Annotated in this window: 55 protein-coding genes (1 of these 55 running past the window's edge); 28 read left to right on the top strand and 27 right to left on the bottom strand. The window is 43.4% G+C overall.

The genetic code is table 11. From position 1 onward, the window contains the following. The 4 genes in view from ACFQZX_RS15920 to ACFQZX_RS15905 are tightly spaced (at most 55 nt apart) and all read left to right on the top strand, a layout consistent with a single transcriptional unit that may run on beyond the window. Positions 1-823: the final stretch of a SusC/RagA family TonB-linked outer membrane protein gene (locus ACFQZX_RS15920; RefSeq protein WP_377117197.1), read on the top strand. Its footprint begins 2,402 nt before the window's first position; the window shows 823 of its 3,225 coding nt (coding positions 2,403-3,225); its start codon lies beyond the left edge, outside the window; the stop codon is at positions 821-823. A 22-nt stretch (positions 824-845) separates the two neighbouring features. Continuing rightward, positions 846-2,780: a RagB/SusD family nutrient uptake outer membrane protein gene (locus ACFQZX_RS15915; RefSeq protein WP_377117195.1), complete on the top strand. Its 1,935-nt coding sequence runs from the start codon at positions 846-848 to the stop codon at positions 2,778-2,780. A 19-nt stretch (positions 2,781-2,799) separates the two neighbouring features. Beyond that, positions 2,800-3,501, top strand: coding sequence for a DUF3823 domain-containing protein (locus ACFQZX_RS15910; protein ID WP_377117193.1), 702 nt, complete (start codon positions 2,800-2,802; stop codon positions 3,499-3,501). Between the two features lie 55 nt (positions 3,502-3,556). Beyond that, the gene (locus ACFQZX_RS15905) at positions 3,557-5,395 is read left to right on the top strand and encodes a glycoside hydrolase family 2 protein (RefSeq protein WP_377117191.1); all 1,839 of its coding nucleotides are present in this window, start codon (positions 3,557-3,559) and stop codon (positions 5,393-5,395) included. A gap of 70 nt (positions 5,396-5,465) precedes the next feature. Here ACFQZX_RS15905 and ACFQZX_RS15900 read toward each other — a convergent pair whose 3' ends face one another. Further along, the gene (locus tag ACFQZX_RS15900) at positions 5,466-6,740 is read right to left on the bottom strand and encodes a DUF3472 domain-containing protein (protein ID WP_377117189.1); all 1,275 of its coding nucleotides are present in this window, start codon (positions 6,738-6,740) and stop codon (positions 5,466-5,468) included. Between the two features lie 151 nt (positions 6,741-6,891). Here ACFQZX_RS15900 and ACFQZX_RS15895 point away from each other — a divergent pair, with 151 nt between their 5' ends. Beyond that, complete coding sequence (locus tag ACFQZX_RS15895; RefSeq protein ID WP_377117187.1) at positions 6,892-7,407, top strand: outer membrane beta-barrel protein; 516 nt, start codon at positions 6,892-6,894, stop codon at positions 7,405-7,407. A 76-nt stretch (positions 7,408-7,483) separates the two neighbouring features. On the opposite strand, the gene ACFQZX_RS15890 is transcribed toward ACFQZX_RS15895, so the two are convergent. The 4 genes from ACFQZX_RS15890 to ACFQZX_RS15875 all read right to left on the bottom strand — a co-directional run bounded on the left by ACFQZX_RS15890 (position 7,484) and on the right by ACFQZX_RS15875 (position 11,729). After that, entirely contained in the window at positions 7,484-8,119 is a 636-nt protein-coding gene (locus ACFQZX_RS15890; protein ID WP_377117185.1) for a gluconate 2-dehydrogenase subunit 3 family protein, read from the bottom strand. A 5-nt stretch (positions 8,120-8,124) separates the two neighbouring features. Next, the gene (locus ACFQZX_RS15885; RefSeq protein ID WP_377117183.1) at positions 8,125-9,861 is read right to left on the bottom strand and encodes a GMC oxidoreductase; all 1,737 of its coding nucleotides are present in this window, start codon (positions 9,859-9,861) and stop codon (positions 8,125-8,127) included. 38 nt (positions 9,862-9,899) lie between these two features. Beyond that, entirely contained in the window at positions 9,900-10,562 is a 663-nt protein-coding gene (locus ACFQZX_RS15880) for a 3-keto-disaccharide hydrolase (RefSeq protein ID WP_377117181.1), read from the bottom strand. A 177-nt stretch (positions 10,563-10,739) separates the two neighbouring features. Next, complete coding sequence (locus ACFQZX_RS15875; protein ID WP_377117179.1) at positions 10,740-11,729, bottom strand: hypothetical protein; 990 nt, start codon at positions 11,727-11,729, stop codon at positions 10,740-10,742. A 168-nt stretch (positions 11,730-11,897) separates the two neighbouring features. Between ACFQZX_RS15875 and ACFQZX_RS15870 the strand changes: the two genes are divergently transcribed. The 11 genes from ACFQZX_RS15870 (at position 11,898) to ACFQZX_RS15820 (ending at position 20,087) form a co-directional block, all read left to right on the top strand. Then, entirely contained in the window at positions 11,898-13,139 is a 1,242-nt protein-coding gene (locus tag ACFQZX_RS15870; protein ID WP_377117177.1) for a DEAD/DEAH box helicase, read from the top strand. Between the two features lie 81 nt (positions 13,140-13,220). Further along, positions 13,221-14,105 carry a TIM barrel protein gene (locus ACFQZX_RS15865; protein ID WP_377117175.1) on the top strand — a complete coding sequence of 295 codons (885 nt, stop codon included), beginning with the start codon at positions 13,221-13,223 and terminating at the stop codon, positions 14,103-14,105. A 250-nt stretch (positions 14,106-14,355) separates the two neighbouring features. Next, positions 14,356-14,919 carry an outer membrane beta-barrel protein gene (locus ACFQZX_RS15860; protein WP_377117173.1) on the top strand — a complete coding sequence of 188 codons (564 nt, stop codon included), beginning with the start codon at positions 14,356-14,358 and terminating at the stop codon, positions 14,917-14,919. Between the two features lie 164 nt (positions 14,920-15,083). Beyond that, complete coding sequence (locus ACFQZX_RS15855) at positions 15,084-16,496, top strand: sigma-54-dependent transcriptional regulator (RefSeq protein ID WP_377117171.1); 1,413 nt, start codon at positions 15,084-15,086, stop codon at positions 16,494-16,496. Position 16,497: 1 nt separating this feature from the next. Further along, on the top strand, positions 16,498-16,704 hold the full coding sequence (locus ACFQZX_RS15850) for a hypothetical protein (protein ID WP_377117169.1): 207 nt from the start codon (positions 16,498-16,500) through the stop codon (positions 16,702-16,704). A 73-nt stretch (positions 16,705-16,777) separates the two neighbouring features. Beyond that, on the top strand, positions 16,778-17,824 hold the full coding sequence (locus tag ACFQZX_RS15845) for an AI-2E family transporter (protein ID WP_377117167.1): 1,047 nt from the start codon (positions 16,778-16,780) through the stop codon (positions 17,822-17,824). An 80-nt stretch (positions 17,825-17,904) separates the two neighbouring features. Further along, positions 17,905-18,171, top strand: coding sequence for a YtxH domain-containing protein (locus ACFQZX_RS15840; protein WP_377117165.1), 267 nt, complete (start codon positions 17,905-17,907; stop codon positions 18,169-18,171). 46 nt (positions 18,172-18,217) lie between these two features. Next, on the top strand, positions 18,218-18,562 hold the full coding sequence (locus ACFQZX_RS15835) for a phage holin family protein (protein WP_377117163.1): 345 nt from the start codon (positions 18,218-18,220) through the stop codon (positions 18,560-18,562). Then, positions 18,562-19,020: a hypothetical protein gene (locus ACFQZX_RS15830; protein ID WP_377117161.1), complete on the top strand. Its 459-nt coding sequence runs from the start codon at positions 18,562-18,564 to the stop codon at positions 19,018-19,020. Before ACFQZX_RS15835 ends, ACFQZX_RS15830 begins: the two co-directional genes overlap by 1 nt. An 80-nt stretch (positions 19,021-19,100) precedes the next feature. Continuing rightward, positions 19,101-19,748, top strand: a complete 648-nt coding sequence (trmB, locus tag ACFQZX_RS15825; RefSeq protein ID WP_377117159.1) for a tRNA (guanosine(46)-N7)-methyltransferase TrmB — start codon at positions 19,101-19,103, stop codon at positions 19,746-19,748. A 3-nt stretch (positions 19,749-19,751) separates the two neighbouring features. After that, positions 19,752-20,087 (top strand): MGMT family protein, encoded by a 336-nt coding sequence (locus tag ACFQZX_RS15820; protein WP_377117157.1) that lies wholly within the window; start codon positions 19,752-19,754, stop codon positions 20,085-20,087. 1 nt (position 20,088) lies between these two features. Here the strand turns inward: ACFQZX_RS15820 and ACFQZX_RS15815 are convergent, their stop codons facing one another. The 3 genes from ACFQZX_RS15815 to ACFQZX_RS15805 all read right to left on the bottom strand — a co-directional run bounded on the left by ACFQZX_RS15815 (position 20,089) and on the right by ACFQZX_RS15805 (position 22,166). Then, positions 20,089-20,454, bottom strand: a complete 366-nt coding sequence (locus tag ACFQZX_RS15815; protein ID WP_377117155.1) for a VOC family protein — start codon at positions 20,452-20,454, stop codon at positions 20,089-20,091. Between the two features lie 9 nt (positions 20,455-20,463). Further along, positions 20,464-21,723 carry a hypothetical protein gene (locus ACFQZX_RS15810; protein ID WP_377117153.1) on the bottom strand — a complete coding sequence of 420 codons (1,260 nt, stop codon included), beginning with the start codon at positions 21,721-21,723 and terminating at the stop codon, positions 20,464-20,466. 62 nt (positions 21,724-21,785) lie between these two features. Further along, on the bottom strand, positions 21,786-22,166 hold the full coding sequence (locus ACFQZX_RS15805) for a VOC family protein (RefSeq protein ID WP_377117151.1): 381 nt from the start codon (positions 22,164-22,166) through the stop codon (positions 21,786-21,788). Between the two features lie 138 nt (positions 22,167-22,304). Here ACFQZX_RS15805 and ACFQZX_RS15800 point away from each other — a divergent pair, with 138 nt between their 5' ends. The 5 genes from ACFQZX_RS15800 (at position 22,305) to ACFQZX_RS15780 (ending at position 29,202) form a co-directional block, all read left to right on the top strand. Beyond that, positions 22,305-22,649 (top strand): carboxymuconolactone decarboxylase family protein, encoded by a 345-nt coding sequence (locus ACFQZX_RS15800; protein WP_377117149.1) that lies wholly within the window; start codon positions 22,305-22,307, stop codon positions 22,647-22,649. Positions 22,650-22,672: 23 nt separating this feature from the next. Continuing rightward, positions 22,673-23,257 carry a hypothetical protein gene (locus ACFQZX_RS15795; RefSeq protein ID WP_377117147.1) on the top strand — a complete coding sequence of 195 codons (585 nt, stop codon included), beginning with the start codon at positions 22,673-22,675 and terminating at the stop codon, positions 23,255-23,257. Continuing rightward, positions 23,250-23,801, top strand: coding sequence for a DNA-3-methyladenine glycosylase I (locus ACFQZX_RS15790; RefSeq protein ID WP_377117145.1), 552 nt, complete (start codon positions 23,250-23,252; stop codon positions 23,799-23,801). The genes ACFQZX_RS15795 and ACFQZX_RS15790 overlap by 8 nt, the downstream gene beginning before the upstream one ends. Positions 23,802-23,952: 151 nt before the next feature. Then, entirely contained in the window at positions 23,953-26,763 is a 2,811-nt protein-coding gene (polA, locus tag ACFQZX_RS15785; protein WP_377117143.1) for a DNA polymerase I, read from the top strand. A 174-nt stretch (positions 26,764-26,937) separates the two neighbouring features. After that, positions 26,938-29,202 (top strand): Tex family protein, encoded by a 2,265-nt coding sequence (locus ACFQZX_RS15780; protein ID WP_377117141.1) that lies wholly within the window; start codon positions 26,938-26,940, stop codon positions 29,200-29,202. Between the two features lie 37 nt (positions 29,203-29,239). On the opposite strand, the gene ACFQZX_RS15775 is transcribed toward ACFQZX_RS15780, so the two are convergent. From ACFQZX_RS15775 to ACFQZX_RS15745, 7 genes are all read right to left on the bottom strand, one after another. Then, positions 29,240-30,025, bottom strand: a complete 786-nt coding sequence (locus tag ACFQZX_RS15775) for a TerC family protein (protein WP_377117139.1) — start codon at positions 30,023-30,025, stop codon at positions 29,240-29,242. Positions 30,026-30,108: 83 nt separating this feature from the next. Beyond that, on the bottom strand, positions 30,109-31,437 hold the full coding sequence (locus ACFQZX_RS15770) for a hypothetical protein (RefSeq protein WP_377117137.1): 1,329 nt from the start codon (positions 31,435-31,437) through the stop codon (positions 30,109-30,111). Beyond that, entirely contained in the window at positions 31,421-31,993 is a 573-nt protein-coding gene (locus ACFQZX_RS15765; RefSeq protein WP_377117135.1) for a hypothetical protein, read from the bottom strand. The genes ACFQZX_RS15770 and ACFQZX_RS15765 overlap by 17 nt, the downstream gene beginning before the upstream one ends. Further along, positions 31,990-32,550, bottom strand: coding sequence for an RNA polymerase sigma factor (locus ACFQZX_RS15760; RefSeq protein ID WP_377117133.1), 561 nt, complete (start codon positions 32,548-32,550; stop codon positions 31,990-31,992). Before ACFQZX_RS15760 ends, ACFQZX_RS15765 begins: the two co-directional genes overlap by 4 nt. A gap of 310 nt (positions 32,551-32,860) precedes the next feature. Next, positions 32,861-33,331 (bottom strand): AAA family ATPase, encoded by a 471-nt coding sequence (locus tag ACFQZX_RS15755; RefSeq protein ID WP_377118603.1) that lies wholly within the window; start codon positions 33,329-33,331, stop codon positions 32,861-32,863. Positions 33,332-33,396: 65 nt separating this feature from the next. Beyond that, positions 33,397-34,002: a nicotinamide riboside transporter PnuC gene (gene pnuC / locus ACFQZX_RS15750; RefSeq protein WP_377117131.1), complete on the bottom strand. Its 606-nt coding sequence runs from the start codon at positions 34,000-34,002 to the stop codon at positions 33,397-33,399. Positions 34,003-34,075: 73 nt separating this feature from the next. Beyond that, positions 34,076-36,130 (bottom strand): M13 family metallopeptidase, encoded by a 2,055-nt coding sequence (locus ACFQZX_RS15745; RefSeq protein WP_377117129.1) that lies wholly within the window; start codon positions 36,128-36,130, stop codon positions 34,076-34,078. Positions 36,131-36,704: 574 nt separating this feature from the next. Here ACFQZX_RS15745 and ACFQZX_RS15740 point away from each other — a divergent pair. Both ACFQZX_RS15740 and ACFQZX_RS15735 read left to right on the top strand, forming a co-directional pair. Next, positions 36,705-37,844: an acyl-CoA dehydrogenase gene (locus ACFQZX_RS15740; RefSeq protein ID WP_377117127.1), complete on the top strand. Its 1,140-nt coding sequence runs from the start codon at positions 36,705-36,707 to the stop codon at positions 37,842-37,844. A 57-nt stretch (positions 37,845-37,901) separates the two neighbouring features. Further along, positions 37,902-39,137 (top strand): TlpA disulfide reductase family protein, encoded by a 1,236-nt coding sequence (locus tag ACFQZX_RS15735; protein ID WP_377117125.1) that lies wholly within the window; start codon positions 37,902-37,904, stop codon positions 39,135-39,137. A 286-nt stretch (positions 39,138-39,423) separates the two neighbouring features. On the opposite strand, the gene ACFQZX_RS15730 is transcribed toward ACFQZX_RS15735, so the two are convergent. From ACFQZX_RS15730 to ACFQZX_RS15710, 5 genes are all read right to left on the bottom strand, one after another. Further along, entirely contained in the window at positions 39,424-40,275 is an 852-nt protein-coding gene (locus tag ACFQZX_RS15730; RefSeq protein ID WP_377117123.1) for a menaquinone biosynthesis family protein, read from the bottom strand. A gap of 78 nt (positions 40,276-40,353) precedes the next feature. After that, a complete protein-coding gene (locus ACFQZX_RS15725) occupies positions 40,354-41,121 on the bottom strand; it encodes an exodeoxyribonuclease III (protein ID WP_377117121.1) in 768 nt (255 codons plus the stop codon). 2 nt (positions 41,122-41,123) lie between these two features. Further along, the gene (locus ACFQZX_RS15720; RefSeq protein ID WP_377117119.1) at positions 41,124-41,597 is read right to left on the bottom strand and encodes a GNAT family N-acetyltransferase; all 474 of its coding nucleotides are present in this window, start codon (positions 41,595-41,597) and stop codon (positions 41,124-41,126) included. Continuing rightward, complete coding sequence (locus ACFQZX_RS15715) at positions 41,579-42,289, bottom strand: peptidylprolyl isomerase (RefSeq protein WP_377117117.1); 711 nt, start codon at positions 42,287-42,289, stop codon at positions 41,579-41,581. Before ACFQZX_RS15715 ends, ACFQZX_RS15720 begins: the two co-directional genes overlap by 19 nt. Positions 42,290-42,299: 10 nt before the next feature. Continuing rightward, a complete protein-coding gene (locus tag ACFQZX_RS15710) occupies positions 42,300-42,653 on the bottom strand; it encodes a hypothetical protein (protein WP_377117115.1) in 354 nt (117 codons plus the stop codon). 154 nt (positions 42,654-42,807) lie between these two features. Here ACFQZX_RS15710 and ACFQZX_RS15705 point away from each other — a divergent pair, with 154 nt between their 5' ends. After that, a complete protein-coding gene (locus tag ACFQZX_RS15705; RefSeq protein ID WP_377117112.1) occupies positions 42,808-43,116 on the top strand; it encodes a hypothetical protein in 309 nt (102 codons plus the stop codon). Positions 43,117-43,180: 64 nt separating this feature from the next. Beyond that, positions 43,181-45,487 (top strand): TonB-dependent receptor, encoded by a 2,307-nt coding sequence (locus tag ACFQZX_RS15700; RefSeq protein ID WP_377117110.1) that lies wholly within the window; start codon positions 43,181-43,183, stop codon positions 45,485-45,487. A 92-nt stretch (positions 45,488-45,579) separates the two neighbouring features. On the opposite strand, the gene ACFQZX_RS15695 is transcribed toward ACFQZX_RS15700, so the two are convergent. The 5 genes from ACFQZX_RS15695 to thrA form a co-directional block, all read right to left on the bottom strand. Continuing rightward, a complete protein-coding gene (locus tag ACFQZX_RS15695; protein ID WP_377117108.1) occupies positions 45,580-46,185 on the bottom strand; it encodes an HAD family hydrolase in 606 nt (201 codons plus the stop codon). Next, positions 46,182-46,571, bottom strand: a complete 390-nt coding sequence (locus tag ACFQZX_RS15690) for a hypothetical protein (protein WP_377117106.1) — start codon at positions 46,569-46,571, stop codon at positions 46,182-46,184. The genes ACFQZX_RS15695 and ACFQZX_RS15690 overlap by 4 nt, the downstream gene beginning before the upstream one ends. 4 nt (positions 46,572-46,575) lie before the next feature. Further along, positions 46,576-47,886: a threonine synthase gene (gene thrC / locus ACFQZX_RS15685; protein ID WP_377117104.1), complete on the bottom strand. Its 1,311-nt coding sequence runs from the start codon at positions 47,884-47,886 to the stop codon at positions 46,576-46,578. A 130-nt stretch (positions 47,887-48,016) separates the two neighbouring features. Further along, positions 48,017-49,003, bottom strand: a complete 987-nt coding sequence (locus tag ACFQZX_RS15680) for a homoserine kinase (protein WP_377118601.1) — start codon at positions 49,001-49,003, stop codon at positions 48,017-48,019. A gap of 85 nt (positions 49,004-49,088) precedes the next feature. Continuing rightward, positions 49,089-51,539: a bifunctional aspartate kinase/homoserine dehydrogenase I gene (gene thrA / locus ACFQZX_RS15675; RefSeq protein ID WP_377117102.1), complete on the bottom strand. Its 2,451-nt coding sequence runs from the start codon at positions 51,537-51,539 to the stop codon at positions 49,089-49,091. Between the two features lie 246 nt (positions 51,540-51,785). On the opposite strand from thrA, the gene rsgA reads away from it, so the two are divergent. Beyond that, positions 51,786-52,703, top strand: a complete 918-nt coding sequence (rsgA, locus tag ACFQZX_RS15670; RefSeq protein ID WP_377117100.1) for a ribosome small subunit-dependent GTPase A — start codon at positions 51,786-51,788, stop codon at positions 52,701-52,703. A 100-nt stretch (positions 52,704-52,803) separates the two neighbouring features. Continuing rightward, entirely contained in the window at positions 52,804-53,256 is a 453-nt protein-coding gene (gene dtd, locus ACFQZX_RS15665) for a D-aminoacyl-tRNA deacylase (protein WP_377117098.1), read from the top strand. Between the two features lie 90 nt (positions 53,257-53,346). Here dtd and ACFQZX_RS15660 read toward each other — a convergent pair whose 3' ends face one another. Continuing rightward, a complete protein-coding gene (locus ACFQZX_RS15660; protein WP_377117096.1) occupies positions 53,347-54,879 on the bottom strand; it encodes a Do family serine endopeptidase in 1,533 nt (510 codons plus the stop codon). Positions 54,880-55,061: 182 nt separating this feature from the next. Between ACFQZX_RS15660 and dapF the strand changes: the two genes are divergently transcribed. Next, positions 55,062-55,853: a diaminopimelate epimerase gene (dapF, locus tag ACFQZX_RS15655; protein ID WP_377117093.1), complete on the top strand. Its 792-nt coding sequence runs from the start codon at positions 55,062-55,064 to the stop codon at positions 55,851-55,853. A gap of 4 nt (positions 55,854-55,857) precedes the next feature. Here dapF and ACFQZX_RS15650 read toward each other — a convergent pair whose 3' ends face one another. Then, a complete protein-coding gene (locus ACFQZX_RS15650) occupies positions 55,858-57,234 on the bottom strand; it encodes a methyltransferase RsmF C-terminal domain-like protein (RefSeq protein ID WP_377117091.1) in 1,377 nt (458 codons plus the stop codon). Between the last annotated feature and the right edge of the window lie 437 nt (positions 57,235-57,671).

The following is a 57,671-nucleotide window of genomic DNA, read 5'->3' as shown; positions in this document are numbered from 1 at the left end:
CATAGGCGGTAACTTCTCATACAGCCGGCAAAAGAACTTGCAATCCTATAATCCTATCTTCTTCAATTCGTGGGATCAGTACCGTAACTCAAGCGAAAACCGGTATGCTCATATAGATTGGGGATACGAGGTAATTGGCCAGTTTTCGTCGCAGGAGCAAATAAATAATTATAAAATTAATAATGATGGTAAGGGTAACCGTACGCTCTTGCCGGGCGACCTGATGTACAAAGATCAGAATGGTGATGGCAAGATAGACCAGTATGACGAGCGGCCAATCGGCTTTGGTTATGGCACCCAGCCAAACATTAACTTTGGTTTTACTATCGGAGCGTCGTATAAAGGTTTTGACTTCCACGCCGATTTTTCAGGCGGATCGGGTTACACCTGGTTCCAGAATTATGAAACCCGCTGGGCATTTCAAAATAATGGCAACCTTAATACCATATTTGAGGATCGCTGGCACCTCTCAGACCCGTATGACGTCAACAGCTCCTGGATACCCGGAAAATACCCGGCAAACAGGGTTAACCCCGGCTTTGGGCATGCCGATTATGAGCTGAACGGTCAACGTAACTCAACCTTCTGGCTGCACAACGTAACTTATTTGAGGGCAAGGACCATTGAAATAGGGTATTCGTTATCGGCCAAGATCCTGGCTAAAGCAAAGATCAGAAAGGCCAGATTTTATGTGAATGGTTACAACCTGCTTTCTTTTGATAACCTTAAACAATACGGTGTCGATCCGGAAACTACCGACGACAACGGGTTGCAGGTGCCGCAAAGTAAGGTTGTAAACGTAGGTGTTAATTTATCGTTTTAATTAACCCTTAAGCTGAAAACTAATGAAAAAGATATTTTTAATAACCATAGTTGCCGCTCTGTTTGTTACGGAGTCGTGCAGAAAAGATAGTGACTTTTTAGATGTGCCTCCAAAGCAGGTTTTGCCTACCGAACTGGCATTTTCAGACCCGGCGCTGGTGCTGTCTATATTAGGCGACCTGTACAACAGGCAGCGCGATTTTTCGAGCCTGGATGGCTATCCAATTCCAAACACATCTGATACCGAACCCGGCTGGCGCACCTTTGCCGATTTCAGCGAGGCTTTCCCTTCAGAAAACGGAAGTTATTTTATTGTACAAAGAACAGGCTGGGGATATGGCGAGTGGGCTATTTGGGATTACGGCTACATTCGCGACCTGAATTTGTTTATTCAGCGCGCCACAGCCGCTACAAAGCTTACTGATGAAGATAAAAAACGCTTTATAGCCGAAGCAAGGTTTTTAAGGGCGAATTATTACTTTGAGCTGGTTAAAAGGATGGGTGGCGTGCCGCTTATTACCGAGCCGCTTGAGTACGATTACTCTGGTAACGTAACGCCACTGCAAAAACCCCGGGCTAAAGAGTCGGAAATATATGACTTTATTATCAGTGAAGCCGAAGCAATAAAAGGCGACTTGCCAAAGAATGCTAACGTTAAATCAAGGGCCAGTATGGCTGCCGCGTTGGCGATGGAAGCAAGGGCTGCTTTGTATGCCGGGTCAATAGCTAAATACGGCGTAACCACACCCCAGGTATCTTTGCCGGGGAACGAAGTGGGTATACCATCGGGCATGGCCGATAGTTACTATACCAAGGCACTTGCCGCTGCACAAGAGATAATTGACCAAACTGCCGGTAACTATCAGCTTTACCGGGTGTTGCCAAATCTGAGCGATAATTTCGCTGCTGTCTTTTTAGATAAAACCTCTGTTAATCAGGAGTCGATATTTATTGAAGACTTTAAAGCGAATGCCGGTAAAACACATGGTTTCACTACTAATAATCAACCTTTTTCAATATCAGATGAAGGCCTTGATGCAGGGCGTTTAAATCCCTCGCTCAACCTGGTGGAAGCCTTTGAAAAATTAGATAATACTTACGCGCCGTTGGCTACAAAAGATGCATCAGGCAACCCGGTTTATTATACAGACCAGCTGGATATATTTGCAGGCCGTGATGCAAGGCTTGCGGGTACTGTATTGTTGCCTAACGGGCAGTTTAAAGGCAAGCGTACCGAGATTTTTGCCGGATATGAGTTAGCTAACGGCAATATCATAACCAGTAATGATGCTACACAACTACAGGATGTGCCAGGGCTTGGTGAAAATATTCAGGTTGTAGGTAAAGACGGGCCGGTTAACGGCGCCGAATTCCGTTCGCAAACCGGGTTTTATATCCGTAAATACCTCGATCCGACAGAAGGTTCAGGCCGCCGGGGCAGGGGTAGCGATGTAGCATTTATCCGTTACCGCTATGGCGAAGTATTGCTTAACGCCGCCGAGGCCGCTTTTGAGTTAGGGCAAACCGCAATTGCTGCCGATTACATGAACCAGGTACGCGCACGCGCAGGTTTAACAACTCCGCTTAGCACCGGCGACATAACCTTTGACAGAATAGTGCATGAGCGCCGGGTTGAGCTTGCCTTTGAAGGGCATACCTTATTTGATATGAAACGCTGGCGCATTGCCCACATTGTTTGGGACGGCGACCCAACAAGTGTTGCGGACATAACTACTGATATTGGCAAGGCTAAAAAACACAACACCCAACCTTATGGATTGTGGCCATACAAATATTTTAACCCGAATAGCCCTAACAATAACAAATGGATATTTAAAGAGGTACTACCGGCGCCTGTTACCGGCAGGAACCGCTTCCAGTTTGGTAATTACTACTCGCAGATCGGTAATGATATATTATCGGCCAACCCTCAAATTGTAAAGCAACCCAATCAATAGCAAAATTTAAAACATGATCATGAAAATCAAATTTCATTATACAGTGATAATAGCACTACTGCTTGCGTCTGTTGGTTGCAAGAAGGATAATTATGATGCTCCGTCACAAAAGTTCAGCGGAAGGATTGTATACAACGGCGAACCCATAAACGTTGAGTACAACCAGGTGCCTTTTGAGCTCTATCAGCCGGGTTTTGGTAAAACCGGCGCTATAACCGGTACCTTTGATCAGGATGGAAATTTTTCTTCCCTTCTTTTTAACGGCAACTATAAATTTACCATCCCGCCAAACCAGGGGCCTTTCAGATGGAAGGAGCTTAGCGCTGGTAAGCGTGATACAATCGCGGTAGAAATAAGCGGGAGCAAGACGATGGATATAGACGTGGAACCTTACTACATGCTACGTAACGCGCAGTTTAATGCCGCGGGCGGAAGCTTAACAGCCACGTTTAATATTGAAAAGGTGATTACTGATGCAAATGCTAAAAATATAGATAGGGTAAGCTTATACATTAATAAAACACAATTTGTATCAGCGTCAGATAATGTTGCCACAAAGAGTATTGACGGCGCATCTATCACAAGCCTTAACAATATTTCCATGAGCGTAAGTATACCAGGCATCACTCCCGCTCAAAATTATGTATTTGCCCGTGTGGGAATTAAGATTAATGGGGTAGAGGATATGATTTTTTCACCGCTTGCAAAAATCACATTCTAAAGAAAAGGAGGCGTATATTGCGCCTCCATATTTTTAAATCAATATATATCACTAAATGAAAAGACTTAGCTTAAGCCTTTCCCTGCTATTTTTTGCACTTGCCGGCAATGCCCAACAAGGTAACTGGCATTTAATTAAAGACCGTATAGTTACCCCCTGGGCGGAAAAGGTAGACCCCAAAGCCCCGCTTCCTGAATATCCGCGCCCGCAAATGGTTAGGGGTAGCTGGCAAAATTTAAACGGACTTTGGGACTATGCCATCGTACAGAAAGCGAACGCCCAGCCGGCAAAATATGATGGAAAAATCTTGGTGCCCTTTGCCGTAGAATCTGCTTTATCCGGTGTGGGTAAAACGGTTGGTAAAGACAGCATGCTATGGTATAAAACATCTTTTAAAGTAAGCAAGGCGCTCAAAGGCAAAGATGTATTATTGCACTTTGGCGCTGTTGACTGGCGAACCGAAGTTTTTGTAAATGGTAAAAGTGTTGGCAAGCACGAAGGCGGCTTTGATCCTTTTTCATTTAATATTACCGGCGCCTTAAAAGGCAGCGGCAATCAGCAAATTATTGTGAGCGTTTGGGACCCTACAGATGATGGCCCGCAGCCACGCGGCAAGCAGGTGAAAAAACCTGAGGGTATTTGGTACACCCCTGTTACCGGTATATGGCAAACGGTTTGGTTAGAAGGTGTAGCCAAAACGCACATCGAATCGACCAGACAAACACCTGATATTGATAATAAAACGCTTACAGTATCTGCAGCTATTGCAGGCGCTCAACCTGCAGACAAGATACGTGTTACTGCCTATGATGGTAAAACCCGTGTTGATGAGAAAATTGTTGATGCCGGTGGAACCGCAGTGCTTAACATTAACAGCCCTAAATTATGGTCGCCGGAGCACCCTTTCCTATACGATTTGCAGATTGCCGTGCTACGCAACAATAAGCCGGTGGATGAGGTTAAAAGCTACTTTGCTATGCGTAAAATATCCCTTGGGCCTGATGCTAACGGCATACAGCGCATGTTGCTGAACAATAAATTCGTTTTTCAATATGGCCCGCTTGACCAGGGCTGGTGGCCGGATGGGTTATATACTCCGCCAACTTATGAGGCCATGGCCTATGATATTGATCAGCTTAAAGCAATGGGCTTTAACATGATCCGTAAACATATTAAAGTTGAGCCTGCCCGTTATTATACTTATTGCGATCAAAAGGGGATGCTGCTATGGCAGGATATGCCAAGCGGCGACCTGGGTAACGGCTGGGAAAACCGCCCGGGTGTTATTGACCGCGGTACTGATAAAGCACGTACCCCAAAATCTGAGGGATATTACCGTAAAGAATGGAATATCATTATGGATGCCCTTTACAACTACCCTTGTATAGTGGTTTGGACTCCCTTCAACGAAGCCTGGGGACAGTTTAAAACTGTTGAGATAACCGAGTGGACGATGAAAAAAGACCCGTCAAGACTGGTGAACAGCGCCAGCGGTGGTAACTTTTATACTACCGGGCACATTGTCGACCTGCATAACTATCCGCACCCCGCCATGCCCGATCCTGAATTGTTTGGTAAAACAAGGGCTGTTGTGCTAGGCGAGTTTGGTGGCTTGGGATGGCCTGTAGAAGGCCATAACTGGCAAGCGAACAAAAACTGGGGATACCAGACTTTTAAAAACGGGGAAGACCTGCTTAAAAGATACATTACGTTTACCGACAGGTTACAGGAGTTGATCAAGCTCGGCCTTTCAGCAGCAGTCTACACGCAGACAACCGATGTGGAAGGAGAGGTAAACGGTTTCCTGACATACGACCGCAAAGTGATCAAAATGCCTGTAGAGAGCCTTAACCGCGAAAACACGAAGCTTTATAACCCTTCATTAGTAAATTAACGTTATCACATATCATTTAGTAAGCCAGCGGTGTATACTGCTGGCTTAATTTTTTATAAGTGAGGTGTTGTTAACGGCCGTTTAAAATTGAAGATGGTATCACCGGCTTGTTCCCGCTCGGTTGTTTTTCGAACTTTCGTTTCAACGGGACGAAATCATTAAAGAAGCCGCAGTTCATCAAATAAAATCCATCCGCTTTAAGTCCGCCAGCATAATCTTTACGGTAATTTGCATTAGCGGTCGCGTCGCCGGTATAAATGATCTGATCAAGGCTTTTCCATTGCCCTTTGCTATTGGCAACCCATTGGTTTTTGTAGATAGCCATACGGGTTTTATCGCCGTTTTCGGGCTCGAAATTTTCAAGGAACGAATATAAATGGGAAAGATATTTAACTGTTTTGGGCCTGCTGAATGATGCGACCAGCTGCCATTTGCCTGTTGAGCCGTCTTTAAACCATGCTGTAAATGTTGTAGATGCAGTAGCGGAATCTGGCTTTGCATTGAGCAAAAACCCATATGTTCTTCCTGCCTGCCACATGTAATTCATATAACTTTGCCCGCCCGAGCCTTCATCTCCAAAAGCCTGGGCATGCACTGTTGAACCTTTTTTCAGTAACTTAATTTTCAGGCTGTCGGGTATGTTTTTCGGGTCGTCGGTTTCAAAGGGGCTCCACACAGAGAAGAGCACACGCCGTTCTTTCGCACTGTTTACCTGCATGCCAAAATAACCCTCGCCAAAGCCATCGGCCATAAAATACGAACCTACTATATCATTGCCTTTGGGTACGTTAATCTCGCTGTAAAACCATCGTACGTCATTTTTCATTTCGTCCGGTACTATATAGTTTAGATGTACCGAGGGGCCACGCCTGCCAAAGTGATAGGAGCTGCCTGGTCTTACATAGGTCAGGGTGCTATCAACAATATTACCTTTAATGATCAGATCTGAAATATCAGCATATACTGCCCCGGTTTTTGATAAGCCTTTAAGCGCTACTTTAACATGTTCGGCCTGGCTTACGGTTATCCTGCCAACGGCAATGGTGTCAAACCCAGTGTTATTGGCATTTATCCTGAACGTTTTGTTATTTACAACCACTGATATGGTGCTTTTACCACTGGTCACTTTTAACCGCAGGTAAAGGTCAAGGCTTTGCGGTTGGTTTACCTTAAAGTAAATGGCAGGTACAGATTGCGGAGATCTCCAGTTGGTTAAGCCATCATCGGTGATAACCGCCGGTGCATTGGACCAGGCATTTCCGCCCAGTGGGATAACAATGTCTGAGGCGATAAGCCTGAAAGTATTTAAAACGGCTAACAGAAACAGGGCTGCTGATTTTTTCATTACAAGTAAATATCCAACGCTAAACTATAAATTATTATTGAGTGATTTCACGGTATCAAACAGGTTAAAATACCTCGGTTAGGCTATTGTATATAAGCTCAATCGTTTTTTATCTTAGCCGTAAATACGATTTAATCTAAACCTTATCAAAATGAAAAAATTTTTAACTATTGCAGTTATTATACTGCTTGGCGGAGCAGTACAATCAAATGCCCAAAGCTTTAAAATGGGCCTTGGTATTGAGGGCGCCCTGCCTGTAGGTACTTTTAAAGAGGCTTACAATTTTGGCGGCGGCTTAACCCTTCGTGCCGGCTTTGGTATTAAACCTACCGGTATGGTTACGCTTACGGCAGGCGCTATCGGTTTTATTCCCAAAGATCTCGAAAGCGATTATGAAGACATTCAGGCCCAACTCAATATTCCGATCAAAGCAGGCTACAAGTATATGGTAACACCGCATTTTTATGTGATTGGTGAAGCCGGTGTAACTATTATCAAAACTTTTTATGAAGATGGCGAAGAAGAGGGGATAGGATCTGGCAGTACCTCAAAATTTACTTATGCGCCGGGCATAGGCGTTAAATTTGGCGCCATTGATTTAAGCGCGCGTTATGAAGGCTATGACCATGGCGGTTTTATGGGCCTGCGTTTGGGCTTTGGCCTTTAAAAGTACCCGGTTAACCGGCTTATTAATTACTTAGTGATTTATTTAACAAAGTTAAAGGCCCGCAAGGGGCCTTTACTTATATTTTAACATTTTCCATGCCGTACTGTTTTAGTACATCGGCAGGTACACCCATCCACTTATTTGGGGCATTTCCGGCGTAGCCAATGTCCTTGGTACCCATCTCGCTGCTCCAGAAACCGGATGCGGTAAGATCTCGCATGAGGTTGAAAAATTTCACACCTTGCGCCATCTCGGCTTTGGCAGTATAAGGGTAAGCGATCTGATCAAGCAGATCTGTTTGCTGTTTGGCAGTACATTTTATAAATGGGTTGCCATAATGATTCAGGCAGTAAAGATCTATCCATTTTAGGCCTCCACGCATAGGCAATTTATGTGATGGTATGTCTTTTACAATAAACTCGATAAACTCAGGCACTTTAGCATCTGATGCACTGCCAGAGTGTTCATCTTTCGGGATGATCAGATCGGCAAGTACGGTGATGGTAGCCATTTCGTGATCATCAAAGTACTTTTCGGCCTTTATTTTGTTCTCACGTTCAACTTCTTCAGGCATTCGTCCCGGAACGTCCTCCGTTTTTACCTCTGCGGTTTCGGGCGTTTTGTTATCACCTGTTTTACAGCCAACACCAACTAAAAAACCGGTGGTAAGGGTTCCTAAACCTATTGCTTTAAGGGAATCGCGTCTGTTCATGTGGCTTATACGTTTAGTTTTTTACGTTGTGATAAAATGTATTCTGCAGTACGCATGCTTAGCGCAAGTATTGTCCAGGTAGCGTTTTTATCGCCCTGCTGTACAAACGGCGCGGCATCAACAACAAAAAGGTTTTTGCAATCATGCGCCTGGCAGTATTTATTTAATGCAGATTTTTTAGGGTCATCGCCCATACGCACGGTACCCACTTCGTGGATGATCTTACCTGGCGCCTCTAAACCGTAATTGGTTTCTGGGCCCTGCATTTTGCCATAAATGGCGCCCATGTTATGCAGTATCTCTTCAAAGGTTTCCTGCATGTGCTTAGCCTGGTTAATTTCGTCGTTGGTCCATTTGTAATGGAAACGAAGTACCGGGATACCATATTTATCAACTACGCCATCAGGGTCAATCTCGCAATAGTTATCCGCACGGGCAATTGCGGTACCACGGCCGGCCATACCCACCTGCGTACCATAAAAACGGCGATAATCATCTTTTAAACCGGCACCATAGCCGCCGCCTGCCTTTTTGCTGCCATCGCGGCCGGGCACAGCGCCGTTCATGTCTTGTATGCCCCAGCCAAAACCGTATGACGGCATGTGCATACCGCCGCCATATTCAATATGATATCCTCGTGGGAAGTTCAGTTTCTTGTTATCCAGCCACCAAGGGGAATAGATGTGAACACTGCCTACACCATCTTCATTATAGCGCTTGCGGTCCATCAGTTGTGGTAAAAAACCACCCGCGCCAGAACCTGTACTATCATGGATATATTTACCAACCACGCCGCTGCTGTTAGCCAGCCCACCCGGATGCGCTGCAGATTTTGAGTTAAGCAGCAAACGTGCGCTTTCGCCGGCGCTTGCACCTATGATCACAATCTTAGCATTGGCCTGGTATTCCTGCAGGTCTTTGGTATTCACGTAAGATACACCGGTAGCCAATCCTTCTTTATCAGTAAGTACCTCACGTACCATGGCATTGGTAATTACTTTAAGGTTGCCTGTTTTAACGGCAGGTATCACCAGGCATGATGAGGCGGAAAAGTCGCCATAAACCTTACAGCTACGGCCGCACTGTCCGCAGAAGAAGCATGCGCCGCGATCTTTGTTATCCGGCAATGCTTCGGTTAACACCGAGCCACGGCCGGTGATTACCTTTACACCTGCTTTAGTAGCGCCCTGTTTAATGAAAAGTTCGTTGAGGCGGGGTTTGGGCGGCGGAAGGAAAATTCCATCCGGTTCGCTTTCGATATTTTCTACCGTTCCGTAAACGCCTATCATGCGGTCAACCTTATCATAAAAAGGTTTAAGATCATTATAGGTAATTGGCCATGGATCGGTAAGCCCGTCTTTTGGTTTAAAATCCTCGGGGCCCATGCGTAATGATATACGGCCCCAGTGATTGGTACGGCCGCCCAGCATACGTGCGCGGAACCATTCAAACTCGGTACCATCTTTTGTGGTATACGGCTCGCCATCTAACTGCCAGCCGCCGTAAGCCGCATCAAAATCGCCAAACGGCCTTGTAGTACCTGCGCCGCGGCGGGCCGACTCCCATGCCCACTTTAATTGGTGCGAATCTGTTTTAGGGTCAAAATAAGCACCGGCCTCAAGCATCAGTACTTTTAAACCGGCATGTGCCAGTACGTAACCGGCCATACCACCACCTGCACCAGAACCAACAACAATAGCGTCGTACACGGTGCCGGATTTTTTGATCTGTAGATCTTCCATTAAATTTTATATCGAACTGAAATAATTAATCGGGGTAATTAAAGTTGTTTGAGTTGTATGTTCTTGTAAGCTACAACTGCGCCATGAGATTGCAGGGCGATATGTCCTTTTGGATACTTTGCAAAATCTTTCCAGGTTTTGAACTTACTGTTGTTCAGTAATTCCTGCCACTCGGGGCTGCCCATCTGTACATTAATAACCTCCTGCCCGTTAAGCCAGAAAGTAAGGTGGCCGTTGTCTTTACGTAATTTTACCTTGTTCCATTGCCCGGCAGGTTTTGCCGCAGTGGCAGGAGCTGCTTTCATATCATACAATGAGCCGGCAAGGTGATTGGCCTTTTTGTTGTCCTCGGCTTTTTCATTGTCCAGAACCTGCATTTCTATGCCCGAAAGGTAGGTAGCACCCAAAGCAGGGTCTTCATGCACACCGAAAATGATACCGCTGTTACCGCCTTCGGCAATTTTCCAGTTTAAGGTAAGCTCATAGTTTTCATATTCGCCATCAGTAACCAGATCGGCCTGGCCGGGGGCTTTAGGGTCCAGCTGTAAGGCGCCGTCAACAACGCTCCATGGGCCTGCATCCTTTTTCAAGTAGGCATGCCATCCTGTTGTGGTTTTGCCGTCAAACAGTTTTGTGGTTTGAGCAAAAGAGGAGTACTGTAACGCTGCTACAGCCAGTGTACTTAAGATCAATTTTTTCATCTCATGTAGATTTAGCAGCATACATGGTGTTGCCGCGATTTATAGTGTCGTAAATGTAGTATTTATTTTGCTTGGTGCTATAAGAACGCGGTTTATCAATCAAAAATTTTACAGATGCGCATTTAAAATCTTCTTTCAACGCCTTCAGTCACATACCTTGCATCCGCTATAAACGCATTACTTACTGAATAAAAAATTCAATCCGGAGGCAATACCAAACTGCATATAAAAGTAACTATCCTCAAAGTAGATGTTATAATCGTCCTGCCCGCGGTAACCGGCGCCAAGTACAAAGGCCGCATTGTGCATAAACGGAAACTGATAATAGTATTTCAGGTTAACGTTGAAGCGTTTTTTTAAGTTGAGTGCATCGTAGCCATTGTACTTGTCGGCTATGTACGTAAAGTCCAGCTGTACCCGCTGCCAGTTCCTGAAATCAGATTTTTGCTGATCGATGTCGTCCTGGTAGCGTTTCGCCAGGTTAAGCGTATATCCGCCGTTAACGCGCACAAACCCATAGTGACCGGGTAACCCAAGGGCTGCACCCGCCCCGCCGAACAAGCCTTTATGAATCTCTACGCCAAGCATACCATACCGGTTAGTGATCAGATTAGGTTTATCGGTGCGCCTGCCTATCGTATAGTTTAGCGAATAAAAATCCGTACTGAATTTACCACTGTCGCGGTTAAAGCTTTTATCGGGGTTTAAAGTAGGGCCGCGTATGCCATTGGAGTGATGAGTGTATGATAGCTGCAGAAACTGAGGCTCAGAGGCGTTGTCATTCAGCCTGAAGTATAAGTTTCCGCTCGGCATATAACTGGGCGAGCGCACCGGCTCGCCATGTTCTTTTAGCAATCGGAGTTTCACCCTTGCAGAAACATCAAAAAAGAAGCGGGAGCGGGGCGAGTTCAATAAAATAAAATGCGCGTTAACATCACCTACAAGCAATGTTTTTAATGGTTGAAAAAGCTCCTGCCCAAAAAAAGCAGGGCGAAGGTTTTGGATGTAGATATTATTGAAATCCCTGTTTATTATTCTTGTTTTGATTTTGCCGCTGTCGGCTAACACCGTATCGGGCAGGGCGACAAACGCCCGGCTTTTAAAAGGGATCGCTATACATAAAGCAATTACAAGCAGCTTAATCAGAAAACGGAGAGGTTTAAGCATGTCCGGGGAAAAAAAAGTACACTATAAATAAACGGATATCAAAAATGTTTGGTTTGGGAAACATTGTTGATAACGCGCTCAAAAATATAGCTTAGCTTAAACATTAATGCGTTACGCACCGTAAAACCACAAAAATTACTACCTTGCAGACATACGTTTAACAATAGAGTGACATTTCAGGATTTTAATTTCGACGAACAACTGTTAGAAGGCATTTTAAGTATGGGGTATAATACGCCTACCCCAATACAGGCGCAGGCCATCCCGGTGATAATGAATGGCGATGATCTGATAGCCTGCGCCCAAACCGGCACCGGCAAAACTGCATCATACCTGTTACCGGTTATGGATTATATATGCAAAACGCATAAGCACCATACCACAACCCTGGTGCTTGCGCCAACGCGTGAGCTTGCCCAGCAGATAGACCAGCAGGTGGAAGGGCTTGCTTATTTTGCGGGCGTAAGCTCGCAGGCCGTATTTGGCGGGGGCGATGGCATGGCGTATGAGCAGCAGCGCCGCGGTATACAAAATAATGTAAACCTGCTTATTGCCACACCCGGGCGCCTGATTGCGCACCTTACATCGGGCGTACTTAAGCTAAATAATATTACCCACCTTGTATTGGATGAAGCCGACCGCATGCTTGATATGGGCTTTCATGACGATATCATGCGTATTGTAAGCTATCTCCCCAAAAAGCGGCAAACACTGCTATTCTCTGCAACTATGCCACAACGCATACGCAAGCTGGCCAATGCCATTTTGCATAAGCCGCAGCAGATAAATATTGCCATATCTCAACCGGCTGCCGGTATTGATCAGCAGATCTATCGCCTGCATGACCAGCAGAAAACACCGTTGTTGAAGCTTATCTTAAAAGAAGGTGGTTACCTAAGCTCCATTATATTCGCATCGCGTAAGGAGATCGTAAAATCGCTTTACAAGGAGTTAAAGGCCGCTCATGTTGATACTGCAGCATTCCACTCAGATCTGCAGCAAAACGAGCGCGAAGAAATACTGCTTCGGTTTAAGAACAAGCAATTACCTGTAATTATAGGTACAGATGCCCTTTCGCGGGGCATTGATGTGGAAGGTATTGATCTTGTGGTAAATTATGATGTGCCGCCAGATCCGGAAGATTACGTTCACCGCATTGGGCGTACAGCCCGCGCTGCTACTACTGGCACTGCCATTACTTTTGTTAACAACCGCGATTTGCGCAGGCTGAAAACTATTGAGGAACTGATTGAGCGGCCAATTACACAAAAGGAACTGCCGGAAAGCATCAAAAGTATTGAACCGGCCAAAGCCGACAGGCCTGATGCTGAAAGCAAGAAACCAAGAGGAAACCGGCGTAATAACCGGCGCTTTGGCAATAAGAAACCGCCAAAGCCGGCTGCAAATTAAACCTTGTAATATTTATTATGTCTATTTGTTTTGTATGCTCAATGTGTTAAATTTACACAAACCAATTAAACAAACCAGATAATGACATCAAGACGTTCGTTCCTTAAAAGCGGTGCAGTACTTTCTGCCGGCATGCTAATGGCTCCTGAGTTATTTGCAGCCAAAAAGAAAAATTATATAGGCGTGCAGTTGTATACCGTACGTGATGCAATGGCCAAAGACCCGGTTGGCACTTTGCAAAAAGTGGCTAAAGTTGGCTTTAACTCGGTGGAGGGGGCAACTTATACAGGTACCCAAACATTTTACGGAATGTCTCCGGCTGAGTTTAAAAAAGTACTGAGCGATAATGGCCTCATCATGCCAAGCGGGCACTTTATGCTGGGCGAAGGTATGCCTAACACAAAAGGTACCATTATTAACGACTGGCAGAAAGCCGTTGATGATGCGGCCGCCGTAGGATTAAAATACATGGTTTGCGCTTATTTGCTCGACAATGAACGCGGTACGCTTGATCATTATAAAGGAACCGCTGAAAAATTGAACAAGGCAGGCGAAATAACAAAAAAGGCAGGTATACAACTATGTTACCATAATCACGATTTCGAATTTGCATCCCAGGATGGTAAATATCCTTACGATGTTTTGCTTACCGCTACTGATGCCGACCTGGTTAAAATGGAAATGGATATCTACTGGATGTACCGCGCCAAGCAAGACCCAATAGCGATGTTCAAAAAACACCCGGGCCGTTTCCCGCTATGGCATGTAAAAGATATGGATAACACGCCAAAACAAATGTTTACCGAAGTGGGAAATGGCGTAATACCTTTCAAAGATATTTTTGCTCACTCAAAAACCGCAGGTCTTAAGTATTTCTTTAACGAGCAGGATATTTGCCCTGGCGATCCATTTGTAAGTATTACTAAGAGCTATAATTATATCAAGGCGAATAACTTTCATGTATAAGTTATAGATACATTAAACAGGCCATGCTAACCGCATGGCTTTTTTATTTATGGTTATTTGTAGTTGAAGTTACATTGCAATGAGGTATTTATTGCAATTCTTTGACTTTTAGTACAGTATAGTCAAAATTAATTTATTGTTAATCAATCGATTGAATAATCGTGACATTAAGATGAAAAATGATATGTTCTTTGATGCTTTACTTTGCGGCGTGCTAATTAAAAAAAGCACCATCTAAATTTAAAAGATCATGAAAAGAACATTAAAAATCGCAACATTAATTTTGGCTTTAGCAGGCTTTACCTATACTGCAAAAGCGCAAACAGCAACTACTACAACTAAAAGCGGTGTACGTTATAGCATTGGTGTAGAAACAGGTATCCCTGTAGGTAATTTCAATGACGTATCTAAATGGAACCTTGGTGGTTCGGTACAGGCAGATATCCCTGTTGCTAACCAGGTTTTTGTAACTGTAAACGCTGGTTACAACAATTTTTTTGGCGAAACCGTTGGCAACATCGAATATAACAATGTACAACTGTTGCCAGTAAAAGCTGGTGTAAAATATTTTCCTGTTCAGAACTTTTACATCCAGGGCGAAGCGGGTGCTGCATTCCTGTTGAACAAGGCAGATACTTTCAATGATAAATCAGCTGCATTTTTATGGGCTCCTCAAATAGGTGTTCAATTCCCTGTAAGCGCAAGCGGTAACTTCATTGATGCAGGTATCCGTTACGAGTCTACATCTAACTATATAAGTAATATAGATAGCAAAGTTCAGTTTGTAGGCCTGCGTTTAGCTTACGGGTTCTAAAATAACATCTACCTGTTAAAAACAAAAAAAGAGGCTTATGGCCTCTTTTTTTGTTTTTATACATCCGTTGGTTGTAAGCAGTTAAAATTATTCTGATTATTTAGCAATATTTGTACTTTAAGCATTGATAACATACATTTACCGGTAAACCGTAATTTGCTGATATGAAAAAAATACTCATCATTGATGATGAAGTGAACGTAGGGCTGTTATTGTCTAAGTTTCTTACCCGAAATGGCTTTGAGGTAAGTACTGCTGCAAACGGCAGTGCAGGGATGGAGTGTCTGAAAAAAGAAGAGTATAACCTTGTTCTGTGCGATTTTAGGCTGGAGGATACCGATGGCCGGGAAATGCTTAAAAATATCAAAAGCCTGTATCCCACAACCGGGGTTATCATTATTACAGGATACTCGGATATTAAAATGGCAGTAGAGCTTATAAAGATGGGTGCTTATGATTATATTACTAAGCCGCTTTATCCGGATGAGATTTTAAACACCATTAACAAAGCGATAGAAACGCAATATGCTTTACAGGAAAGCAGCACGAACGATTACGGCAATGCCAAACCTGCCGGCGCCAAAGAAATTAAAAAGCAGGTACTTACCGGCGAGTTTGTTGTGGGCACAAGCAAAGCCTCTAAAGAGCTTTACAGGCAGATAGAGTTAGTTGCGCCAACCAATTACAGCGTTATAATTTTGGGCGAAAGCGGCACGGGTAAAGAGTCGGTAGCCAAAAGCATACACATGAACAGTCCGCGCGCCAATCAACCCTTTGTAGCTATGGATTGCGGTTCGCTAACTAAAGAATTGGCCGCAAGCGAGTTTTTTGGCCACGAAAAAGGATCATTTACAGGTGCGCTGTATACCAAGATAGGCCACTTTGAAATGGCTAATGGCGGCACCTTGTTTTTGGATGAGGTGGGTAACCTGTCTTATGAAATACAGGCGGCGCTTTTACGTACCGTTCAGGAACGTAAGGTAAAACGTATCGGCAGTACAAAAGAGATAGACCTGGATGTACGAATTATTATTGCTACCAATGAGAACCTTCAGGATGGTATAACCAAGGGCCGTTTTCGTGAAGATCTGTACCATAGGTTTAATGAGTTTAGCATATATATGCCGCCCCTGCGTGATCGGGGCAATGATATTATAATGCTTGCCGAGCACTTCCTGAAGGTAGCTAACCAAGAACTGGACAGGAACGTTAGCAGCTTTGCGCCCGAAGTTATAGAATGCTTTACCAATTACCGCTGGCCGGGGAATATTCGCGAGCTGAAGAATGTTGTCCGCCGGGCGACTTTACTTAGCGAAGGCAACGAGGTTACTATGAAGTCGTTACCATTGGAAATCTCAAACTTCAGGGTTTCATCTTTTGAACCATCGGCCCAGCCGGTAGGTACAGATGCCAAAGAGCCAAAACACGACCTGAAAAACGCGGCACTTGGCGCCGAACACGAAACCATACTGCGTGTTTTACGCGAAGTTAATTTCAATAAAACCAAGGCGGCTGAAATACTGAATATCGACAGAAAGACCCTTTATAATAAAATGAAGGCCATTAACCTGAAATAAAATGGCAGCTGATAACATTTTTTCGATAACGGAAGATGACTTGTTTAAATTTAAACATGATATAAAAAACCAGCTATCCAACATACAACTTGCTTTAGAAGGCCTGAAATTTGAGTGTGAAGATACGAATGAAGACTTGCAGCTTTATATAAGCAGCCTGAGCGAATCGGCACGTAAAATTGATATTTTGATTGATAATTTTAAGTAGATAACTTATTAAGCGCTAAAACTTTTTGGCGCTTTTTTGTTTATACAGCATAAAGCCTTTACCCGGATAACGCATGTCCATTTTTAATTATAAGCAGCGTAACAATATCATACTTGTAAGTATTATTGTGTTAGGCTGCTTTTTACTTTATGCACTCAGCGAGCTTTTTAGTTCGATACTCGGAGCAATTGTATTGTTCACCATTTTCCGGCCCTTTTTTTTATGGATGGTGGAGCGGCGTAAATTTAACCGTGCGCTGGCGGCTGTAATTGTAATAGTGATATCACTTGTGGTTATCGTAATTCCGTTCCTTTCATTAAGTATTATGGTGATAGGTAAAATTGCCAGCATTAACCGCGATACGATCCCGATAGACAAGTGGACGCAAAAAATTGATGAGTTTACAGCAGCTAACATTGGGCAACCCCATTTTGCAGAAAGCACGCTTCAAAAGCTGGGCGCTTATGTAGCCGATCTTTTTCCGTCCATTTTAAGTGGCGCCGCTAATATTGTACTTACGCTGCTGGTAATGTACTTTTTGCTTTATTTTATGTTTGTACAGATGCGCGAGTTTGAGCTTGGTTTGCTTAAGTACGCTCCGTTTAGAGAGCAGCACGCGCTTAAATTTGCCACAGAGCTGCGCAACTCTACCTACTCAAATGTTTTAGGGCAGGGAATAATTGCATTAACACAGGGCGCACTGCTTGCCAATGGCTTCTGGATATTTCATATCCCTGACCCGATATTCTGGGGGGTGATAGGTGCTTTTATATCATTCTTACCGGTAGTGGGCGCCCCTACGCTTTGTATACCTGCAAGTATTGTTTTATATGCCAACGGCGACAGGATACAAGGGGTAATCCTCTTGCTTTATGGCATCCTGTTTATCGGGAACGTAGATAATGTATTGCGTATGCTTATTAACAGGCGTATTGGTAATACCCACCCCATAATTACCGTTATAGGAGTGTTTATAGGCTTACCGCTGTTTGGTATACTTGGTTTGGTTTTCGGGCCGGTGTTGCTTTCATATTTCTTATTATTGCTGGAAATTTATGAGACCAACCGCATGGCTGCAGATCGGCTTGAGCGCATCAGGACAGGGCCGGAGTTGCCTTAAATCGGCTCCTTTTTAGCTAATGTATTCAACTTATTTAATAATTAATAAAACAAATATTCAACTTAAAAATTAATACAATTATGAATGATAACACAAAAGTGGTAGTTGCGCTGCTGGCAGGAATAGCGGCTGGTGCAGCATTAGGAATATTATTTGCCCCTGATAAAGGTTCCGATACACGCGACAAATTATCAGAATCATTAAACAACCTTGGCGACAGCATCAAAGAAACAGCAGCAGCTGAAATTGATAAACTGGTAGGCTTAAAAGACAAGGTTGTTGAAAATATTAAAAATAAAGTGAAGGGTGCCGAAGAAGAATATCAGGACGACCTGGAACACGCGTAATTAACTGCCCTGCGGCTATCAGCTAACCCGGTGCTAAAAAATTAACATGGAACCAGAAAAACAACAAGAAACAGTACGACCGATAATAGATCAGCTTAAAGAGTATGCTGAAACGCGCTTTAAACTCATTAAATATGAAGTGATTGAGCGAGGCACATCCATTGTTGCTGATATTATAACTGATATCATTATAGTGATATGTGGAGTGCTGGCCTTTTTGTTCGCCAGTTTTACACTGGCGTTATGGCTGGGCGATGTGTTAAACTCATACTGGAAAGGCTTTGGATGTGTAACGGCATTTTATCTGCTTATCGCAATTGTGATAGCCGTTGCCAAGCGTGGTTTTGAAAGACCAATTATAAATATGATGATACGTAAGCTATTTAAATAATGATGGAAACACCAATCAGAAATATACACGAGCTGCAGGTGGAGATAGGCAGGCTTAAAAATCTGGAGCACGAACAGGCAGTTGCATTAAAGACCCGGTTTAGCGGGCCTTCGGCTATATTTTCTACAGTGCTTTCGTTGTTTCCAGGGTCGGCTACTGTTGATGGCATAAAAGGCGCCGGTTTTTTTAAACAGGATTTTTTAGGGATGCTTTCACGCTTTTTACTGCCTTTAACGCTTAATAAAACCTTGTTCCGTAAATCAAATTTCCTGGTGAAAACAGTGGTTGGTATCTTGTCGCAAAAGGCATCAGGTTATATCAGCGAAGACTCTGTATCCAGCGTTTGGGGCAAAGCCAAAGGGTTATATAACAGCATTTTTAAAAAGAAAGATAAAAAAGAAGCAGAGATAGAGATAGTGGTGAAAGAGTCGCCTGTTTATGCTCAGTCAAAAGTTTGACGGGTTCTGTTGAGAAACACAACCTTAAAGGGATATACCGAAATAGTATATCCCTTTTGTTTTGTATTTTTGCCCGGTTTATGGGAAAAGATAAATTAAGGCGCTTTGCCGAGATACAAACGTTTGATAACGTTTTACAATTAGATGCAGGTAAACCTTTAAAAGGTAACTGGGCGGCTGGCTTTTTTAAAAACAGCAATCCGGTGGTGTTAGAGCTGGCGTGCGGTAAGGGTGAATACACCGTCAACCTGGCGCGCATGTTTCCAGGCAAAAATTTTATAGGGATCGATTATAAAGGTAACCGCATCTGGAGAGGCGCAAAAACCGCTTTGGAAGATGGGGTAAGCAATGTAGGGTTTTTACGGATCCAGATAGAAAATCTTTTGGATTATTTCGCAGAGGGGGAAGTTGATGAAATATGGATTACTTTCCCGGACCCCCAGCCACAGTTGAGCCGTGAAAAAAAGCGCCTTACATCCCCACGGTTTTTAGAGAAATATAAAGTTGTACTTAAACCGGGCGGTTTTGTAAATTTAAAAACAGATAACGACGGGTTGCATGCTTACACAGCCGAAAAGGTAGAAGAACTGGGATTAAACCTGCATGTTAAAACCGAAGACCTGTATCATTCTGAGTATGCAGATGAGGTATTATCTATAAAAACCTACTACGAAAAAAAATACCTGGAGCATAACAAGAACATCAACTATATTAAATTCTCATTTTGAACCATGGCAGCGGACTACAACTTTTTTGATAACGTTTACGACGTAGTCCGCCAGATACCTAAAGGGAGGGTAACTTCTTATGGAGCTATAGCCGCTTACCTGGGGGCCAGGCGCTCATCAAGGGTTGTGGGCTACGCCATGATGGCTTGCGGAACAGTAAACCCTCCAGTGCCTGCGCACAGGGTTGTGAACCGCAACGGCCTGCTGACCGGTAAGTTTCATTTCGGTGGAGATACTATGCAACAACTACTGCAGAACGAAGGGGTAGAAGTGGTAGATAACCAGGTGAAAAATTTTAAAGCGCTTTTCTGGGATCCGTCTGTAGAGCTTGCCCTTTAACTTATCTGTTAATCTGCAGTAACTCCATGCGGTTGCCAAACGGATCTATAAATGCAAACCGGCGACGGCCCGGAATAACGGGCTCTTCAACTATTTCAACACCTGCCTTTTCAAGATGACGGCGTGCCGCATCAACATCTGTTACTTCAAGGGCGGTGTGGCGGATAGATCGGGGCAAAGCGTCTTCAACCCCAATGTGCAGCTGTACATCGCCAATATCAAACCAGTATCCTGCTGAGGAAAACAAATGATCGGGCCTGTCGATAAGCTTTAAACCTAATACGTCGGTATAAAATAGCTTTGCCTCTTCAAGCCGTTCAGGCGCAACGCAAACATGGAAATGATCCAGGCGTTTAAACGTGATCATAGTACATCGTTATTGAAATAAGTAAACTAAACCAGCTTGTATTCCAGGGATTTCGGCGCTCCAAAGCGTGTAATTAGTGATAGCTGTTGGAAGTATGTAGCCTCCATAGATCTGGAAATTTTTACCCATCTGAACACCTGCTTTTATCGGAATGGTGATATAGAAGCTTTCAAAATCTAAATTGTTTTCAGTCCTGGAAGATCCGTCTGCGTAATTACTTTGATAGTGCTGATTGTTAAATGAACTGAAATTCATATTTACACCCACATCAACATATATTTTAAACCTATCTGTTGAATAAAAATTATAAAGCATTTGCGGGGTAAGTGATACAAGAGTTTGCTTAAACTTAAGGCTTCTTATAACGATATTTTGATTAAAACTGTTCAATACCCGGCCTTCACTAAGGTTGAATGAACTTAGCGTTAAAGCCGCCTCTAATCTAAGCACCGTCTTTTCTGTTCGTTTATTAAATAAATAATCAATTCCGGCAGATAACATTGGCGATAATGAGGTTGCTGTTTTTCCGTTAGAGAACGGAGCATTATCGCCGCTAAATTTAAGACGGGCATTAGTGACCCCTGCGCCAACAAAATACCTTACGCTGGTATTGTCAACAACCGTCTGTGTATCCCAAGCATCACCATTTAACCTGATTATAATTGGACTTAGATACCTGATATTATAATTAGCATTTGCAATTAATTGTTTAAGTTTTGCATCATTTGGCTGATAGATAGCGGCCAAATTTAGCAACTGGGGGATATATTTGTTTGAGTTAACAATCATTCGGTTTTCTTCGTTCAAAAACAAATATTGCTTTAATGGAGTAATTGTTGCTTTTTGTTTTTCACCAATATAAAAAATTACCTTTTCAAACGTTTCCAGCTCATATAAGGTTAATTTACTCCCATTTACGCGCACCCTCAAAAAAACAGTATCGATAATTGCCGAAGTATCAACGCTTGCTGGCAAGCGAGATAAAGTTATAGGGCTGGTACTAACACTAACGACAGCTCTATCATAATACTCAATACCCGTGATTCCAAATCCGTTTGCTGTGTTAACAGTATATGTTTTGGCAGCTTGGTCAAGTGTAGGCTTAAAAGATATCTGTTTAGGATTTTTGTTCCATTCCCGGTAGTCAATATACCCTTTTATGGTGTCGTTTTTTGCATCTAAAATATAACCCTGTTTAAAATTGCTTTGAGCGGTAGCTAAGTGGCAGGTAAATAAAGTGATAAGCAGTGTGCAGTAAAAATATTTCATGTATAAAGTTTAGTGCCGCGAAGATAGTTTTTTCCGGACACTAAACCATTGCTATGCAAATATTACGACCCGTGCTCTGCAAAGGTTATAACGTAATTGTTATTATCAAGTATAGAAAACTCTGTCGCCCCGTAAAAGGTAGTTTCTAAACCTTTCAACACAGTCACCTGATCTTTTATCTTGTCAAAATAATCGTGGATATTTTTAAGACTGATATATAATAACAAAGAGCCGCCGTCAGTACGGCTGATTGCAGGTAAGTCGTCACCCAGGCTTTCCATTGTCTGGAACATAATGGTTACAGCGTTGTTGGTCATCATTGCCCATACCAGGTTGCTGCCATCCTCGGGTACTGTTGTTACGGTTTCAAAACCTAAGATTTTATAAAACCCGATAGTTGCATCCATGTCGCTGACAAAGATATTTGGTGATAAACTTTCCATAGTGATTGCTAATGATGTGGTAAATTTATGATTTATCCGCCTGCATCAAAACAAAACATTTATACCTTTAATCCCATAATTTAGTGTTACTGGTTGTGTGATTCAACAATAATTCACTAACTCAATCATGATAAGCCTATGGGACAATTAATAAACGATTTTGAAGCCTATCGTACTAAAATGAACGATAGGATTATGGAAACTGCCAACACCAATATTAAACGCTTTTTTGCGCTGGATACTACCACATATGCTGAAGGCGCCCTTGATGTGAAAACCAAAGAAATGCTTGGCCTTGTAGCATCAATGGTACTGCGCTGCGACGACTGTATTAAATACCATCTCGGCAAATGCCATGAGGCCGGGGTAAACCATGATGAAATGAACGAGGTATTCATGATCGCCAACCTGGTTGGCGGCTCGATAGTTATCCCTCATTATCGCCGGGCGGTGGAGTATTGGGATGAGCTGAATGGATTGTGAAAGTTTGTATAACATCTTATAGTATGCGTAAGCCTAATGCCAATATGTATGTGCCGATTGATCTGGCTGCTGTTTGCTCAGTAGCCTTTATATTATTGTTGCTTTACTTGAGCATGGCAAGATTTGAGTTACAAGACCCTGTAACAATAAACCTTCCTGAAACATCTGGGTATGAGTGTACTTTAAGTCCTATTGGTGATGCCATCATAACTATAGGGCAAGGAAAGATTTTCTTGACAATTCCTCCTGCTATTCGTAGGAACGTGCTTTTAAAACTTGGGAGCAAACATCATATTACTTTTACGCCCGGACAAATCAATCAGTTTCAAGGCATTCGATTTATCGGTATGTCCCTCGCAGATTTCGGCAGTGAAAACTTAACCAATAATAATAAGGGAATAAATATTTCAAACAACGAGTTGGCCGATTGGATACATTTTGCAGACAGAGAGTATCATAGAAATTTTGAAAGAAGAATGCAATTTGCAATTAAAGCTGATAAAACTACGCTTTATCCTGAGATCAAAAGAATTATGACGGCGTTGCGTAATCAAAAAATAAACAGAATATCCTTTATTATCGCTACAAAATTTACAGATAATGACTAACAACTTAACCCGCTGCTCCTGGTGCGGTACCGACCCGCTTTATATGGAATATCATGATAAAGAATGGGGTAAAACCACGCATGATGATAAAGTGCTTTTTGAGTTTTTAACGCTTGAGGCAGCACAGGCTGGCCTGAGCTGGATCACGATCCTTCGCCGGCGGGAAAATTACCGCAAGGCTTTTGCTGATTTTGATGTACAAAAAGTGGCCGCCTTTGATTATAGGGATAAGGAGCGCTTGCTGAACGATGTAGGCATTATCCGCAACAGGTTGAAAATTGATGCTGCCATACGCAATGCACAGCTGTTTATAGAGGTACAGAAGGAATTTGGTTCGTTTAACAACTATCTGTACAGCTTTATGCCTGATGGTAAGCCCATCACAACCTATAACGGCCCGCAGGTAAGCACCCCGGAGTCCGATGCGATAAGCAAGGATATGAAAAAGCGCGGATTTAAATTTTTCGGAACAACCATTTGTTATGCGCACATGCAGGCTACCGGCATGGTGAATGACCATATACCTGAGTGTTCGTTTAGATAAATAATATCGAATAATAAACATCAATTTTAGAATGATGAAGTGTCTCATCATTCAACATTCGGAGTTCAGCGTTCGATATTAACATCACGAAATTGTACTTTTGAGTGGCCGCTGTAATTACTAATTGCATCGGTGCAATCTTTTATTATTTATGAAAAAGCTATTCCTTTTAGATGGTATGGCCCTGATATACCGGGCTCATTTTGCTTTAAGTAAAAGTCCGCGTTTTACATCGGGCGGTTTAAATACCTCTGCGGTTATGGGTTTTACTAATACGCTGCTTGATGTATTAAGAAAGGAAAAGCCAACCCATATGGCGGTGGTGTTTGATACCGATGCACCCACCGAGCGCCATACCGATTATGAGCATTACAAAGCCCATCGCGAGGCCATGCCCGAGGATCTGTCAAAAGCCCTGCCTTATATATTTAAAGTAGTGCTTGGCTTTAACATCCCGTTGATTACTTCAGACGGATATGAGGCAGATGACATTATAGGCACCCTGGCAAAAAAAGCAGAGGCCAAAGGATACCAGGTGTATTGTATGACACCAGATAAGGATTTTGCACAGCTCGTGTCAGAAAACATCAAAATTTACAAACCTGCCCGTATGGGTAACGATATGGAGATACTGGGCGTTGAGGAGGTTTGTAAAAAGTGGGAGGTTGAGCGTGTAGAACAGGTGATAGATATACTTGGCCTTTGGGGCGATGCGGTAGATAATATTCCGGGCATTCCCGGCATTGGCGAAAAAACTGCTAAGGCACTCATCAAACAATACGGCTCTGTAGAAAATATCATTGCCAACAGCCATGAGTTAAAGGGCAAGCTTAAAGAGAACGTTGAAAAGTATGCCGAGCAGGGTTTGCTATCCAAAAAACTGGCCACCATTATGCTTAACGCACCGGTAGAGCTGGACGAAGCCGGGTTGGAGATGTGCGCGCCAAGCAAGGACCTGTTAGAGCCGCTTTTTGCTGAACTGGAGTTCAGGACCTTAGGGCGGCGTGTATTTGGCGACGACTTCAGCATTACCGAAACCCGCGCCGTATCTGTACAAACCGACTTGTTTGGTAACCCTGTTGCCGATGGCCGCACAACGCTGGAAGTTGAGGTACAGGACCTTTATGAGCCGCCTACCCCGGTTGAAGTTAAAAACATCAACACCGTTGAGCATGATTATATCCTTGCCGATAGTTTTGAAAAACGCGCCGAACTGATCAATGTACTTAAAGCGCAAAAGAACATTTGCTTTGATACCGAAACTACCGGTACAGATGCTAACTTTTGCGAACTGGTAGGCTTGTCATTCGCGGTAAAACACCACCAGGGCTGGTATGTGCCGGTGCCCGCTAATGAAGCTGAGGCTAAAAGCATTGTAGCTGAGTTTAAGCCGGTTTTTGAGGATGAAAGTATCACCAAGACAGGGCAGAACCTCAAATTTGATATCCTGATGCTGAAATGGTATGATATTGAAATGAAAGGTGACCTTTTTGATACCATGATGGCGCATTATGTTATCGACCCGGATACCCGCCACAACATGGATATCCTCTCAGAAAACTATCTGAACTATAAACCGGTTTCCATCACCGAGCTGATTGGCCCCAAAGGAAAAAACCAGGGCAACATGCGCGATGTAGAGATTGAGAAAATAAAAGATTACGCTGCCGAAGATGCTGATGTTACTTTACAATTGCGCACAGTATTCGAGCCAAAGATAAAAGAGGTGGAAGCCGAAAAATTGCTGCATGAAATAGAAAACCCGCTGATTTATGTTTTGGCGGATATTGAGCACGAAGGCGTGAAGATTGATGATAATACACTGCGTGAGTTTTCAAAGGAACTGGAAACCGATATAGCCAAACTGGAGAAAACGGTGTATGAAAAAGCAGGCGTGCGCTTCAATATCGCATCACCAAAGCAACTGGGCGAGGTGCTGTTTGAAAAACTAATGCTTGACCCAAAAGCGAAAAAAACCAAGACTGGCCAGTATCAAACGGGCGAGGATGTGCTGCTGTCTTTAGCTGCTAAAAGCGATATTGTAAGGGACATCCTCGATTTCCGTCAGCTGCAAAAGTTGAAATCTACTTACGTTGATGCGCTGCCAACAATGGTGAATGCCAAAACAGGCAGGGTACACACTTCGTACAATCAGGCAGTTGCAGCAACCGGGCGCTTAAGCTCTAACAACCCTAATCTGCAAAACATCCCCATCCGTACCGAGCGGGGCAGGGAAGTGCGTAAAGCATTTATTCCGAGGGATGAAAATCATATCATCGTATCTGCCGACTACTCACAAATTGAATTACGCATCATTGCCGAAATAAGCAAGGATCCTAATATGTGCCAGGCATTTACAGATAATGTAGATATCCATACCGCAACCGCAGCAAAAGTTTACGGTGTTGAGCTGGACGCCGTGGACAGCACCCAGCGCCGTAACGCCAAAGCGGTAAACTTTGGTATTATTTATGGGCAGTCGGCTTTTGGTTTATCACAAAACCTGGGCATCCCCCGCAAGGAAGCAGCCGAGATCATTGAACAATACTTTGCCCAATACCCGGGTATTAAACAGTATATGAGCGATACCATGAACTTTGCACGCGAGAATGGCTACGTGTATACCTTAATGGGCCGCCGCCGCTACCTGCGCGATATCAATTCGGCCAACGCAACCGTACGCGGTTTTGCTGAGCGAAATGCCATTAACGCGCCTATACAAGGCTCCGCCGCGGATATGATCAAGATAGCCATGATCAACATCCACCGGGAGTTTAAAGCAAAAAAAATGGCCTCAAAAATGACCATGCAGGTGCATGACGAGTTGGTGTTTGACGTAGTAAAGGAAGAACTGGAAATAGTAAAGCCCATTATTGTAGAGAATATGAAGAACGCCATTAAAACCGAAGTGCCTATAATGGTTGAGATAGGTACTGGCGCTAACTGGCTGGAGGCGCATTAATTATTCACTATTGTTATTAAAATAACTTGCTAAGGCAGAGCCGTCATTATTGATATGGGACTCTGCCTTCATTTTTCAATTGCTTTTTTTACTTATTACCCTCAACTTCGCAGTCCGGTATTTCAAATGCAATTAAGTAAAAGGAGCATTAATCATCGGTGCAACAACAAAACAATGGAATCATACAATATTAAAATAGCACAGGAACTTGCCGTTGGCAGCAAACAGGTGGCGGCAACAATTGCCTTGCTTGATGAAGGCGCAACCGTTCCGTTCATATCACGTTACCGTAAAGAGCTTACCGGCAGTTTAGATGAGGTGCAGGTGGCCGCCATCCGCGATCGGGTACAGCAACTGCGCGACCTGGATAAACGCCGCGAGGCCATATTGAAATCACTTAGCGATTTAGGCAAACTTACTGACGAGTTGCAGCAGCAAATCAACCTGGCTGAAACCATGGTAGCTTTAGAGGATATTTATTTGCCATACCGCCCTAAACGCAAAACCCGCGCAACCGCGGCCCGCGAAAAAGGTTTACAGCCATTGGCCGATGCCATACTCGCCCAAAAAACTTTTGATGTTGAGGACGAAGCCGCTAAATATATCGACCAAGAAAAAGGCGTAAAAGACAGTGCCGAAGCTTTGGCCGGTGCACGTGATATTATCGCGGAATACATCAGCGAAAACGCCGAAACACGTGCCTTGATGCGTAATTTGTTTACAGAGAAAGGTGTTTTTGAATCGAAAGTTATTCCCGGTAAAGAAGAAGAGGGGATTAAGTACAAAGATTATTTCGATTGGACGGAACCTGTTAAAACCGCACCCTCTCACCGCGTGCTGGCCATGCGCCGCGGCGAAAAGGAGGAGATCCTTTGGTTGGATATCAAGCCTGCCGAAGAAGATGCGATCGACCTGTTAGAACGTGAATTAGTAAGCGCCAATAACCAGGCTGCAACACAGGTTAAGTTAGCAATTGCAGATGGCTATAAGCGGCTGCTAAAACCATCTATGGAAACGGAGATACGCCTGCTTACCAAAAAGAACGCGGATGAAGAGGCGATCCGGGTATTTGCAGAGAACGCCCGCCAGCTTTTACTGAGCGCTCCGCTTGGCCAAAAGCGCATGATGGCTATCGACCCGGGTTTCCGTACAGGATGTAAGGTGGTCTGTTTAGATGAACAGGGCAAGCTGCTGGAGTATACAGCAATATTCCCGCATACCGGCGCAGGACAGGCCCGCGAAGCGGAAAAAACAGTTGAGCACTTATTTCAAAAATATAATATTGAGGCCATAGCCATTGGCAACGGCACTGCCGGTCGCGAAACAGAGGTGTTTGTTCGTAAACTTAATCTGCCTGGGGCTACCATTGTAATGGTGAATGAAAGTGGCGCTTCTATCTACTCGGCTTCAGATGTAGCCCGCGAGGAGTTTCCGGATCAGGATGTTACCGTACGCGGGGCAGTATCTATCGGCCGCCGCTTGATGGACCCGCTTGCGGAGCTGGTTAAGATCGACCCAAAATCAATAGGCGTTGGCCAGTACCAGCATGATGTGGATCAGAACAAATTGCAAGCCTCGCTGGATGACACGGTTATCAGTTGCGTAAACGCGGTTGGGGTTGAGTTGAACACGGCATCGAAACAAATATTGGCTTACATATCAGGCCTTGGTCCGCAGTTGGCCCAGAACATTGTTGATTACCGCAACCAGAACGGTGCGTTTAAAAGACGCGACCAGTTAAAAAAAGTGGCCCGCCTGGGAGACAAGGCGTTTGAGCAGGCCGCAGGCTTTTTACGTATCCGCGGGTCAGAAAATCCGCTTGATGAAAGCGCTGTACACCCCGAACGCTATGCTTTAGTGGAGCAAATGGCGGCCGATCTGAAATGCAGTGTACGCGACCTGATGCGCGACCAGAAGCTGCGTAGCTCTATCCCCTTACAGAAGTATATTTCTGATACCGTTGGATTGCCAACGCTTAACGATATCATAGCCGAGCTGGCAAAGCCCGGCCGCGACCCGCGTGAACAGTTTGAAGCATTTAGCTTTACCGAGGGCGTTAATGAGATTACCGACCTTAAAGTGGGCATGAAACTGCCGGGTATTGTAACCAACATTACCAACTTTGGCGCATTTGTAGACATCGGCGTTCATCAGGATGGCCTGGTACACTTAAGCCAGATAACCAACCGCTTTATTAAAGATGCTAACGAGGTGCTTAAGGTACATCAGAAGGTTGAGGTGACTGTTACCGAGGTTGATGTGAACCGCAAACGTATCTCGCTCAGCATGAAGGATAATGAGAAGCGCGAACCGGCCGCCAATCGCCCGCGTAATGATCGGCCGGGAAATAAACCATCTAATCAGCGGCAACCCTCAAGGCAGGAGCCTGAAACAGATATGGCGCTTAAATTAGCCGCATTGAAGAGTAAGTTTAAATAAAATGGAAAAGGGCCACTGTACGTGGCCCTTTTCTATTTTATTTCTTTACAACCGGCTCTTTAAGGTTGGTGCCCTCCGTTTTTTGCCGTTTTGCCCGCATTTTCAGGTTCAGCATTTCAACCAGTACAGAGAATGCCATGGCAAAATATATGTAGCCTTTAGGGATATGCTGTTCCAACGCTTCGGCTAATAAAGATACGCCGATAAGCAGCAGGAAGGAGAGGGCCAGCATTTTTACCGTCGGGTGTTTGTTCACAAAGCTGGCTACACCGGCAGATGCCCACACCATAATGCCTACGGCTATAACTACGGCCGCTATCATGATCTCTACATGCTGTGCCATACCCACAGCGGTAATTACCGAGTCGAGCGAAAAAACGATATCCAGCAGCATGATCTGGAAGATGGTAGCCCAGAAGGAGTGTGGCTTAACATTTTCATCGCCTTCTTCATCCCCCTCAATTTTATGGTGTATCTCTGCGGTACTTTTATATATCAGAAATAATCCTCCAATGAGAAGTATCAGGTCCCGGCCGGATATGGCCAGTTTTTCAACCCATTCAGGGTCTGTCGCGCCTACGATACCAGCAAGGTTGAACAGTGGGGTTGTAAGCTTCATTACCCAGCTAATGGCAAGCAATAATAATATCCGGGTAATCATGGCCATAGCCAGCCCAAGCTTTCTACCCTTATTTTGTTGATCTTTAGGTAATTTGTCTGATAAAATGGATATAAATATCACATTATCAATCCCTAAAACAATCTCTAAAAAAGTAAGCGTTATTAGGGATATCCACGCTTCCGGGTCGGTAAATATTTCCATTGAAGATGTAAAGTTTAGGGCTAAAATAGCAAAACCCCTGCCGTTGTAGCAAGGGTTTTACAATTAGCTTTATTTGAAGCCGGTTATTTGATCTTTATCTCTGCAAAACGGGCGTTCACTACTACATTAGGGCCACTGTTATTGCGGCCAACATAGCCCTTGTAATTCTTGGTTTGAGAAAAACCGCGTTCATCATCAGACGGCGACCTGGTAATTACTTTAACCTTATCATCGTTGTAATTGAAGCTGCCAAGCCTTGTAGTTACATCGAAGTTGAAATTAAGCGACTCATTGAAGTCCAGATCAACGCGGGTATTAGAAGCATTGATATTCACACTTTTTACCGATTTATCGATATTACCTATGCTTAAACCATCGCCAAACTTTATGCTGATATCTGCAGAGCTCTTTAGTTTATCAATGCTTACATCAGAAAAACTGAAGGATGCAACGCCGTTATCAATAGTGCCTGCCTTAAATTTACTGAACTCCACCTTTAGCCTCGCTCCATTAAAAAAAGCAATGGTTGATGGGTTATCCTGCGAGAATTTAATACTTACATCGTTTTGCGCATTGGTTAACTGCTGCGCAGTTAAAGCCCCAAATTGTACCCTTAGAGTTGCCTTGCCGCTGAGGCTGGGCAAAGTAACCGGCCCAAATTTGTTATCTATATCAAGCGCGTTGCCGGCCGGCATATAAACGTTATAGTCTATTGACATTTGCTGGCGGGTATCGCCGCCTTTGTGCTTATTGCTCCAGGTGCTGGTTCTGAAAGATACCACTGATCCGTTTTTACTATCAATTATGTTTGTACCATCAAACATTTCATCCACTATTGAGGCATTGTCTGAAGAAAACTTCATGGTAACATCTACCCTGAATTCGTTTTTGTTCCAGGTGTTAACTGTTATTTTGCCAAAGCGGTTGCTAATCTGTAAAACGTCATTGCCATCCACACTATAGCTCTTGCTATAAGTTTTTGTACGTTCAGTCAGTTCTCCATTGGCTAATTTTTCTTTGTACTCATCGGCAGACATGTTGCTGATACTGCAGTCCGAATTAAATGTCCCCTCAGGAATAACATCTGAAAAGCTGCCCGAAAAGTTTTTATTAAGGTCTTTTCCAAAATCCTTAAACTCGGCATTAAACTTTTTACTGAAATCTCTCATGTTGAGCGCTACCTGCTTGCTTTGCTCCACAGAAAGCTTAGCCATTTGCTTGCTCAGGCCGTCCATTTTTACTTTCAGGTCGGCCATGCTTTGCTTAAATTTTTCTTTATCAAAGGTTTGATCGTACTTATACCCTTTGGGAGGTAAGGGAGGTGTTGGCGGCACCACCTGTGCAGCGGCAGCCGCACAAAAGGCCATCAGCACCATTGCTGTAAATAAGGCCTTGTTAAATATCTTTTTCATTCTGTTGGTTTTTACTTTGATTGAATTGCTGTATCACGCTCAATTGCTGATTAAGCACTTCGGTTTGTAATTGCAGGTTGCGGATCATGGCCCTTAAAACACGTTCCTGGTTAGGGCTGGTTGCTAACTCTGTATTTAGCTTTTTGTAAATAGACTGCATCCTGATGATATCGCTGTTAAACTCCTGGTACAGCTGCGGGTCAAACTTGGCTATTTCCTTTAGTTCAGTCTTCTGTTCTTCTATTACCGATACCAGGTGCATTTGCTGTTTGGCATAGGCCGGATTAATATCGGCCAGGTCAACGCCGTTGTTAGATTTCTGGTTTTTAAGATAAAGCACAAACCCTAAACCCATAACAATGATTACCGATGCGGCAACTTTTATTACAAAACCCAGCGAGAACGTTTTGGCCTCACGTTTCTTTGGCTGCTGTTCCTGCTGTTTATCCCAGGCATCAAGTTCCATTGAAATGTTGTTCCAGATATCTTCGCGTGGTTCTAAATCGTCAAACTCCTCGCGGTTCCGGCTGATGAAATCTTCTAATCGCTTGCTCATTTCCTTATTCCTTTCTTTTTCAAAATTTCACTTAGTTTCCTTTTTGCTCTTAAAAACTGTGTCCTTGATGTGTTTTCGCTTATGTTCAATATTTGTCCTATTTCTTCGTGATCGTATCCCTCTATTAAATATAGCGATATTACCACACGGTAGCCTTCAGGTAGTTCCTTCATGGCTTCTTTGATCTGGGCTACCTGGTATTGTACATCCTCATCATCCCATGGCTCTTCATCGGGTACATTATCCAGTTGGCCGTCTTCAATTTCCACCAGTTCTAATCTTCTTTTGCGCAAAAGGTTGATAGAACGGTTAACTACAATCTGTTTAAGCCATAAACCAAAAGTGGTTTCCTGCCTGAAGTCTTTGAGCTTGGCAAAAGCGTCTACAAACGATTCCTGCAGCACATCTTCAGCTTCGCCGATATTGCCTACAATCCTGAAGGCCACATTCAGCATGGCTTTAGCATATAGCCGGTAAAGCTCGTAGCAGGCTTTTTTACTGCCCTGCTTACACTCCAGTACCAGATTGTAATGTTTGTCTACGTATACAGCTTCCAATTTTATGACAGGTTTCAGGTTAAATGACGCAGGCTATTTAACAACGTTGCACAAGAGGTGGGAAAAAAGTTGTCTGAATCAAAATTTACAGAGTCGTCTGAACTCGAATTTAAAGAATTAAAGAAGTAACAGAATCTTAACCGATAAAATTGCGGAATCGTCTGAACTTGAATTTAAATAATTGACAGATATTTAATTGATAAAGTTTGTGGAGAACAATCGGTTGGAATTAAAAGTTCAGGCAATTCTTTAATTCTTTAAATTCGAGTTCAAACATTTGATGAAATTCTTTAATTCTGTAAATTCTGATTCAGACAACCTTCAAATACTCCTCAATCGCCTCCACGGCCCGCTCATAGCGCTCTGGCCCGGTGCCGGAGATCACTTTGTAATTGGCGTTAAGTGCTTGCAGTTCTTTGTGCCAAACTTCCAAAAAATGTTCGCGCAGGTTGGGGAAGTCGCGCAAGGGGTCGTCCTGCCAGGGCAGGTCTATATCCAGTAACAGGTAAAGGTCATACTTATGTTTTGGCAACTCATCGATAACTTCCTGCGGGGAACGACCGAATATCTGGTCGCTCCATATTTTAACGGTAATAAAGGTAGTATCGCAAATAAGCAGCTTGTTGGCTTGTGGCAACAGTTCCTTTTCAAGGTCCAGCTGCCCGTAAAACATATTGATTTCATCCTGCCAGGTAGGCGGGGCTATAAGCTTTTCGCAATACCCACGGGCATACTCGGGCACCCAAACGGTATGGTAATGCCTGGCTAAAAATGCCGACATGGTTGATTTGCCTGTCGACTCGGGGCCTACTACAGCTATTTTTATAATATCAGGTGCCAAGATCTTTAATTTTTAATTGATGATAATTTATATTCCTTTTTCCAATCCAGGTAACCCATTGCGGCTATTACAACATAAACAGCATACATTGCTGCCGTTAAGTGTAAGCCCTTAACCAGGTAAACGCCAACATACACTACATCTACAAATACCCATATCAGCCAGTTTTGCAAAACCTTACGCGCCAGGAATACCTGTGCAACCAGGCTGCAGGCTGCTAAAAAGCTATCGAGGTAGGGAAAAGATGCAGGGGTGTATTTTAATACCGTACCCAGCAGGAATGTGCATGCGGTTATAGCAGCGGCTGATAACCAGATCTCTTTCAAAGTTATTTGCTTAACCGGTACCTTTACCTGCATAGATGCCCGGCTCCAATACCACCAGCCGTAAATATTCATGCATAAAAAGTAAACCTGTAAACCCATATCGGCAAACAGCCGGGCTTCAAAAAATATAAATAGGTAAAGGGATACGCTGATGATGGCGAATGGCCAGTTCCAGATGTTGTTTTTTGCGGCAAGATAAACGCATAACAAGCCGGTGACAACGGCAATTACTTCCAGCCAGTTTTGGTGCTGCCACCAGTTTTGCAATCCGTCTATTATCTGCACGCGGGTAAATATAATAAGCTTATTATAAAAAGTAATAGCACCCGTTAAGGTGCTATTACTTAATAATTATTTGTTACCATATTTTCACCCGCTTATCCGGATCTATCCACATTTTATCGCCTTTTTTTATGCCGAATGCCTGGTAAAATTCGGGCACATCGCTGAATGGGCCGTTCACGCGCAGAAAATCCGGAGAGTGTTCATTGGTGAGTATCTGGCTGGATAGCGATTCTTTCCTGCTTTGCCCCAACCAGCCCAGGGCGTAACCTAAAAAGTAACGCTGTAAAGGGGTAAGCCCGTTAATGGTTTTTCCTTCTTTATACTGATCTGTCTTCTTAAAAGCATCAAGCCCGATAACGATCCCGCCAAGGTCGGCAATATTTTCGCCAAGGGTGGCTTTTCCGTTAATGTGCAGGCCATAAACGGTATAATTGTTAAATTGCTTAACCAGCACATCCGCACGTTGGGCAAATTTTGCTGAGTCCTGCGGCTGCCACCATGGTTTAAGGTTACCCTTTGCATCAAACTGGCGCCCCTGATCGTCAAAGCCGTGCGTAATTTCATGGCCTATGGTTGATGCCGCTGCGTAGCCGTATACAACAGCATCGTCAATATCTTCGTCTTTAGCCCATGGTATCATAAACATGGCTGCCGGCAGTACAATCTCGTTATTGGATGGGTTGTAATAAGCGTTATAGGTTTGCGGCGTCATGCTCCATTCGGTACGGTCAACAGGTTTACCCAGTTTGTCGGCATTGCGTTTATGCCAGTAGCGGTTACCGTTCATTACATTGCTGGCGTACGACGAGCGGTCTATCTCCAGGCTCGAGAAATCCTTCCATTTGTCGGGGAAACCAACCTTAGGATATACTTTCGCCAGCTTTTCATAAGCGCGGTCCTTGGTTGGCTGGCTCATCCAATCCAGTTTCTCTATGTGTTCTTTAAACGATGTGCGCACGGCTTCAACCAGGTCTGCGTAGCGTTGCTTCGTTTTTTCGGGGAAGTATTCTTTTACAAATATCTGCCCTAAAACCTCGCCCATCAGGCCGCTCTCGGTATCAAGCACACGTTTCCAGCGCGGCAATTGTGCCTTGCGGCCGCTGATAACCGTTCCATAAAACCTAAAGTTTTCTTCGTCAAAAGGTTTGCTCAGATTATCGCTGTATGATTCAACTAAGTTCTTGCGCAGGTAATTTTTCCAGTCATCAATACTATAAGCCGTCAGTGCCTTGCTTACAGCACGATAATATTCCGGCTGCCCTACTATAACTGTGTCTACACCTTTGTAGTCCATTGCCTCAAAAGTCGCCTTCCAATCAATGCCCGGCGAAAGTTTGCTTAAATTTTCAACCGGCATTTTATTGTAGTTGCGATAAGGGTCGCGCAGGTCTTCCAGTTTACGCGAGCTGTCTGCCAAAGATTTTTCGAGCGCATAAGTTTTTTTGGTAGCGGCAAGTGCGGCCTCGGGCGATAGCCCGATCAGTTTAAATACTGTTGGCAGGTGCTTTTGCTGATAATCGTTACGTATAGCCGTACTGTGCTCATCAGTATTAAAATAATAATCGCGGTTAGGCATGCCAATGCCCGATTGATAAAGCTGCAGCAATATCTTTTCGCTGTTCCTGTCGTCCTGTCCGGCATAAGCGCCGATAGGTGTATTTACTCCTATGGTTTCCAGGTGAGCAAACTCGGCAATCAATCCATTTATATCCTTAACAGCGTCAATTTTTTCCAGTTCGGGCTTTAATGGCTCAATACCCTGCTTTTCTATTTTAAGGGTATCCATGCCGGTGTAGTAAAAATCACCGATCTTTTGTGTGTTGCTGCCTTTTGAAGCATTAGCCTTTAAGGCGTCTTCATTTATTTTTTTCAGTTTATCACGCAGGTCGTCGTTCACTACATTGCCAATACCCCAGTAAGAGTAAGCCGCTGGTATTGGATTTTCCTTTAGCCATTTGCCGTTCGCATATTTAAAGAAATCGTCGCCGGGCTTTACACTTTTGTCAATATGCCCTATCAGTACGTCATGCTCAGCATAAGTTTTATCCCTATTTTTACATGCGCCTAAAAGCTGGCTGAGTACTACTAACGATACCAGGACACGCGATGTGTTCAAAATTGAAGTCATTTTATTTATTTGTATTAAATACGGTACATGAAGTGTATGGAAAAACAGAATAATATTTATTCTTATACATCTTTATATTATAATTTTTTTATAAAAATGTATTTAAGTAACGGCTTATACAAATTCTTATAAAAATAAACCCAAAAATATTGTTGTTTTTAGCCGGTTTTTAAAAAGGTGGTTAAACTTATAAATATGGTTTAAGGTATTCATTATCAAGCCTTATATCAATTAGTTTTGATTTTGGGTTAATAGTCTGGTAATAAAATGGGGTATATGCCATCCTTTTTATTAAAGCCACTATCACTATTAAAATAAATTATGGCTTACGTTTTGTTAAACCTTAATCGGTCCTGCATACATCTTTGAAAAAATTTCATCTACCTGTGAAAAATATTCTTTGAGTGTCAGGCTTAATTAGAATTCTCAGGCGCCCAAGTTGAGATGATCATGTTCTTTTATTTTGGGTTTAATCAATAGTTTAAATTAATTAGGGGAAAAGGGAGCTTCACAAGAGCTCTCTTTTTTTGTTATAATATTTTTACTATGCACGCATAGTACTTATATTTACTTTATGCAATTTGAATTATCTGAAGAACAAATAATGATACGCCAGGCGGCGCGTGATTTTGCCCAAAATGAGCTTAAGCCCGGCGTTATTGAAAGAGATGAACATCAAAAGTTTCCGGCGGAACAAATAAAGAAACTTGGCGAATTAGGCTTTATGGGCATGATGGTGTCACCGCAATATGGTGGCAGCGGCATGGATGCCATTTCTTATTCGCTGGTAATGGAAGAGTTATCCAAAATAGATGCCTCTGCATCGGTTGTGGTATCTGTAAATAACTCTTTGGTTTGTTATGGATTGGAAAAATATGGCAGCGAAGAACAGAAACAAAAATACCTGGTACCATTAGCAACAGGCGAAGTGATAGGCGCTTTTTGCCTGAGTGAACCTGAAGCCGGATCTGACGCTACTTCTCAGCGGACTACCGCTGTAGACATGGGCGACCACTATTTACTTAATGGCACCAAAAACTGGATAACCAATGGCAGCACGGCATCTACCTACATAGTAATGGCACAAACAGATCCAGATAAAAAACATCGGGGTATCAACGCGTTGATCGTTGAAAAAGGGATGGAAGGTTTTACCATCGGGCCTAAAGAAAACAAGCTGGGCATACGCGGATCAGACACCCACTCATTGATGTTTACCGATGTTAAAGTGCCCAAAGAGAACCGCATTGGCGAGGAAGGGTTTGGTTTTAAGTTTGCCATGGCCACGCTTGAAGGTGGCCGGATAGGGATAGCCTCGCAAGCCCTGGGCATTGCCGCCGGTGCTTATGAACTTTCGGTGCAATATGCAAAGGAACGCCATGCGTTTGGCAAACCATTGGCCGACTTGCAGGCTATTCAGTTTAAACTTGCAGATATGGCTACCGAGATAGAAGCGGCACGTTTACTTTGCCATCGTGCAGCATGGCTTAAAGATAACGGCTTGCCTTATGCGCAAGCTGCTTCAATGGCAAAATTGTTTGCTTCTGAAACGGCTATGCGTACTACCATAGAGGCTGTGCAGATACATGGCGGCTATGGTTATGTAAAGGAATATCATGTAGAGCGCCTAATGCGTGACGCCAAGATCACCCAGATATATGAAGGAACGTCAGAAATTCAACGGATTGTAATTTCGCGCGAAGTATTGAAATAGTTTCACAGCTTTTGTTACTTTTGAAAAAGTATATAAAATTAGTCGACTATTTTTAAAATGATAAGAAAGACAATATTGAGCGCGGTACTGGTTGCTGCGCTATCTCACATAACATTAGCGCAAACCAAATTGCAAACGGGTGTTTGGCGGGGCGTTTTAAAAACGGCATCTGCTCAGGAGATCCCTTTTAACTTTGATGTGGTTAATGCTACCGGCAAGCAGGAGCTTTATGTAATTAACAGTACTGAACGTTTTAAGGTAACGGATATAAACGCTAAAGGCGACTCGGTATTTATAAAAATGCCTTTGTTTGACTCTGAGTTTCACCTAAAACATACCGGCAATACTTTAACCGGGCAATTTATAAAGCATCTTGGCGAAAAAGATGTGCCGATGGATTTTACTGCAACACCCGGCACCAACTGGCGTTTTTTTAAATCTCCGGCAAAAGGTAACCACAATGTCCAGGGGCGCTGGTCGGCTATATTTGGTGAAGGTGCCGAACGTGACACCACCGTTGGTGAATTTAAGCAAGCGGGGCAAAAGGTGACCGGCACGTTTTTAACTACTACCGGCGATTACCGTTTCCTGGAAGGTAGTATCAATGGCGACAGCCTCTACCTTTCATGCTTTGACGGTGGCCATGCTTTTTTATTTACAGCCGGGATAAGCGATAATAATACCCTGACTGATGGCAAATTTTATTCGGGGTTGACGGGTAAGGATGTATGGTCGGCTGTGCGCAATGAAAACGCCAGGCTGCCCGATGCCTACTCGCTGACGGCATTAAAGCCCGGCTATAAAAAGTTAGAATTTACCTTTAATGATCTTAACGGCAAACCGGTATCACTGGATGACGCGCGTTTTAAGAATAAAGTAGTTATTATTCAAATAATGGGTTCGTGGTGCCCTAATTGTATGGACGAAACCGCTTACATGGTAAAATACTATAAAAAGTATCAACCTAAAGGCGTTGAGGTGATCGGGCTGGCTTATGAGCGTACTACCGACTTTGCCAAATCCAAGCAAGCGGTTACCCAAGTTAAAAACAGGTTTAACATACCCTATCCTTTGCTGATAACCGGCTATACCAGCAATAAAGCGGAAACCGCTAAAAGTTTACCGGCGCTAACCAAAGTTGTAGGTTTCCCTACCACTATTATCATCGATAAAAAGGGTGATGTGCGTAAAATACATACAGGCTTCAGCGGCCCCGGTACCGGCGAGCACTATACCGAGTTTATCAGCGAGTTTGAAAAGCTGACAGATGATCTGCTGAAAGAAAAGTCGTAAAACTTGATAGCGGGGTAATTTAACTTAAGTATTTCGGTCATAGATGGTTACGGCTGTTTCAGCGTAGCTGACATGGTTGCGTCACCAGTATTTTAAAACATCTGATACATAGTGATTTATGTGTGTTCACGGTGTTCACCTGTGTGTTCGTGAACACTATGAATCGCATTTATTTTTACTACGGACTGTTGAAGAGATTGCTTCGTACCTCGCAATGGCGCAATTTTATATTTATGTCATTGCGAACGATAATGAAGCAATCTCACAGGACAAGCCACTCGTAAAGTTACGCGTTCAAAAACAAGTCCTTATCTATCGCCGGTATAATGCCTTTTTCAAGCGCAGTATCAAACATCAGCTTAATTGCTTTTTTACCTTCTTCACCTAAATCAACCGAAAATTTATTGACGTAAAGGTCAATATGCTTGTACATTACCTCTTCGCTCATTTCCTGCGCGTGGGAGCGGATGTATTCCAAGCCCGATTTAGGATTGGCAAACGCAAACTCCACCGACTTTTTCAGCACGCGATTGATCTTTTGCTGTACTTCTGCAGACAGGTTGCGGTTGGCCACTATACCACCTAACGGGATGGCGCAGCCAGTGCGTTTTTCCCAGTAATCGCCCAGATCTATTATCTTTTGCAAGCCTTTATCCTGGTAGGTAAAGCGGTTCTCGTGGATGATAAGCCCTACATCTGCACGGCCATCCAATACGGCGTTCTCGATGTCAGAAAAAACCAGTTCCTGTTTATTAATAGCATCCGGAAAGGCAAGTCCTAACAGGAAGTTGGCTGTAGTATACTTGCCGGGAATAGCGATTTTAAGCTGCGGGTTGCCGGCCTCAAGTTGCGACCGGAGCTCATCGGCATCGCCTTTACAAATCAAAAGCGGGCCGACACCAAAGCCCAAAGCACTGCCGGCATCAAGCAAAATATATTTATCTGCCGCGTAAGCGAAGGCATGGTAACTGAGTTTGGTTATATCCAACTCCCCACGGAAAGCCTTTTGGTTTAAGGTTTCTACATCATCGTAAAAGACCTCAAATTCTAAGCCCTCCGTATCAATTTTGTGGTGGATAAGCGCATCAAATATAAAGGTATCATTGGGGCATGGCGAAAAGCCGATGGTTAGTTTCATAGCAATATTAAAACTCAAATCAACGCTTTGTTAATGAAAGATGCCAGCCTTTGTTTTTCATTTTACATTAGCATGTAATTAAAACTCCAGTTCTAACAACACCGGGCAATGGTCGGAGTGTTTAGCTTCGGAAAGTATGGCGCAGCGCTTGATGTTATCCTCCAGTTCTTTGCTGGCGATGGCGTAATCGATACGCCAGCCTAAATTCTTGGCGCGTGAATTAGCCCGGAAACTCCACCAGGTATAATTATGCGGTTCCTTATTTACATGGCGGAAAGTATCAACAAAGCCCGACTCCAGAAAGTTTTCCATCCACTCACGCTCCTCAGGCAAAAAACCTGATGAATTAGCGTTTGATTTTGGGTTATGGATGTCGATAGGGCGATGGCAGATGTTGTAATCGCCGCAAATCACCAAGTTAGGGATGCTTGATTTAAGCAAGGTGAGGTATTTGCCAAATTCGTCAAGGAAACGAAATTTAAATATCTGCCGTTCATCGCCGCTCGATCCTGATGGAAAATAAACACTCATTACGGATACTTCATCAAAATCAACCCGGATGCAACGGCCTTCCCGGTCGAAATCAGGTATGCCGCAACCATATTCCACATGATTAGGTACGCGTTTAGTGAAAATGGCCGTACCACTATATCCTTTCTTTTCTGCCGGGAACCAAAAGTGGCGGTAGCCCATATCATCAACCAGGCCAAGGTCGGTCAGCACATCAGGTGTAGCCTTTATTTCCTGCAGGCAAACTACATCTGCATCGGTAGCCTGCAGCCAGGCCAGCCAGTTTTTATTGATGGCCGAGCGGATACCGTTAACATTATAAGTAACTATTTTCATTATTATTTAAGTGCCTTGTTCATTCTATAGTTATTCAACGCTATACCGTCTACAACTACTGTTTCTTCTGTAATTACTGTAAAGCCAAAATGTTCAAATACCGGGCGGGCGGTTTTGCTGGCATTAGTAGTCAGGTTTTGAAAGCCTTTTTCTATTGCGACTTTCTCAATTTCTGTAAGTAATTGTTTGGCGATGCCTTTGCCCTGATGATCTTTGTGCACAAATAGCATATCAACATGTCCGGTTTTGGTTAACGATGAAAAACCTGTTAGCTGGCCATCCTCTCTCATCAACAAAAAGTGTTGACTATTGATTTTATCAGTCCAACCCAGAGTATTAGTATACCTGCCTGACCATGCAGCAGTCTGCTCAGCTGTGTAATCCTTTGAATTAACCATTAGGATAGTATCCCGGTACAATAATGTTATCTCTTCAAGATCATCTAAAGTAGCCGGTTCTATTTCGCCTTCGGCCATAACAGTTCATCCAATTGTTTACATTCTTTTTTGCTAAGCAATTCAACAGTCATGGGCACATCCTGCAGTGGGCGGTCGCGCTCATCTCGTTTAACGGCGGCAATACGGTCAACCATATCAATACCGCTCACTACCTCCCCATAAACGGTATATCCCTGGTCCAGGTGCGGTGCACCGCCTACAGATGTGTAAATTTCGCGCTGCCATGCAGGAATCTTCCGCCCCTTTAACCGGGTATTTTCCAGCGTATCTAATTTGCCTGCAGTAAAGCGTCTGCCTTCTACAATGTAAAACTGGCAACCGCTTGAGGCCTTTGCTGGGTTATCATCGCGGGCGGCCGCCAAAACACCGCGCTTATGAAAAAGGCTGTCGCGAAACTCGGCCGGAACGGTATAGTTTACATCTCCGTTACCCAGTTCGGCGCCCGGCTTATTTTTGCTGGTATCGCGCGAATCAGGATCGCCACCCTGGATCATAAAGTTCTGGATCACGCGGTGAAATAAGGTGCCGTTATAAAAACCCTGTTTGGTGAGTTTTATAAAGTTATCACGATGCTTCGGAGTTTCGTTATACAAGCGGATGATAACGCTGCCATAGGTTGTACTGATGCGGACATACTGGTTTTTTGGTGGCTTGGCGAAAGTGGTGCTTACAGCCAGCGTAAGCAGTAAAAGGGTAAAAAGTTTCTTCATATATGTGATATTATAATTCCCAGTCGAGCTCGGTCTCAAAGTATGTGATCGCTAAGGATTTTAATAGCAATTCCTGTTCAAGCAGTGTGTAGTTGGGTATGGTTTTTACGAGTTTCCAATGCGGCCAGCCATCCTGGTCTAACCCTTCCAGTTCGTAAAACCCCATTTGGCTGAACAATTTGCAATTCGCAATATGCATCAGTTCCTCCTTTTGCCTCTTGCTAAATTTTCTCGGCCCCTGCCCAAGTTCCTGCACACCTATCAAAAACAGGATAACCTTCATGTCGGGCTTTTCATTGTCAAATTCCTCCGCTATCCGCTCTTGCAAAGCAGCCCATTTTATATTTATTTCAGCAGGTTTCATAAAGGCAAATATACTGATGTGTAGGAGTTAAATTCTTTATTTAATGATATACAATTAACAACATTGTTACTATTTGAACTTACGATTGCCATTTTAATGATTACTTTTGCATTGTTTTAATGAAAATGCTGTTTTGAAGAAATCCTTAAAACATATGATGTATGCATGGGCGTTACTGCTTTGTTTTGTGACAGGGCAGTATATGGTGTATGCGCATCAGCATAATATCATCAAGACAGCTCATAAAACTTCCTATGCCGATACGCACAATTCATCAAAGCAAGCTTTTAAAGAAAAATGCGAGATATGTGATAGTATGCACCATACGCACATGGAGCTGGTAAAGCCAAATTATGCTATCAGCTTTGTGAGTGTAAAACGTGTCTATGTTAGTCAGCGTTACAATTTTAAAAGTATTGGCCAGATACTCGCATCCGGCCGGGCCCCTCCTGTAGTTTCTTAATAATTACCATTTCTGTTTAAAGCCGCTTACCGTGGCATTTTTCCTGATTTTTTAATTTATTATTATGAAACTGAAGCTTTTATATTGCTTTCTATTTGTATTTATTCAATTTTCTGCATTTGCAGCCGATATTATAGACATTAAAGGAAAAGTTGTTGACGCCAAAACCAACGAGCCGCTTATCGGCGCTACGGTCAGCATCCCCGATCTGCATCTTGCCGCATCTACCAACGTTAATGGCGAGTTTACATTTAAATCGGTACCGCCACGCGGGCGTTTTGTAGTACAGGTGCAATACCTCAGCTACAAATCATTAACACAAACTGTTGACCTTTCATCTAACGCGCCACTGGTGTTTGCCCTGCAACCCAGCATAATAGAATCGCATGAAGTAGTTATTACAGGTACGCCGATTACTGCGGGTAGCCGGTACAACAGTACTTCGGCATCGGTAGTTACCAAGGAGCAGCTTCAGGGTTCATCAACCAATTTGATTGATGCCCTTGCTAAGCAAGTACCAGGTTTCAGCCAGATAACTACCAGCCAGGCTATATCAAAACCTGTGATACGCGGGTTAAGCTATAACAGGGTAGTAACATTAAATGATGGTGTTAAACAGCAGGGCCAGCAATGGGGCGACGAGCATGGTATTGAGATGGATCAGTTCTCTGCCGGCAGGGTAGAGGTTTTAAGAGGCGCCGCATCATTGCAATACGGCTCTGATGCATTGGGTGGTGTGATTAATGTTATCGACCCGCCAACGCCGGTCCAGGGAAATATCCAGGGCGAGTTTCTGACTAATTACTCAACCAATAACGGCTTAACCAATACTTCGGTGATGTTAAGCGGCAACCAGGATGGCTTTGTGTGGAGAGGCCGGGGTTCTTATCAGAATGCCTACTCTTACAACACTCCCGCAGGGCGTTACATCAACAGCGGCTTTAACCAAACCAATGTGAGCGGTATGCTGGGTGTAAATAAATCATGGGGATATTCACACCTTAACTTCTCTTATTTTAAAAATAACATAGGTTTTTATGATGCAGAGCCAGGCGACCCATTATACTATAACTCAACCGACAGGACTATAGATTACCCACGTCAGGATATCAGGCATTATAAAATAGCCTTAAACAATAACTTTTTGTTTGGCAACAGCTCTTCCCTGAAGCTCGATTTAGGTTATCAAAAAAATCAGCGCCGCGAGTTGGAAGAAACACCGGTGCCTAATTTATTTTTTAATCTGGATACTTACTCTTTGGATGCCAAATACTATCTGCCGGAAAGTAACGGCTGGCACCCTGTTGTAGGCTTAAGCAGTAGCCTTGGGCATAGTGTTAACCTTGGTGAAGAGTTACTGATTCCTGCTTATGACGAATTTAGCACAGGTGCCTTTATTTACCTGAAAAAAATGTGGGGACAAAACACATTTAGCGCCGGTGCAAGGTTTGATTATGTAAAGAACAAAGGTAAGGCGCAGAATGACGATGAAGGCAACCCGATATTCCAGGGCTTTGATAATAATTTTTCAAATGTTAGCGGTGCCCTTGGATATACCTATGTATTTAATGATAATTTTAATTTCAAGGCGAATGCCGGTTCAGCATTCAGGGCGCCTAACCCTGCGGAATTAGGCTCTAATGGGGTACACGAGGGTACAACACGATATGAAATAGGTGATGCCGATTTATCACCCGAACGCAGCTATCAGGCTGATGCTACCTTGGAGTATGGCTCAGGAATGATAACAGGCAGCATAGGTGTATATGAAAACTACATCCATAACTTTATCTATGCTTCAAATAACAATAACGAGCAAACTACCGTAGAGGATGAGGAAACCGGTGAGCTGCGTTCCTTTGATACCTACCGTTACGGGCAGGTAAATGCCAACCTGTATGGTTTTGAAGGTAACCTTACATTGCACCCTGTTTCATTTATTCACCTGGAAAATACATTTAGCTATACGCATGCTCAAAACACAACGTTCGACAGGCCGCTGGCATTGATACCAGCCGGTGTTTTACATAATACATTACGCTTTGAGCCAAAAATAAAGGGCCTTAACGACTTTTATTTTTACGCAGGCATCGACAACTATTTTAAGCAGAACAGGGTAGATGAGACTTTCGAGACACCCGCCCAGGGCTATACTTTACTGAATGCAGGTGTAGGCGCAACATTTAACATCGGCAAACAACCGTTTAAATTATATGTTAGCGGTACTAACCTTACCAATAAGGCATATTATGATGCTTTAAGCAGATTAAGGCCAGGGCGGTATAGCCAGGAAGACCCTAATTATGGTGTTTACAACATGGGCCGCAACATCACCTTTGGTGTTTACATCCCGTTTGGCACCAGTAAATAAAAAGAAAGTTAGTTAGTTTAGTTAGTAAGAAATGCCCCGCTGATAATACAAGCGGGGCTTTCTTTTTTATATGGATTGGATTGGTTCTGGCGTTATAAGATATTTCGTTGTTCCAGTTCAAACTTTAACTGGCCGGACGACTTGTAATGTATCGATTGAATGCCTACCTTCTCTGCTGCCAATACATTGCGAAGGTTATCATCAATAAATAAAGCTTCTTGTGCCTTTACATTATAGCGGGTCAAAAGCAACTCGTAAAATTCGGGGTTAGGTTTCCGCATTTTTTCTGTACCGGACACCACTATCCCGTCAAACCAGCTTAGAAATTCGTAACGCTCCAGGGCTATAGGAAAGGTCTCGGCCGACCAGTTGGTGAGCGCATATATTTTGTATTTGCCGCTTTCCTTTAGTTGTTTAAGTATGGCAACGGTATTTTCGAATGCGCCGCCAAGCATCTCTTGCCACCGGCCATAAAAAGCTCTGATGTTTGCTTCGTGCTCCGGAAACCGTTTGACCAGCAACTCGGTACCTTCCGCCAATGATCTGCCCGCATCCTGTTCCTCGTTCCAGTCAGATGTTGCAATGTTTGTTAAGAAGCTAAGCATTTGCTTTTCATCTTCGAACAAATTGCGGTAAAGGTAATGCGGATTCCAGTCGATAAGTACCGCCCCCAGGTCGAATATGATGGTGTTGATCACTTCTTTATTTCTTTTTTAGGATATTCTTTCTCCACTACTTTCACATCAGAGATCACCGAATCTTTTTTGTTCCACCAGAATACAAGGTTTTTGGTTTTAACGGTGTCAAGGACATTCATTTTTCTGATCAGCTCATAATGAAAGCTGGTGCTGTCATCACTGAAACGGTCGGGCTCATGAAGTAAACCTACTACGTTTTTATACTTCATACCTTTAAATTTGTATTTTTCCAGCAGGTCATCAACCATCAGGTTTCTTCTCGGAAAGTCAATCCCGTCGCCGTCATTCCATCCACGGCGATCAAAAGGCTGGTTGCTGGTACAAGCGGATATAGAAAGTAAAATAACAGATGCTACTAAGCCCAAACGGGCTTTTAAATAATTCATGTTGCTATGCATTATCCAGCAAATATCTTTTAAATTCTTCAAAATCTGTACTTAAACTTACTGCATGGCTTTCTTTCTTTTCCAGTTCGGCAACTTGTGATGGCACATCTATTTTTTCAGCTATCTCCGGTTTAAAAACATCCGGAAATTTACACGGGTGCGCGGTAGAAAGGAATATGCCGGCGGTGTCTTCTGGCGAATTTTGTTGCCGGTACTCTTTTAACGCTTTCCAGGCGATAGCTGTATGCGGGCAGGCAACGTAATTATCATTTTTTGATAATTGCTCAATAGCCTGTAAAGTTTCCTCGTCGGTATAAGCGTAACCTGTTATCAACTCTTTTAATGTATCAACATCCTGGTCAAACAAATCAGCAATGCGCACCCAATTGCTTGGATTGCCTACATCCATAGCGTTTGATAATGTAGCAACAGATGGCTTAGGCTCATAAACACCCGTTTTAAGAAATGCAGGAACCGTATCGTTTGCATTTGTAGCCGCTACAAAATGTACGACGGGCAGGCCCATTTTCCAGGCGAGCAGCCCTGCGCCAATATTGCCGAAATTACCGCTGGGTACACAAAACACTACTTTGTTAACGCCCTTGCGAAGCAACTGGGCATAAGCGTTGAAATAGTAAAATGTTTGTGGGATGAGCCTTGCTATGTTGATGGAATTAGCCGATGTTAACCGGAAGCTTTCATTTAGTTCAACATCGGTAAAGGCCTGCTTAACCAAAGCCTGGCAGTCATCAAAAGTTCCGTCAATTTCAAGCGCACGAATGTTTTGTCCGTTGGTTGTTAACTGCAGCTCCTGTATGTGGCTAACTTTGCCCTTAGGATACAAAATGGTTACCCTGGTATTGGGCACACCTAAAAAGCCTAATGCTACTGCGCCGCCTGTATCGCCGGAAGTAGCTACCAAAACGTCCAGTTGTTTTTCGCCTTCTTTAAGGAAATAGCTCATTACCCGGCTCATGAAGCGTGCGCCGAAATCCTTGAACGCGAGAGATGGCCCGTGGAAAAGCTCCAGCACGTACACATTTTTTTCCAGTTCAACTATTGGAGCGTAAAAGTTGATGGCATCATGGATGATCGCTTTTAAGTCGACGGCAGGTATGTCATCGCCTAACAGGTTTTGTGCCACATGGAAAGCAATTTCGGGTAGTGTGTATTGGTCAAGATTGTTCAGAAACTTATCATCCAAAACCGGTATGCTTTCGGGCATGTATAAACCCTTGTCCTGCGGCATACTATTAAAAACCGCGTCTTTGAAGTCAACCCTTAGATCTTTATTGTTTGTACTGTAGAATTTCATTGTTGTCTGAATCAGAATTTACAGAATTTGAGAATTATTAGAATTTTTACCTGAATCAGAATTGGAGAAATAATGATTAACTTAATACATTCTGTAAATCATTCAATTCTGTAAATTCTGATTCAGACAGTTAACACATCACTCTTGGCCCTGCATCATTAATAGTAGATACATAGCCATAAGAACCTATTTTAATACCTGTTAAATGGTTACGTAGTTTATTGGTAATAAGCTTTGCGGTTTCTTCATCGCGGGTGAACGCAAATACGGATGGCCCCGAGCCGGAGATGCCAAAACTTACCGCCCCCATATCCATCGCCATTTGGCGCATCTCATAAAAATCGGGTATTAACATACTGCGGACAGGTTCAACCAATATATCCTTCATACTACGGCCTATGAGATCAATATCCTGCATAAACAGGCCGCTCACCAGGCCGGCAATATTACCCCATTGCGTTACGGCATCCTTCATGTTTATTTTGTTGCGGATGATCTGCCGTGCCTCGCGGGTAGGCACATCTACGTCAGGAAAAACAATGGCGCACCATAAATTTTCAGGATGTGGTAAGCGCACTACATCCAGAGGTTCATAGCTGCGTATCAAAACAAAGCCGCCTAAGAGCGCAGGCGCCACATTATCTGCATGCCCATGTCCGCAGGCCATTTCTTCCCCTTTCATGGCAAATGGCAATAGGGTGGATGGGTCGGTATCATCGCCTAATAAAGTTTTTATAGCGAATAATCCTGCTACTGTACTTGCCGAACTGGAGCCCAGTCCGCTGCCTATAGGCATTTTTTTATGCAGCTCTATATCAACACCGATATCAGTACGGTCGATACTTTTAAGGTAATGTTCAACACTTACGCTTACTGTATTTTTTGCCGGGTTAAGCGGCAGTCTGCCTTCGTCGCCTGTAATCTTGCTGATGGTGATACCGGGCTTATTAGTAAGGCGCATAATCACCTCGTCGCCGGGTTCATTAACCGCAAAGCCTAATACATCAAAGCCGCAAACCACATTAGCTACTGTGGCAGGGGCGAAAACATGCACACTATCTGTAAGATGTTGAGGTTTAGTGGCCAAGGTATCTTTCACTTCCTGAATATCGTTCATATTATTTTCTTTAAAAATCCGCTTTCCGCCCTTTGTGAGTACAGAATTCCAATTATCTTTTATCCTGATCTTTATTCTTTTGATCTTAATCAGCTCCCACATTAATCAAATCCGCAAATACCCCTGCTGCTGTTACCTCGGCGCCGGCGCCAGGGCCTTTAACCACCAGCGGCCGCTCTTTGTAACGGTCGGTAGTAAAGGAGATGATGTTATCGCTACCGCTCAGCATATAAAAAGGGTGGTTTTCATCAACCATTTGCAGGGTGATGGAAGCTTTGCCGTTTTCCAGTTTGCCTATATAACGTAATACTTTCTTTTCTTTCAGGGCCCTGTCTTTAAGATCATTAAAGTAAGCATCCTCGGTTTTCAGCGCATTGTAGAAATCATCTACCGTTGCAGCTTCCAGGCAGGCTTTCGGGAGTACACTTTCAATCTCTACTTCAGCTTCTTCCATTTCATGGCCTGCATCTCGGGCAAGTATCAGTATTTTGCGCATAAAGTCGCGGCCGCTCAAGTCGTCGCGCGGATCAGGCTCCGTGTACCCTTTGTCCTGCGCTTCTTTCACTACGTCATGAAAGCTGACATCGCCTTTAAAGTGATTGAATATATAGGATATAGTGCCTGATAAAATTGCCTCGATGCACTGTATCCTGTCGCCGCTGCTCATCAGGTCTTTTAGGGTGCGTATGATGGGTAATCCCGCACCAACGTTGGTTTCATAAAAAAAGTCGACACCATGGCGGCGGGCAGTATCCCGAAACATTTTGTATTGTGAAAATGACGCCGAGTTGCCTATTTTATTACAGGTAACTACCGATATGTTTGATTTGAAAACTTCTTCATAAAATTCTATTGGTTTAGGGCTGGCGGTATTATCAATAAACACACAGTTCGGCAGGTTCATCTCTTTCATTTTTGCTATAAAAGCCGGCAGATCCGCAGTGTGTATAGATTCGGCAAGATCGTCTTTCCAGGTATCCAGCGATAAGCCGTCGCTGTTGAACATCATTTTACGGGTGTTACTGATACCGGCGATTTTTACCTGTATGCCATTATTCTTTTCAAGATACTCCTTATGCCCGTTTAGCTGGCTGAAAAGTGTCCGGCCGATATTGCCTGTGCCCAGGCAAAAGGCATGCAGGGTCTTAGTTAATTCAATAAAAAATGCATCGTGTACGGCGTTCAGCGCTTTAGATAGGTCGGCAGCAGATATTATTACCGATATATTGTACTCTGACGAACCTTGTGCAATTGCCCTTACGTTTACACCATTACGCCCAAGTGCATGAAATAGCTTACCGCTCATGCCCGGGGTTTGTTTCATGTTTTCGCCTACAATTGCCAGTATCGCCTGGCCGCGCTCTATTAAAACCGGTTCAAGTTTATTAGCTAACAACTCTAACTCGAACTCTTGCTCAATTAACCGCTGGGCCTTGCCTGCATCATCGGGCTGAACGGCAAAGGTGATGCTATGCTCTGAAGATGACTGGGTAATCAGTATAATATTGATCTGCTCGCGGGCCAGTAAAGAAAACAGCCTGCCGCTAAAGCCCGACTTCCCCACCATGCCGCTTCCCTGTAAATTAAGGATGCTAATATTGTTAATTGAAGATATACCCTTAATAGGAAGGGTAGACGATTTGCAATCATGGCGGATAACGGTACCCCGAAAAGCCGGCTCAAAAGTATTTTTTATTACGATTGGGATTTTTTTCAGGAACGCCGGTATCATAGTTGGCGGGTAAATAACTTTGGCACCAAAGTAGGATAGCTCCATAGCTTCCGTATAGGTAAGCTCTTCTAAAGGGAAGGCTTTTTTCACTATCCTGGGGTCGGCCGTCATCATACCGTTTACATCTGTCCATATTTGTATTTCTTCGGCGTTTAAAGCGGCCCCTAATATGGCTGCGGTGTAATCGCTGCCACCGCGGCCTAAGGTGGTTGTTTGCCCGGCTTCGTTCCCGGCAATAAATCCGGTTACAATCAGCAAGCTATCCTTATTTTCCTGGTAATAGTTTCTAATGAGCAGATCGGTAAGCTCATTGTTTACTTTGGCGTTACCGAAGCTGCTATCCGTTTTTATCAGCTCAGCTGCATCGGTAAACAGTACGTTACCGAAATGCTGAGCGGCTATCTTGCTTACCATTAATGCAGAGCAACGCTCGCCATAGCTAACTATCTGGTCTCGTGTTTTTGGGGTAAGTTCGCGCAGGGTAAGTACCCCCTGCAACAATTCTTCCAGTTGATTAAAATGGATTTTCAGGCGGGTAAAAGCCGGGTTTTGATTCTGAACATCAAGCAAGGCTTTAACTACATCAAAGTGGCGCTTTTCCAACTCGGCCAATTGGGCGGTAAATTCATGGCCTTCGGCAGCACCTTCTGCCATGGAGATCAGTAAATTGGTTACCCCACTCATGGCTGATAACACGACTACTGGCCGGCTACCTTGTTCATCTTCGGCTTTTAAAATTTCAAGCAGGGTTTTAATGCTGCCTACCGACCCTACAGATGTGCCACCGAATTTTAATACTTTCATTTTAAATGTAAATAAAAAAGCCTTCCCCGTTTCGGAGGAAGGCTTTCAGTTTGGTTTTGTTTATGTTTTACACCATACGATTATCTTCCTCCGAAATTTATCCCGGTGGTAATAATGGTAATAATTGTGGTCCTGTTAGTTATCATAACTTATAATGCCGGTAAAGTAAGTAGATTTTATATTAAATACCAAATGCAAATAGTTTTATTTTTTCAAACCTTTTAATCTTTTATAAATTGCGCACTTATGCAGGGATTAATTATAAAATCGACAGGGAGCTGGTACCAGGTAAAATCTGGTAATGATCTGTTCGATTGCCGTATAAAAGGGAAGTTCAGAATAAAAGGCATTACCACCACTAACCCTCTTGCAGTTGGCGATTTGGTTGATTTTGAAATGGAACCCGAGCAAGGCACAGGGGTAATTACTAACCTGCATCAGCGAAAGAATTACATTATCCGTAAATCGGTCAACCTTTCTAAACAGGCACAGATCATAGCGGCTAACCTTGATCAGGCATTTTTGATCGTAACGCTGGCATCGCCTAGGACATCTTTAGGATTTATCGATCGCTTTCTGGTGACTGCCGAGGCATACGATATCCCGGCTTCATTGGTATTCAATAAGCTTGACCTTTTCAGTGATGAAGGCCTGGAAGTGCTGGCCGAGTATAAGGATATTTATGAACAAATTGGTTATCCGTGCTATGAGGTATCGGCATTAGAAGGTACCAACGTTCAACAATTACAAGATCTGCTTAAGGATAAAGTCACCTTATTAACAGGGCATTCTGGCGTGGGTAAATCCAGCTTGATCAATCGCCTGCTGCCCGAACTTGATCTGAAAACACACATGATATCCGACTGGAGTGACAAAGGGATGCACACTACTACCTTTGCAGAAATGTTTGAACTGCCACAGGGCGGGCATATCATCGATACCCCCGGAATACGCGAATTAGGGGTCATTGATATTGAAAAACAGGAACTTGGGCACTTTTTCCCGGAAATGCGTGAGCGGATGAACAATTGCCGCTTTAACAACTGCCGCCACATCAATGAACCGGGGTGTGCTGTGCTGGAGGCCCTTGAGGAAGGTGAAATTTCAATTACCCGGTATGATAGTTACTTAAGTATTTATAATGGCAATGATACACGGTCTTAAAAGAGGCAAAATGTTAAGCAAAGGTCAGGATCAATTAATATCCTCAACGGTATATAACCTTGTTTCCTGAATCTAAAAATCCTGAATTCTAATTTTAAATATGCGTGCAGTAATACAACGGGTTTCAGAAGCGTCATGCAAGGTAGATGATAAAATAACCGGGCAAATAGATGCTGGTTTTATGATACTATTAGGTATCGAAGATGCCGATACCGATGAAGACCTGCAGTGGCTGGCCCAAAAAATAGTTGGCCTTCGGGTGTTTAGCGATGAAAATGGGCTGATGAACAAAGCCCTTGCTGATATCAGCGGTAACATTTTACTGATATCTCAATTTACGCTATTCGCGCAGACTAAAAAAGGCAACCGTCCGTCGTTTATACGCGCGGCCCGGCCAGATAAAGCCATACCACTTTATGAAAAAATGATAGCAACGCTTGAGAACCTAACCGGAAAAAAAGTTGCAACAGGTATTTTTGGTGCCGACATGAAGGTAAGCCTCATTAATGATGGCCCTGTAACTATTACCATCGACACAAAAGTTAAGGAATGATTTGAATTTAGAGGAGGTAGGACGGGACAATAACAACAAAAAAGGCTCGATCAATCAAGATCGAGCCTTTTTGTTCAATTAAATTATAGATTATTGAACATCAAATATGTTATTGAAGCTGCCTCCATCAGGGTAATAACCACTAATCATTAGTCGGCCATTTCGTAGGTTGGTGATCGCTTTATCAATGTCTTCTACGCTATTAACAGCTTGTTTATTGATAGAAGTGATTACCGACCCAACAGGTATTTCTGTATCATCAAATACTCCGCCCCTGCGAACCTGAGTAACCAGTACACCAGAGTTTACATGGAACTTAGCTTTTTGCGCAGCGCTTAACGGTTGAAAACTTGCGCCCAGTTTATTGTATAACTCGGTGGCAGATTTTGATACCGCGGCAGTTTTATTTGCGGGGGCATCAGCTTTAAGTGTTACAGTGAAGTTTTTCTCGCTGCCATTACGCAATACAGTCAGGTTAATTTTATCACCAGGCTGTAAACGTGCAACACGCTCCTGCAGGTCTGAAGATTCATAAACGGTGTTACCTTCAACTTTGGTAATAATATCACCTTCTTTTATACCTGCCTGTTCAGCGCCGCTGCCATCAACAATACTGGTAACATATAAGCCGTTAGTTTTATCGCTCTTAACTTGTTTAGCAGCATCAGGGTCGCTCAGATCGGCAAAGCCTATACCTACATAACCACGTTTAACGGCGCCATATTTTTTAATATCATTCAGCACCTTTTTAGCCAGGTTGATTGGGATGGCAAAACCATATCCTTCGTAAGAACCGGTGTGAGATGCAATAGCGGCGTTGATACCTATCAATTCGCCGTTAGTATTCACCAATGCACCACCACTGTTACCAGGGTTAATAGCGGCATCAGTTTGAATGAAAGATTCGATGCCTTTTCTTAAAGAAGGGGTTTCCTGCTGACGTACAGGGAACGGACTTTCTTCTTGTTCATCACGGCCGATAATACCAATACTACGGCCTTTAGCGCTAACTATACCGGCGGTAACGGTTGAGTTTAATTTGAAAGGGTTACCTACAGCCAATACCCATTCGCCAACACGTACCGCGTCAGAATTGCCCAATTTTACAATAGGGAGGTTGGTAGCGTTAACCTTTATCAACGCAAGATCGGTGTTCGGGTCGGTACCAATCACTTTAGCCTCGTAGCTATGGTGATCGTTGGTAACGATCTGAATTTTCTCGGCTTTAGCTACAACGTGGTTGTTGGTAACAATGTAACCATCAGGAGAAATTATCACACCCGAACCAGATGCCATTTGAGGGCCCTGAGGGCGCATGCGTTGCCCGAACATCTGCCCAAACATTTGCTCAAACGGATCTGAACCGCCATCAGATGAGTTGCTGGAGTAAGTTGTACGGATATACACCACGGCCGGGGTAACCTCTGCAGCAGCCTGCGTCAGATCAACAGATCCTGCAGATGAAACTACATTGCCGGCCTGCGGATTACTCGCAAAATATACCTTCTGTTTATCTTCTATGCTCATGTTTTGGTCATACTTGTTTTCGGCAAACTTGTATGCACCCAAAGCAAGAGCGCCGCCTGCAAAAGCGGTAAGTAATGTTAAACCAAATTTTTTCATATTATCTTCTTTCTTTTTGCTCTTTATATTTAAGAGAATTCAAATTTAATACCATATAGACGAAATAATCAATAATAAGGTATATGTAATAATGTTAAATATTGTTAAATTGTGAGTAATGTTCAATTATATTTGTTGCTTATCGAACTTAATATTAAACGTAAGCAAATAATTATAGTACTGTGCAGATAAATTTTTATAAATATCAAGGTGCCGGGAACGATTTCATTTTAATTGACAATCGGTTAAGCGTTTTGAAAGGGATTGATAAAGAGAGTGTTGCGCAGTTATGTGACAGAAGGTTCGGGATAGGCGGCGATGGTTTGATGTTGCTGGAAGATGAACCGGGTTACGACTTCAGGATGATATATTATAACGCCGATGGAAACGAAGGAAGCATGTGCGGTAATGGAGGCCGTTGCATTGTAGCGTTTGCCAAACACCTTGGTGTTATTGATGATGCGACAAAATTTCTTGCCACAGACGGTCTGCATCATGCCAAAATTTCAGAAGCTGGCGACTGGGTTAGTCTGCAAATGATAGATGTTACCCGGATTGACCAGGACGGGGAAGCATATGTGTTAAATACCGGTTCGCCCCATTATGTTAAATTGGCGAGCGATCTGGAAGTTAAAGACGTATACAACGAGGGTTACGCTATCCGTAATAATGCAACCTATAAACAGGAGGGTATCAACGTTAACTTTGTGCAAAAAGAAGGTGAAGGCTATTTTGTACGAACGTTTGAACGCGGTGTTGAAAATGAAACCTACGCCTGCGGAACAGGTGTAACTGCTGTAGCGTTAGCTATGGCAAAACATAACCATCAAAGCGGTATCATCAGCACACCTGTAAGGGTATTGGGCGGCAACCTCAACATCCGGTTTGATTATGACGGTGAAAAGTTCAGTAATATTTTTTTAGAAGGTCCTGCTGAATTAGTGTTTAAAGGAGTTATAAACCTTAATTCCTAACAACTTAGTATTCCTGCTTTTGCGAAAATATCCTTATTTCTTTCGGATAATAATTATTGATCCGGTTGGGTAAAAGTTTTGCCCAACCTAACGCATGGCCTTCATAGGCCATCAAACTCCAGCCTTTCCCTATAATCTCTATATCAATATTATCCCGGCGGAGGTATTGAATGGCCTGCTCTTTACTTAATTCTGTTGAAAGCACCGCATCTTTATTTATCATAAGGCTTAAGGCCAATTCATGGTCTGGTATCAGATCTCGCCCCGCGAGTTTACCTATTCTTACTCCCGACTTCTTTATATACAAATGCCTGTGCAGTGTGTTAAGGCTCTCCTTATGCTCGCGGTTTATCCCCAGCCAATCATCATTCACCTTTAATAAATACAGGTCGTCCGGTTCGTTGATATAGGTTTTTACAATGTCAATCTCTTTAGCAGGCAGCTTTTGTTGTGAATTGTTTTTGTAATTGCTCTGGCCACTGTTCTCCCGCTTACGCAGACAGGCCGCAAATAATCCTTCGCCCATAACCTTTCCAGGATAAAAACGGTAACCCCAGGCCTTGGCCATGGGCGACTCGCTCTCAACAATACCCCAGTCGCTGCTGATGGGCATGCGGATGCTTTCCATATCAAAGGTTTGGCAAAGCCAATCTAAAATGTCTTCATTTTCCTGGTGCGAGTAAGAGCAGGTACTATATATAAGGTAACCGTCCTCTGCAATGGCCGGATAAATATCGGCCAGTATACGTTCCTGCCGCTGATGGCAAAGTTCAACGTTAGCTTCGCTCCACTCATTCATGGCTTCTGTGTCTTTACGAAACATACCCGAGCCCGAGCAGGGGGCATCAACCAGTACGATATCAAAAAAGTTTCTTAAAGGCGCAAAGTCGCGCGGGTCGTTATTAGTAACTATAGTGTTTGATGTTCCCCAGCGGTTAAGGTTATCTGTCAATACAGGTACACGCGTTTTAATGATCTCGTTGGCAACAAGCAGATCGGTAGGCTCAAGTGCCGAATTAAGTAACGTGCTTTTACCGCCAGGGGCAGCGCAAAGGTCAAGTACCTTTATAGGGTCTGCCTTATCTGGCCTTATACTATATAATATATGATGTATAAACATGGATGATGCCTCTTGTACATAATAGGCGCCCGCATGAAAAAGCGGGTCAAAAGTAAACGAGGGGCGGCTGTTCAGATAAAAACCATTCGGACACCACGGCACCTGGCTGTCCGTTTTTATGTTTGATGGCTTAAAAGGGTTTAATCGTACAGACGTTATTTGAGTGTCTGATTCATGAGCATTAACAAAACTATGCTTGTCAAAGCCTGGTTCGGTAGCCAGATTCTCTAAAAACTTGTCCGGAAAAGCGTGATTGATCATATATATTATCAAAAGTACAGAAAAATTTTAGGGCTTTTCCCGTTAAGTTTGACGCAATTTGGCGTTCAAAATGTCCTTTTTACGCGTTTTTTTGGACGATTCACGCATTTATCACTATGTTGTTTTAATGTGAACAGGTGGTAAATTGATGGTTAATAATGGGGTTTATACTTAGCTTTCAATGGGTTATAAATTGTTTTAATTTTTTTAAAATTTCTTTGGCAGCAAGTGGTGTTTCGTTGTACATTTGTATCCGCTCTTAATCGAAAGGGCGTTGTTTTTTGAGATTGTGCAAAGGAAAAAAAGTGAAATTAACACTTGGAAGATAAGCTAAAAATTTGCACCTTTGCAGCCCGCCTGAGGGTTGGGGGAGTGAAGGAAGGAAGGGTGTTTGAGGGGTTTAAAAAGGGCCCTGAAAAAAGTTAAAAAAAGGCTTG

This window comes from Mucilaginibacter litoreus, assembly GCF_042676805.1.
GTDB lineage: Bacteria > Bacteroidota > Bacteroidia > Sphingobacteriales > Sphingobacteriaceae > Mucilaginibacter > Mucilaginibacter litoreus.
The sequence above is the reverse complement of the archived record's forward strand: the minus strand, read 5'-3'. Positions and strand labels throughout refer to the sequence as shown.

Coding starts and splice junctions, on each gene's coding strand:
- ACFQZX_RS15915 (WP_377117195.1), top strand. CDS start 846: ATGAAAAAGATATTTTTAATAACCATAGTTGCCGCTCTGTTTGTTACG.
- ACFQZX_RS15910 (WP_377117193.1), top strand. CDS start 2,800: ATGAAAATCAAATTTCATTATACAGTGATAATAGCACTACTGCTTGCG.
- ACFQZX_RS15905 (WP_377117191.1), top strand. CDS start 3,557: ATGAAAAGACTTAGCTTAAGCCTTTCCCTGCTATTTTTTGCACTTGCC.
- ACFQZX_RS15900 (WP_377117189.1), bottom strand. CDS start 6,740: ATGAAAAAATCAGCAGCCCTGTTTCTGTTAGCCGTTTTAAATACTTTC.
- ACFQZX_RS15895 (WP_377117187.1), top strand. CDS start 6,892: ATGAAAAAATTTTTAACTATTGCAGTTATTATACTGCTTGGCGGAGCA.
- ACFQZX_RS15890 (WP_377117185.1), bottom strand. CDS start 8,119: ATGAACAGACGCGATTCCCTTAAAGCAATAGGTTTAGGAACCCTTACC.
- ACFQZX_RS15885 (WP_377117183.1), bottom strand. CDS start 9,861: ATGGAAGATCTACAGATCAAAAAATCCGGCACCGTGTACGACGCTATT.
- ACFQZX_RS15880 (WP_377117181.1), bottom strand. CDS start 10,562: ATGAAAAAATTGATCTTAAGTACACTGGCTGTAGCAGCGTTACAGTAC.
- ACFQZX_RS15875 (WP_377117179.1), bottom strand. CDS start 11,729: ATGCTTAAACCTCTCCGTTTTCTGATTAAGCTGCTTGTAATTGCTTTA.
- ACFQZX_RS15865 (WP_377117175.1), top strand. CDS start 13,221: ATGACATCAAGACGTTCGTTCCTTAAAAGCGGTGCAGTACTTTCTGCC.
- ACFQZX_RS15860 (WP_377117173.1), top strand. CDS start 14,356: ATGAAAAGAACATTAAAAATCGCAACATTAATTTTGGCTTTAGCAGGC.
- ACFQZX_RS15855 (WP_377117171.1), top strand. CDS start 15,084: ATGAAAAAAATACTCATCATTGATGATGAAGTGAACGTAGGGCTGTTA.
- ACFQZX_RS15850 (WP_377117169.1), top strand. CDS start 16,498: ATGGCAGCTGATAACATTTTTTCGATAACGGAAGATGACTTGTTTAAA.
- ACFQZX_RS15845 (WP_377117167.1), top strand. CDS start 16,778: ATGTCCATTTTTAATTATAAGCAGCGTAACAATATCATACTTGTAAGT.
- ACFQZX_RS15840 (WP_377117165.1), top strand. CDS start 17,905: ATGAATGATAACACAAAAGTGGTAGTTGCGCTGCTGGCAGGAATAGCG.
- ACFQZX_RS15835 (WP_377117163.1), top strand. CDS start 18,218: ATGGAACCAGAAAAACAACAAGAAACAGTACGACCGATAATAGATCAG.
- ACFQZX_RS15830 (WP_377117161.1), top strand. CDS start 18,562: ATGATGGAAACACCAATCAGAAATATACACGAGCTGCAGGTGGAGATA.
- trmB (WP_377117159.1), top strand. CDS start 19,101: ATGGGAAAAGATAAATTAAGGCGCTTTGCCGAGATACAAACGTTTGAT.
- ACFQZX_RS15820 (WP_377117157.1), top strand. CDS start 19,752: ATGGCAGCGGACTACAACTTTTTTGATAACGTTTACGACGTAGTCCGC.
- ACFQZX_RS15815 (WP_377117155.1), bottom strand. CDS start 20,454: ATGATCACGTTTAAACGCCTGGATCATTTCCATGTTTGCGTTGCGCCT.
- ACFQZX_RS15810 (WP_377117153.1), bottom strand. CDS start 21,723: ATGAAATATTTTTACTGCACACTGCTTATCACTTTATTTACCTGCCAC.
- ACFQZX_RS15805 (WP_377117151.1), bottom strand. CDS start 22,166: ATGGAAAGTTTATCACCAAATATCTTTGTCAGCGACATGGATGCAACT.
- ACFQZX_RS15800 (WP_377117149.1), top strand. CDS start 22,305: ATGGGACAATTAATAAACGATTTTGAAGCCTATCGTACTAAAATGAAC.
- ACFQZX_RS15795 (WP_377117147.1), top strand. CDS start 22,673: ATGCGTAAGCCTAATGCCAATATGTATGTGCCGATTGATCTGGCTGCT.
- ACFQZX_RS15790 (WP_377117145.1), top strand. CDS start 23,250: ATGACTAACAACTTAACCCGCTGCTCCTGGTGCGGTACCGACCCGCTT.
- polA (WP_377117143.1), top strand. CDS start 23,953: ATGAAAAAGCTATTCCTTTTAGATGGTATGGCCCTGATATACCGGGCT.
- ACFQZX_RS15780 (WP_377117141.1), top strand. CDS start 26,938: ATGGAATCATACAATATTAAAATAGCACAGGAACTTGCCGTTGGCAGC.
- ACFQZX_RS15775 (WP_377117139.1), bottom strand. CDS start 30,025: ATGGAAATATTTACCGACCCGGAAGCGTGGATATCCCTAATAACGCTT.
- ACFQZX_RS15770 (WP_377117137.1), bottom strand. CDS start 31,437: ATGAAAAAGATATTTAACAAGGCCTTATTTACAGCAATGGTGCTGATG.
- ACFQZX_RS15765 (WP_377117135.1), bottom strand. CDS start 31,993: ATGAGCAAGCGATTAGAAGATTTCATCAGCCGGAACCGCGAGGAGTTT.
- ACFQZX_RS15755 (WP_377118603.1), bottom strand. CDS start 33,331: ATGTCGGCATTTTTAGCCAGGCATTACCATACCGTTTGGGTGCCCGAG.
- ACFQZX_RS15745 (WP_377117129.1), bottom strand. CDS start 36,130: ATGACTTCAATTTTGAACACATCGCGTGTCCTGGTATCGTTAGTAGTA.
- ACFQZX_RS15740 (WP_377117127.1), top strand. CDS start 36,705: ATGCAATTTGAATTATCTGAAGAACAAATAATGATACGCCAGGCGGCG.
- ACFQZX_RS15735 (WP_377117125.1), top strand. CDS start 37,902: ATGATAAGAAAGACAATATTGAGCGCGGTACTGGTTGCTGCGCTATCT.
- ACFQZX_RS15730 (WP_377117123.1), bottom strand. CDS start 40,275: ATGAAACTAACCATCGGCTTTTCGCCATGCCCCAATGATACCTTTATA.
- ACFQZX_RS15725 (WP_377117121.1), bottom strand. CDS start 41,121: ATGAAAATAGTTACTTATAATGTTAACGGTATCCGCTCGGCCATCAAT.
- ACFQZX_RS15720 (WP_377117119.1), bottom strand. CDS start 41,597: ATGGCCGAAGGCGAAATAGAACCGGCTACTTTAGATGATCTTGAAGAG.
- ACFQZX_RS15715 (WP_377117117.1), bottom strand. CDS start 42,289: ATGAAGAAACTTTTTACCCTTTTACTGCTTACGCTGGCTGTAAGCACC.
- ACFQZX_RS15710 (WP_377117115.1), bottom strand. CDS start 42,653: ATGAAACCTGCTGAAATAAATATAAAATGGGCTGCTTTGCAAGAGCGG.
- ACFQZX_RS15705 (WP_377117112.1), top strand. CDS start 42,808: ATGATGTATGCATGGGCGTTACTGCTTTGTTTTGTGACAGGGCAGTAT.
- ACFQZX_RS15700 (WP_377117110.1), top strand. CDS start 43,181: ATGAAACTGAAGCTTTTATATTGCTTTCTATTTGTATTTATTCAATTT.
- ACFQZX_RS15690 (WP_377117106.1), bottom strand. CDS start 46,571: ATGAATTATTTAAAAGCCCGTTTGGGCTTAGTAGCATCTGTTATTTTA.
- thrC (WP_377117104.1), bottom strand. CDS start 47,886: ATGAAATTCTACAGTACAAACAATAAAGATCTAAGGGTTGACTTCAAA.
- ACFQZX_RS15680 (WP_377118601.1), bottom strand. CDS start 49,003: ATGAACGATATTCAGGAAGTGAAAGATACCTTGGCCACTAAACCTCAA.
- thrA (WP_377117102.1), bottom strand. CDS start 51,539: ATGAAAGTATTAAAATTCGGTGGCACATCTGTAGGGTCGGTAGGCAGC.
- rsgA (WP_377117100.1), top strand. CDS start 51,786: ATGCAGGGATTAATTATAAAATCGACAGGGAGCTGGTACCAGGTAAAA.
- dtd (WP_377117098.1), top strand. CDS start 52,804: ATGCGTGCAGTAATACAACGGGTTTCAGAAGCGTCATGCAAGGTAGAT.
- ACFQZX_RS15660 (WP_377117096.1), bottom strand. CDS start 54,879: ATGAAAAAATTTGGTTTAACATTACTTACCGCTTTTGCAGGCGGCGCT.
- ACFQZX_RS15650 (WP_377117091.1), bottom strand. CDS start 57,234: ATGATCAATCACGCTTTTCCGGACAAGTTTTTAGAGAATCTGGCTACC.